A 56,463-nucleotide genomic window follows, 5' to 3' on the forward strand; every position below is an offset into this window, starting at 1 on the left:
CTGATCGCGTTCGCCGTGGACTTTGCCACTGGCGCCATTTATTTCGAACCGGGCCGCAGCGTCCAGATCGAGCCAGAGAAACTCAAGCCGGCCATCAACCCCGATGGCACCGTCAATAACCAAAAATTGCAGGCGATCCTGGAACGCGAGCTGGGCCGCAGCTTCCCGCTGGACGATCCTCGGTTGATCCAACACAAGGGCAGCGCGCAACAACTGGCCGCCCTCGGTCTCAAACCCGCCGCCTGACGGACACCACGCAAGGAATGACCGCGACATGACCACCAGCACCGAACATGCTCGTCTGCTACGCCTGGCCACCCGCGCTTCGGTGGCGGTGGCGCTCACACTGGTCGTCGCCAAGGCGCTGGCCTGGTGGCTGAGCGGCTCGGTGAGCATGCTTGCCGGCCTGACCGACTCGGCACTGGACGGCGTCACCTCGCTGCTCAATCTGCTGGCGGTGCATTACGCGCTGCGCCCCGCCGACGATGATCATCGCTACGGTCATGGCAAGGCCGAATCTTTGGCCGGCATGGCCCAGGCGCTGTTTATCGGCGGCAGTGCGGTATTGATTGCCTTGCAGGCTTTCGAGCGCCTGAAAAACCCAGTGCCGGTGGAGGCACCCTGGCTCAGCGTCGGCGTGATCGTGTTTTCCCTCGCGCTGACCCTGGCCTTGCTGGCATTGCAGTACCGGGTTATCCGCGCCACCGGCTCCAACGCCGTGCGTGCCGACTCGCTGCACTATCGCTCCGACTTGTTGCTCAACGGCAGCATCCTGGTGGCGCTGGTGCTGGCCGGGTTTGGCTGGTATCAGCTCGACGCCTGGTTCGGCCTGGGGATCGCCATTTACATTCTGTGGAGCGCGGTCCAGATCGCCCGGGAAAGCTTCGCGGTGCTGATGGATCAGGAACTGCCGCCCAACGTCAGCCAGCACATGCTGGAACTGGCCTGCGCGGTGCCCGGCGTGCTCGGCGCCCATGACCTGCGTACGCGGATCTCCGGCAACCACTGGTTCGTGCAACTGCACCTGGAGTTGCCGGGGGAACTGACCCTGTCAGTGGCCCACGGCATCAGCGACCAGGCCGCCGATGCGATCCATCATGCTTATCCGAAGGCCGAAGTGCTGGTGCATGCCGATCCGTCGGAAGTGGTCAAAGGCGTCAGCGCATAACCTGTGGCAAGGGGGTTTAGCGAAACGTCGCGCCGCCCGCCGGGCCCTGAGCTGTCGAGTGCAACGAGGCTGCGATCTTGTCCCTGGCTATTGAATCGCAAGCGAAAGATCCAGATCAAAAGATCGCAGGCTTCGCCAGCTCCTACAGAGACTTACGGGGCTAAATCCCCTCGCCACAAGAGCATGTGTGCTACCAGCCTCAGTACGTCACCTGATACCCACGACTGCTCAAGCAACTGCCCTGGGCCTGGCGATAGGTCTGCACCACTTCCGGTGCCGGTGGGTAGGTGTAGTTGCGCGGGTCGAAACCGCTCTGCTGCACTGCCCAGCGATAGCAGTCGTAGCCATCCTGATTGACCTGCTCGGGCGACTGGCCGTTGGCCGGGTAGGCCACCACGTCAAAGCTGTTGCCTTGCGGTTGAGGCTGCGGGTTGGCCACGGGCGGTTCGACCACGACGTAGTCCTGGGTGCTGGCCTCGTAGATGTAATAGGCGCCGGCAGCGAGAAAAAACAGTGAGCTGCCGATCCACACTTCCCTGGCGTAATCGGGCAGGTAACGGGTACGGATGCCCCGCGGCGGCTCGACCACGATGTAACGCGGCCCTTGAGGGCGATACCAGTAGCCGCCCGAGTAGAAATAATCCTGGCCGCGATAAGGCACGCGGTAGTTGCGGTCCGGGAAACGGTCGATCACATAACCCGGGCGGTATTGCGGCCCCGGGCCCCAGCCGTTGCCATGACCGTCCGGCCGACCGGGCCAATGCTGCCCGGGACGGTTGTCATGGCCTGGACGGGGCCCGCCGTTTGGATAACCGTCGTTGCGACGCGGGACATCGCGGTAATACCCCGGTTGCGGTTCGCGGGTCTGGGTCACGCTGTCGGGCCGGCCCTGGATCGGCAGGTGGTTGCCAGGCTGCTGCGGCGGGCGACCTTGAGCGTTGGGGTCTTGAGGTGGACGGTCATAGTGCTGACCGCCAGGCTGCGGCTTGACCTCGAACTGACGACTGTTGTCGCCGCGAATGATTTCGTTGCTCTGCGGCCGCGGTTGGCCCGAATAACCCTGGCCGTTGCCACCGCGCCCATCCTGCCCACGACCGTCGTCGGGGCCGCCACGGTTTTGCTGATCGTCGGCCATTCCCTGCGCACTGACACTTGCCCACAACAGACCAACACCTGCCAAACGCCAGATGCGCGACTTCATGAAATTCCTCACAACGGTTCAGGACCTGATGGTAAGACTGGAAAAGCCCAGGCCGGTTCTGCGACAGGTTATCAGCCGCGGGGTTTATTTCGCAGGCATTAAAAAAGGGAGACCCGTCGGCCTCCCCTTGAGAATTTCGTCCGTGCTCGACGCTTATGACGTCGGCCCACCTCACGCCGTCTTCTGGACGGTGTGCAGCTCGGGGGTCTGCCAGTACCGGTGGGTACTGCGACCGCAGCCGGCCTGATTGGGCGGGCTGCACTGGACTGTTTGTCCGAGCAGTGATCTTGGTGGTAAGCATAAGCCTGGGGTGCCGACGGATGATTGCGAAGATTGCGGAAATAAACACCACTTGCGCAATTTTTAACCTCGGATAGATAATCTGCCGCAATTATCAAGATAAAGGCCCGACCGATGAGCAAACTCGACCGTTACGACCTGAGCATTCTGGCGGAATTGCAGCGCGACGCGCGCATCTCCAACCAGGAACTGGCCGAACGCATCGGCCTGTCGCCCTCCCCCTGCTCGCGACGGGTCAAGCAGTTGGAAGATGACGGCTACATCTCCCGCCAGGTTGCCCTGCTCGACCGCAAGCTGCTGGGCCTGAGCCTGACGGCTTATGTGCTGATCGGCATGGACCGTCACACACCCGAGCGTTTCGAGAACTTCGAAGCCGCCATCCGTAACCTGCCGCAAGTGCTGGAGTGCAGCCTGGTCACGGGCATGGACGCCGACTACCAGCTCAAGGTGGTGGTGCCGGACATGGATCATTACCAGAAGCTGCTGTTGGGGCACCTGACCCGGATCGATGGCGTCACCAGCGTGCGTTCGAGTTTTGTGCTGAACCAGGTACTCAACAGCACCGAACTGCCGTTGACTCATCTGCGTAGCTGACCGCTTTTGTGGCGAGGGGGCTGCTCCCGCTGGGTGGCGTGTAGGAGCTGCCGAAGGCTGCGATCTTTTGATCTTTTGATCTTTTGATCTTTTGATCTTTTGATCTTTTGATCTTTTGATCTTTTGATCTTTCGCTTGAGATTTAAGCGTCTGGGGAAAGATCGCAGCCTCGTTGCACTCGACAGCTCCTACAGCTCCAGCTCCTACAGCGTCGAGTGGGAGCGAGCTTGCTCCGGGCGGCGATCCGACGATGGCGTCAGCCCAGCCGATGAATAGCTGCGACACACCGCCGCAGGCCAATCCCGCGCCCGTGCCTCATGCCTTATACTCGCCGCGCCTTTTCAACCCCGCCCACGCCGGAGTGCCCTGATGGATCCTGCTGTTTTCGAAGAGTGGATGATGACCGGTCTGGTCAGCATCCTGATCATTTTCATGGGTTTCATCGTCTGGGACCTGGCGAAGAAGTCCAAGGCCGGGCGTTTTGGCTCGTTCATCCTGTTTTTTGTACTGGGCCTCGGCGTGGCGGCGTTCGTCATCAAGAGCGTGGTGATCGGCCTGATCGAATCCGGGACGTTATAAGCGCGCCGGCACTTCTTTCCACTGGCCCTGGTCGAGCCCATCGATCGTCCAGTCGCCGATCCTGACCCGCACCAGGCGCAATGTCGGCAAGCCTACCGCAGCGGTCATGCGGCGCACCTGGCGGTTGCGCCCCTCGCGTATCACCAGCTCCAGCCAGCTCGTGGGCACGCTTTTTCGAAAGCGCACCGGCGGGTTGCGCGGCCACAGTTGCGGTTCGTCCAATGAGCGCGCCTCGGCCGGCAACGTCATGCCGTCGTTCAATTCCACCCCTTCGCGCAAACGCTGCAATTGCTCAGCACTCGGCTCACCCTCGACTTGTACCCAATAGGTCTTGGCCAGCTTGTGCTTGGGGTCGGCAATCCGCGCCTGCAACTGCCCATCGTTGGTCAGCAACAGCAACCCTTCGCTGTCGCGGTCCAGCCGTCCGGCCGGGTAGATACCCGGTACGTCGATAAAATCCTTGAGCGTCGCCCGCCCTTCACCGTCACTGAATTGCGTCAGTACATCGAAGGGTTTGTTGAACAGGATCAGTTTCGGCTCGGCTGGCGGGGCCTTGGCCACACGGCGCGGGGCGCAGGCTGGAAGCTTCGCGCCAGGGCGACGGGAAGCAGGGCGTGGAGGACGGGGCATGGCGAATACAATATCTAACGGTCAGGGCCGACCATGCTAGTGGCCCGACCGTTAAATAACCACCATCCCCTTCAACGGGGCATCAGCGGAACGGCGGCTCGTCGAAGCTGCGCAGCTTGCGCGAATGCAACGAGTTGAGTTCGGTGCGCAACAGGTCCAACGCCTCGATGCCGATCTTCAGGTGCTGGTTGACCGCTCGCTCATAGAACGCGTTGGCCGAGCCCGGCAGCTTGATTTCGCTGTGCAGCGGTTTGTCCGAAACACAAAGCAACGTGCCATAAGGCACCCGCAGGCGATAACCCTGGGCGGCGATAGTGCCGCTTTCCATGTCCACCGCCACTGCGCGGGACAGGTTGATCAGCGGACGTTCCTGGGCCCAGCGCAGCTCCCAGTTGCGGTCGTCGTAAGTCAGCACGGTGCCGGTGCGCAGGCGCTTTTTCAGCTCGTCGCCCTTTTCGCCGGTGATGTTCGCCGCGGCCTGTTGAAGCGCCATCTGCACTTCGGCCAGGGCTGGAATCGGAATGTTCGGCGGCACCACCCGGTCGAGAATGCCGTCGCGGCGCATGTAGGCGTGGGCCAGCACGTAGTCACCGATGGTCTGGGACTGCCGCAGCCCGCCGCAGTGGCCGATCATCAGCCAGCAATGCGGGCGCAGCACGGCCAGGTGGTCGGTGATGTTCTTGGCGTTGGAAGGGCCGACACCGATGTTCACCAGGGTCACGCCATGACCATCATTGGTCTGCAGGTGATAGGCCGGCATCTGGTAGCGGTGCCAGACCACGCCGGCGGCGATGGCCGACGCTTCGCTGTGCTCCATGTTCTTGTCGATGATCACGTTGCCCGGCAGGACCATGCGTATAAAGCGCGGGTCGCTGCGCAGTTGCTCCAGGCCGTGGACGATGAACTGGTCGACATAGCGGTGGTAGTTGGTCAGCAGGATCCATGGCTGCACATGGCGCCAGTCGCTGCCGGTGTAATGCACCAGCCGGCGCAGGGAAAAATCCACCCGCGCGGCGTCGAACAGCGCCAGGGGCAGCGGGTCGGTGTTTTCCCAGTCATAGAGGCCGTCGGCGATGCCATCGGTGGCGGCCGACAGGTCGGTGCTGGGGAAAACCCGCGCCAGCACGGCGGCAGTCACACCGGAGCCGGCCAGTTCGTCGCCCTGCTCCACCACGTACGGGTACGGAATGTTCTGCTCGCTGACGCCCACTTCCACGGTGACGGTAAAGTCGTGCATCAGCGGGACCAACTGTTCCAGCAGGTATTTACGGAAGGCGGCGGGATGGGTGACGGTGACGCTGTAGGTACCGGGCAACTGGACCTTGGCATAGGCACGCGTGGTTTGCGGAACTTCGCCGTGGCAGTGATAGGTCAGGCGCAAGGCGGGATAGCGAAACAACGCACGCTGCTCGGCATCCGGCTCGACGCGGTCCTTGAGATAACGCATCAGTGCCTGGTTCAACGCGGTGGTCGCACGCTCGTGCAGGGCCGCCAGCCGATCCACGGCTTGTTCGGCGGTTTGAACGACAATAAACGCTTCGGTCACGATCAGCTTCCTGTGTTCTGACTTGCAGGTCTTCATCTTGCCTGCATCGCCGCCCGACGGGAACAGTGGCGTAGTGGACTCGATCGATTCCCTGCCCCCACATGGACTCTGGGATGCTCTGTGGGAGCTGAGCTTGCTCGCGATGGCGGTGGGTCAGTCACCCCAGAAGCTGGATGTGCCGACGCCTTCGCGAGCAAGCCCGCTCCCACAGGGGTATGTGATGTGTCTAAAAGCCGTGCGGGGTCGAGCGGGCAACGATCGCCTCGACATTCAAGCCCCGGGGCAAGACACCGTACACCCGGCCGGCCGAACCCAGGCGACTGGCGATGAAGGCATCGCTGACATCGCTGTTCCCCGCCTCGAGCAAGAGCCTGGCTTGCAGGCCCACGGCGATGTCTTCGGTCAATTGCCGGGCGCGGTACTGGATGTCGTCGGTGTCCTTGAATGCGGCGTGCAATTGGTTGATGTGGCCGGCCAGGCGCTTGTCGCCGTGGCCGTCGCCCAACTCATTGAACAGTACCTCCAGCACGCCGGGCTCCTTGGACAAGGCGCGCAGCACATCCAGGCATTGCACGTTGCCGGAGCCTTCCCAGGTCGAGTTGACCGGCGCTTCGCGGTACAGGCGCGGCAGGATGCTGTCTTCGACGTAGCCGGCACCCCCCATGCATTCGGCGGCTTCGTTGATCATCGCGGGGGCGCGCTTGCAGATCCAGTACTTGCCCACCGCCGTCACCAGCCGGGCGAACTTGGCCTCGTGCTCGTCATTCAAGTGATCCAGCGCCCGGCCCATGCGCAGGCTCAGGGCCAGTGCGGACTCGCTTTCCAGCGCCAGGTCCGCCAGCACGTTTTGCATCAGCGGCTGTTCACTCAACAACTTGCCACCGACCTTGCGGTGCGCGCAGTGATGACTGGCCTGGGTCAGCGCCTGGCGCATCAGGGCGCTGGAGCCGACCATGCAATCGAAACGGGTCATGGCGACCATCTCGATGATCGTCGGCACGCCCCGCCCTTCTTCACCTACCATCCAGGCCAGTGCGCCACGGAACTCGACTTCGCTGGAGGCGTTGGAGCAGTTGCCCAGCTTGTTCTTCAGCCGTTGGATGTAGAACTGATTGCGGGTGTCGTCGGGGCGATGGCGCGGCAACAGGAAACAGGTCAGGCCCTTGTCGGTCTGGGCCAAGGTGAGGAAGGCATCGCACATCGGCGCCGAACAGAACCATTTGTGGCCCACCAACTCATAGGCTTGGCCCGGGCCGCTGGCGCCCACTGGATAAGCCTTGGTGGTGTTGGCCCGCACATCGGTGCCGCCCTGTTTTTCGGTCATCGCCATGCCCAGGGTCACCCCAGCCTTGTGGGCCATGCCGACGTTACGCGGGTCGTACTCGGTAGCCAGCACCTTTGGCAGCCAGCGCTCGGCCAGGTCCGGCTGCAAGCGCAGCGCCGGCACGCTGGCGAAGGTCATGGTCAGGGGGCAGCCAGTGCCGGCTTCGGCCTGGCTGTGCAGGTAGGTCATCGACGCCCGGGCGACATGCGCGCCGGGTTGCGGATGGGCCCAGGGCAAACTGGGCAGGCCGTGCTCGACGGCGGTGCGCATCAACTGGTGATAAGCGGGATGGAATTCCACCAGGTCGATGCGATGGCCATAACGATCATGGCTGCAGAACACCGGTTTGTTCTGGTTGGCCAGGAAGCCCGCTTCCATCAACGGCCCGCCGGCCAGCGCCCCATACGCATCGATCCGCGCCTGTGCCCAACCCGCCCCAAAACGCTGCGACCACTGCTGCAGCGGCAGGTCGATCCGGTACAGGTTGGCACCATCCAGGGACGGCGGCTGGTTGGTGACGTCGTGGGTTTCAGCGAACTGGTGCAGGTTCATGACAGGGCTCCTCGATCGGCCAGGGATTCAGTTAAGCACCGCCTCCAGGCCGAACAAAGTGTCATATGCGCCTAAATGTCGGCGCTTTCACCCTGCCTTGGACAAAGCACCCGACGCTGGAGCATCGCCTGCAGCGCCTCGAATTTCACCGGTTTGCTCAAGTAATCGATCTGCGCGCCCGAGGGACAGCACTCGCGCCCCACGTTCGGGCTGACCACCAGCACCGGCAATTGCTCGCAACCGGACAAGGTGTGGATCTGGCAGCAGAGCGACACGCCGTCCAGCGGCGGCAACTGGCAATCGAGCAGCACCGCATCAAAGCGCTCGCCGTGCAGCAGATCCAGCGCGGCGCGGCCACTGTCGGCGGTGCGCACCCGATACCCGAGCTTGAGCAACATGCCCCGCATGACCAACTGATCGATGCTGCTGTCATCGGCCAGTAGCACCGTGCAATCCTGCGGTTGGCGCGAGCCCTGGTGGCCACCGAAGGAAAACGGCGTCGGGACCGCCGCCGGCAAGGCCACGTCAAACTCCACGTCCAACTGAAAACGGCTGCCACGACCGGGTTCGGAGGTGTGGGTCAGGCGTCCGCCCAGCAGTTCCACCAGTTGCCGGCAGATGGCCAGGCCCACGCCGAGGCCGCCGTATTCGCGGGTCATCGAGCCGTCGAGTTGGAAGAAGCGTTGGTACAAGGTCGCCTCTCCCAGGTCGGTAAAACCGATCCCGGTGTCAATGACGGCAAAGGACAGCATCAGCCGATCGAGCGCTGTCGGCCTGCCGCTGACGCGCAGGGCCAGGCCGCCAACCCGGGTGAACTTGATGGCGTTGTCCAGCAGGCATTCCAGGCTCTGGGCCAGCTTGCCGCTGTCGCCGAGCAACCGGTCCGTCAGGCCTGGGGACACGTCGACCTTGAAGTCCAGGCCCTTGGCCGCGGCATTGGCGCCGAACTGCACCTGCAGCGCATCGACCATCCCACGCAGGCTGAACGGTGCCGGATAGACCTTGAGTTTGCCGGCCTGCAACTCGGTCAGGGTGAGGATGCCGTTGACCATGCGCATCATGTCCCGCGCCGAACCGGCGGCGGTCTGTTGATACTGGGTCAGTTCCTCGTCCATCTCGACGGTTTCCATCAACTCCAGGGAACCGATCACGCCATTCATCGGCGTGCGCAGCTCATGAGTCAAGGTGGCGAGGAATTCATCCTTGAGCTTATTGCCATGGGCCAGTTGCTGGTTGAGTACTTCGAGCTTCTGCCCGGCATCCAAGAGGGTCTGGGCCTGCTGTTCGCGCATGGCGTTGATGCGGTCGGCCAGGGCCAGGGACAGCAGCGCCACTTCAATGGCCGAGCCGATCTGGCTGGCGTACATGGTCAGGAAAACGTTCGGCAGGTAACCGAGCACCATCAACGTATTGACGATGCCCCCCAGCAGAAACGCCGACCAGGCAATGATGAAATAACGCGCCACCCGCAGGCCACGCCACCAGGCAAACAGCCCGGCGGCAAAGATCGTCACCGTGAACAGCAGCGCCAATGCCGTCGCCAGGCGCAGCGCCAGGGCATAACTGGTCATCAGCGACAGGCCGACTACCACGGCGCTGTAGGCGATCAGCGCCAGCAGCAAGCGGTCCAGCCAACGGCTATGCTGGGCGGTTTGCAGGAAGCTGCGGGCGAACTGGCTGCCAAACAGGCCCGCGCAGCCGATGAAGAACGGCGTCGCGGCGTTGGCCCACCAGGGGTTATCCGGCCAGAAGTACTCCACGGCGGCACCGTTGACCGACAACTGATACAGGCCGAACGAGGCAATGTAGAAGATGTAATAGAGGTAGCTGGTATCGCGCACGCTCAGGTAGATGAACAGGTTGTAGACCAGCATCCCCAGCAGCACGCCATAGATGATCCCCAGTACATACAAGCGCACCGGCTGTTGTTCCAGATAAGCGGTGCTCGACCACAGCGTCAGCGGCGCCTGGATCGACCCCTGGCTTTGCAGGCGCAGGTAGAGGGTCTGCTGTTGTTCGGGTTTGAAAGCCAGGCTGAAGAGGTAGTTGTTCTGGCGGACCTCGCGACTGGCAAACGGCAACGCATCACCGGTCTGGCGAACCAGGCGATAGGCCCCCGCCGCATCGGGCAGGTACAAATCGAGGTGATCCAGCGGCGGGTACGCCAGTTCCAGCAGCCAGGTGCGCTGGGTGTCCGGGTTGGCGGGGCGATAGTGCAGGTCGATTTTCAACCAGAAGGCGGATCGCGAGTAACCGGCGTTCAGCGTGCCTTGGTCGTGGGGCTTGAAAGCACCGGCGCCAGCCTGGGCCAGGACATCGTCAATGGTGGCCGTGCCGTCCGCATCTTCGAACACCTGCAGGGCATGGCCCAACGGCAGGTTTTGGGTGAATTCATCGAATTCAAGGGCACTTGCCAGAGGGGACAAGCACAACAACAACATCAGCAAATAGCGCATTTAAGCCCCAGCGCGGCCTGTCCGGTTGAGTCAGGAAGCCCCCCATTCCCTGAGTAGACGTAAAACCGGCATTACCTGTTATGAGTTGGATCCATCCCTAGCATAGCCGCTGATGGCCAATTTGCACCATTGAATTTTTTCCTACAGAAGGCTCTAGTACGGGCGTTTCAGAGCAAAGCATTGAGATAGAGCTGTCGCCTTGGTCAGACTGGAATACAACCTTGGAACCAGACTCGATTGTTTGGACCAGGAATAGGGTTTCCCCTGATGCAGGTGCGCGCCGATCGAAGGGTTTGGTGGTAAGCTCGCGCACCATGAATATCTACAGCTCTCGCCCCGTTGTCCTCTGCCTCTCCGGCCACGATCCCAGTGGTGGCGCCGGTTTGCAGGCAGATATCGAAGCCCTGCTTGCCCAGGGTTGTCATGCCGCCCCTGCCGTTACCGCCTTGACCGTGCAAGACACCGTCAACGTCAGCGATTTCCGGGTGCTCGACCGAGCGTGGGTGTTGGCACAAGCCAATGCCGTGCTCAACGATGCCCAGGTGGCGGCGGTCAAACTGGGGATGCTTGGCTCCCTGGAAATGGTCGACACGGTGGTCGAGTTGCTCCAGGCGCACCCGCACCTGCCCATGGTCTGCGACCCGGTGCTGCGCGCCGGCGGTGGCGGGCGCCTGGGCAAGGATGAGGTCGGCTACGCCATGCGCGAACGCCTGCTGCCCCTGGCAATCATCGCCACCCCCAACCTGCCTGAAGCACGCATCCTCGCCGAACTGCCCGAGGGCAGCGCCGATGAGTGCGCGGAAAAACTGCTGCCCTTCGTCAAACACCTGTTGATCACCGGTGGTCACGGCGACGAACATGAAGTCCATAATCGCCTGTACAGCCGCGATGGCCGGCGCGAAACCTTTACCTGCCAGCGTCTGCCCGGCAGTTACCACGGTTCCGGCTGTACCCTGGCCAGCGCCCTGGCGGGCCGGTTGGCCCAGGGCGAACAGCTCGCCAGCGCCGTCAAGACGGCGCTGGATTACACCTGGCGCACCTTGCGCGATGCCGAACAACTGGGCAAAGGCCAGTTCGTACCGCGTCGCCTGCCGCTGGATTTCTGCTCGTAGCACCGGAGGCCTGTGGAATGAAATTACGTGGCCTTTACGCCATCACCGATAGCCAACTGCTGGCCGGCAAGTTCCTCGCTTATGTCGAAGCAGCGCTGGAAGGTGGCGTCACCCTGCTGCAATACCGCGACAAAAGCAGCGACGAGGCCCGCCGCCTGCGCGAAGCCGAAGCCCTGCGCAACCTGTGCGAGCGCTACAAGACCCAGCTGATCATCAACGATGACGCCGAACTGGCCGCACGCCTGGGCGTCGGTGTGCACCTGGGCCAGACTGATGGCCCTTTGGCGCCAGTGCGGGCACTGCTCGGGCACAAGGCGATCGTCGGAGCCACCTGCCACGCCAGCCTGGCATTGGCCGAACAGGCCGCCAGCGAAGGCGCCAGCTATGTCGCGTTCGGGCGCTTCTTCAACTCCAACACCAAGCCCGGCGCCCCCAGCGCAAACCTTGAACTGCTCGAACAGGCGCACCTCAAGCTGCATATTCCGGTGTGCGCCATCGGCGGCATCACCCTGGACAACGCCGCCCCGCTGGTGGCCCATGGGGTCGACCTGCTGGCGGTGGTCCACGGCCTGTTCGGCGCCGACAGCACCACTGAAGTGACGCGCCGCGCCCGCGCCTTCAACGAGCTGCTGCAGATCAAATAGTCCATTTTCCGTTTTCGAGAGCCCAACCATGTCCCGTTCCGAAACCCTGTTTGCCAATGCCCAGAAACACATCCCCGGCGGCGTGAACTCGCCCGTTCGTGCGTTCAAGAGCGTTGGCGGCACCCCGCTTTTCTTCAAGCACGCCGAAGGCGCGTACGTCACCGACGAAGACGACAAGCGCTATGTGGATTACGTCGGCTCCTGGGGCCCGATGATCCTCGGCCACAGCCATCCGGACGTGCTGGATGCGGTGCGCAAGCAACTGGTACACGGCCTGTCCTACGGCGCCCCGACCGCGATGGAAACCGAGATGGCCGACCTGGTTTGCTCGATCGTGCCGTCGATGGAAATGGTGCGCATGGTCAGCTCCGGCACCGAAGCGACCATGAGCGCGATCCGCCTGGCGCGGGGTTTTACCGGCCGCGACAGCATCATCAAGTTCGAAGGCTGCTACCACGGCCACTCCGACAGCCTGCTGGTCAAGGCCGGCTCCGGCGCCCTGACCCAGGGCGTGCCGAGCTCGGCCGGCGTACCGGCGGCGTTCGCCAAACACACCCTGACCCTGCCGTTCAACGACCTTGAAGAAGTCGAGAAAATGCTCGGCGAAGTCGGCCAGGAAGTGGCGTGCATCATCGTCGAGCCAGTGGCCGGCAACATGAACTGCGTGCCACCGGCACCGGGTTTCCTCGAAGGCCTGCGCAGCCTGTGCGACCAGCATGGCGTGGTGTTGATTTTCGATGAAGTGATGACCGGTTTCCGCGTGGCCCTCGGCGGCGCCCAGGCCCATTACGGCGTCACGCCGGACCTGAGCACCTTCGGCAAGATCATCGGCGGCGGCATGCCGGTGGGCTGCTTCGGCGGCAAGCGCAAGATCATGGAATGCATCGCCCCGCTGGGCCCGGTCTACCAGGCCGGCACCTTGTCGGGCAACCCACTGGCCATGGCCGCCGGCCTGACCACGCTGCGCCTGATCAGCCGCCCGGGTTTCCACGCCGAACTGACCGACTACACCACCCGCCTGCTCGACGGCCTGCAAGTTCGCGCTGACGCGGCAGGCATCCCCTTCGTGACCACCCAGGCCGGCGGCATGTTCGGCCTGTACTTCAGTGGTGCCGATGACATCGTCACCTTCGAAGACGTGATGGCCAGCGACGCCGACCGTTTCAAGCGGTTCTTCCACCTGATGCTCGACGGTGGTGTGTACCTGGCCCCGAGCGCATTCGAAGCCGGCTTCACCTCCATCGCCCATGGCGAGACCGAGCTGAAGATCACCCTCGATGCGGCCGAACGGGCCTTTGCTGCACTGAAGTAAGCCTGTGGATAACTGACGCCGGCTGAAGCTAGCGTCAGTGATTGCCGACAATCTCCCGCTCTTTTCCTACGTATTTATGTCCGAAGCAGCTATTAGCATTCCCTCGCAGCAGAAAAACGAGTAAAGACTTTGTAAGGATGGCCCTGCTTATTTCATAATGCGCGCTTATTGGATCCCCCGGAGGGTCCGCGCGCCCCTCAGAGGTAAGTCGATTCCCATGAACCGCACCGGCCGCACCCTTGCCTTGGGCTGCCTGTTGCTCCTTCAGCCCCTGCTGGCGAATGCACAGGCAGGCGGCAACTCGTTGTTGATCCCGGCGCTGGGCCGCTGCACGCTCAATACCCAGCCACAAGATCTCGCACCGGCACTCGACGCCTGTCAAAAAGCGGCGGACGCAGGTGATGCACAAGCGCAATACGAGTTGGGCGAGTTCTACTATGAAGGCAAGGCTGCGCCGCGCGACCTCAAGCTGGCCCTCAACTACTTCGAAAAAGCCTCGCTGCAAGGCCATGCCCAGGCGCAATTCAAGCTCGGCGGCATGTTCTTCCATGGCGAAGGTGTGCCGGCCAACAACGTCCAGGCCTACATCGTCCTGAAGATGGCCGCGGTCAACGGCGCCGAAGAAGCCCTGGACACCGCCGACGAAGTCGCCGAGCAGATGCCCCGCGACGAGCTGGAAGTGGCGACCCAGGTGCTGGGGCAGATCTTTCGCAAATACCTGATGGAATTGCAGAACGCCGACGGGCGTACGCCCTTCTCACCCCTACCCTGAATCGCACAGCCTGGCCCCTGTAGGAGCGTAGGGGCGTAGGAGCGTAGGAGCTGTCGAGTGCAACGAGGCTGCGATCTTTCCACTGGCAATTGAGTCGAGAGCGAAAGATCAAGATCAGGATCAGGATCAGGATCAAAAGATCGCAGGCTTCGCCAGCTCCTACAGGGCCCGGCGCCGCAGCAACAAATTTCCTACTTCTCAGGCATCGGCATCGGAAACGGCATCACATTGCCGACCGCGCCACGGGCTTCGCTGATTTTCGGGGTGCCCAGGCGTTCGACTTCGTCGATGCGCACGATCGAATGCATCGGCACGAAGCTGCGCACCACGCCTTCGAACTGCGCCTTGAGCTTTTCCTCGCTCGGATCGACGACCACTTGCGTGCGCTCGCCAAAGACGAATTCTTCCACCTCCAGGAAGCCCCACAGATCACTTTGATAGATCTGCTTGGCGTACATTTCGAACACCTGGCCCTGGTTGAGGAAAATCACCTTGTAGATTGGAGCTTCACGTTTGGTCATGGCTGGCGAAACACATCGGCGGGTAAAAATGAGGGCGCGAACTATAGCATAGCCACTGCTCGCACGGCGGTAGGAACCCAGTGGCCTGTACGGTTAATTCGCGCATTCAAATTCGAGTGCCAGGGCTTGCCAGGCAAGGCGCCATGACGAGTCGTAGCCCGCTACGGCGAGGAATGGCAACGCAGCCTGGTAAGTCCTGGCGCCGAAGTTGAGTGCGCGAATTAGCCACACAGGCCACTATTTCCCTATAATGCGCGGTTCTTTGAATCACGTGATGATCCCGTCCATGGCCAAGAAGCTTTACATCGAAACCCACGGCTGCCAGATGAACGAGTACGACAGCTCGCGCATGGTCGATCTGCTGGGTGAACACCAGGCCCTGGAAGTCACCGCCCGCGCTGAAGACGCGGACGTGATCCTGCTCAACACCTGCTCGATCCGCGAACGCGCCCAAGACCGGGTGTACTCGCAACTGGGCCGCTGGCGCGAACTGAAGCTCGCCAACCCGGAAATGGTCATCGCCGTGGGCGGTTGCGTGGCCAGCCAGGAAGGCGCGGCCATTCGTGATCGCGCGCCGTACGTGGACGTGGTCTTTGGCCCGCAGACCTTGCACCGCCTGCCGGAGATGATCGACGCCGCCCGCGCGACCAAATTGCCGCAAGTGGACGTCTCGTTCCCCGAAATCGAAAAATTCGACCACCTGCCCGAACCGCGCATCGACGGCCCTAGTGCCTACGTGTCGGTGATGGAAGGTTGCAGCAAGTACTGCACGTTCTGCGTGGTGCCCTACACCCGCGGCGAAGAAGTCAGCCGGCCGTTCGACGACGTGATCGCCGAGATCATCCACCTGGCGGAAAACGGCGTGCGCGAAGTGACCCTGCTGGGGCAGAACGTCAACGGCTATCGTGGCCTGACCCACGACGGTCGCCTGGCGGACCTCGCCGAACTGATCCGCGTCGTGGCGGCAGTGGATGGCATCGACCGCATCCGCTACACCACGTCTCACCCGCTGGAGTTCTCCGACAGCCTGATCCAGGCCCACGCCGAAGTCCCCGAACTGGTCAAGCACCTGCACCTGCCAGTGCAATCGGGCTCCGACCGGATCCTTGCGGCCATGAAGCGTAACCACACGGCGCTGGAGTACAAATCCAAGCTGCGCAAGTTGCGCGCGGCAGTGCCGGGGATCTGCATCAGCTCGGACTTTATCGTCGGCTTCCCTGGCGAAACCGAGAAAGACTTCCAGCAGACCATGAAGCTGATCGAAGACGTGGGCTTCGACTTCTCCTATTCCTTCGTCTACAGCCAGCGCCCCGGCACGCCGGCGGCCGACTTGGCAGACGAAACGCCCGAAGAACTGAAAAAAGAACGTCTCAACGCCTTGCAACATCGCCTCAACCAGCAAGGTTTCGAGATCAGCCGACAAATGGTCGGCTCCGTCCAGCGGATTCTGGTAACCGATTACTCAAAAAAGGACCCGGGCGAGTTGCAAGGGCGGACCGAAAACAACCGCATCGTCAATTTCCGCTGCGACACCCCGGCCCTGATCGGCCAGTTCGCCGACGTGCACATCGACGCCGCGCAACCGCACTCGCTGCGCGGTTCGTTGATCCAGTAACCGGCTCAAAAACCCTATTGCCTGTGGAAGCAAGACCTGTGGGAGCAAGGCTTGCCCGCGATAGAAGCACCGCAATCTCACTGAAGACCGCGGCGCCTTGATCGCGGGCAAGCCTTGCTCCCACAATGGGCTGTGCCAAGCCCTGTGATCAGATTCGCCTGTTTAAGAGCTTTCGCACCCAGCCTACTGGCGTTATCCTTGATTTCACCTTAATTGCCCCCGGGCGGCTAAAAACGACCTTGAACGCACCCATCGAACCACATCGCTTTATTCTCGAGCCCTTTGAGGCTCGCCGCTTCGCCAATCTGTGCGGGCAATTCGACGAGCACCTGCGCTTGATCGAACAGCGCCTGGCCATCGAGATCCGCAACCGCGGAAACCAGTTCGAACTGATCGGCGAACCCAAGCACACCACCTCCGCGGAAAACCTGCTGCGCCGTCTCTACCGGGAAACCAAGGGGAGCGAGCTGTCGCCGGATACGGTCCACCTGTTCCTGCAGGAGTCGGCTGTCGAAGAACTCGACAACCACGCCCCGTCGGAACCTGCCGTGGCCCTGCGCACGAAAAAAGGCATGATTCGCCCTCGCGGCTTGAATCAGCAGCGCTACGTGAAGGAAATCCTGGGCAACGACATCAACTTCGGCATCGGCCCGGCCGGTACCGGCAAGACCTACCTGGCCGTGGCCTGCGCCGTCGATGCGCTGGAACGTGAACAGGTGCGGCGCATCCTGCTGGTGCGACCGGCGGTCGAAGCGGGCGAAAAACTCGGCTTCCTGCCCGGCGACCTGGCCCAGAAGATCGACCCGTACCTGCGCCCGCTCTATGACGCGTTGTATGAAATGCTCGGCTTCGAATACGTCGCCAAGCTGATCGAGCGCCAGGTCATCGAGGTCGCACCGCTGGCCTACATGCGTGGTCGGACCCTGAACAACAGCTTCATCATCCTCGACGAAAGCCAGAACACCACGGTCGAGCAGATGAAAATGTTCCTGACCCGCATCGGCTTCGGCTCCACCGCCGTCATCACCGGGGACATCACCCAGGTCGACCTGCCTCGTGGCACCAAGTCCGGACTGAACCATGTGATCCAGGTCCTCAAGGACGTGCCGGGCATCAGCTTCACGCACTTCATGCCCAAGGACGTGGTGCGCCATCCATTGGTGCAACGCATCGTCGAAGCCTACGAGCGTTTCGAGCATCGCGCCGAGCAAGAGTTGGACAGCAAAGGCCATGGCCGCAATGCTTGAACTCGACCTGCAAGTGGCCTGCGAACACGCCGCCCCCAGCGAAGCCCAGTTCCGCCAATGGTGCGAACTGGCCCTGCGCCAACGCAGCGCCGACTCGGAGCTGACGATCCGCCTGGTGGACGAACCCGAAGGCCGTGAACTGAACCACACCTGGCGGCAGAAAGACTACGCCACCAACGTGCTGTCGTTCCCCGCCGACGTGCCCGACGAACTGCTCGATATCCCGCTGCTGGGCGACCTGGTGATCTGCGTCCCGGTGGTCGAGCGTGAAGCGGCGGAACAAGACAAGCCCCTTGAGGCCCACTGGGCTCATCTGGTGATTCACGGCTGCTTGCATCTACTGGGTTACGACCATATAGAAGATGACGAAGCCGAAGAAATGGAAGCTCTGGAACGAACGTTGCTTGCAGAGCTGGGTCATCCCGACCCTTATGCCGGCGACGAACACTGATACATCAACCTGTAACGACAAAGGATTCAGAGTAATCGCTATGAGCGAAGATCGATCGAGCAGCGGGCAAAAGTCATGGCTGGGCAAGCTCACCCAGGCTTTTGCCCATGAGCCGAAGAACCGCCAGGAGCTGCTGGAGCTGCTGCGCGATGCACACCAGAACAAACTGCTGGACAGCGAAGCGCTGGCCATCGTCGAAGGCGCCATCCAGGTCGCTGACCTGCAAGTGCGCGACATCATGGTCCCGCGCTCGCAGATGGTCAGCATCAAGGCGACCCAGACCCCTCGCGAATTCTTGCCCGCCGTGGTCGACTCCGCTCACTCGCGCTACCCGGTCGTCGGCGAGAGCCATGACGATGTCATGGGCGTGCTGCTGGCCAAGGACCTGCTACCGCTGATCCTTCAGGAAAACGGCGACAGCTTCAACATCAAGGATTTGCTGCGTCCGGCCACTTTCGTGCCCGAGTCCAAGCGCCTGAACGTGCTGCTGCGTGAATTCCGCGCCAACCACAACCACATGGCCATCGTCATCGACGAATACGGCGGCGTGGCCGGCCTGGTCACCATCGAAGACGTGCTCGAGCAGATCGTCGGCGACATCGAAGACGAACACGACGTCGAGGAAGACAGCTACATCAAGCCCCTGCCCAGCGGCGATTTCCTGATCAAGGCCCTGACGCCGATCGAGAACTTCAACGAATTTTTCGACAGCCAATTCTCCGACGATGAGTTCGACACTGTCGGCGGCCTGGTGATGAGCGCTTTCGGGCACCTGCCCAAGCGCAACGAAACCACGGAAATCGGCGCCTGGCGCTTCCGCATCCTGAATGCCGACAGCCGTCGGATTCACTTGCTGCGCCTGTCGCCCATTGGCCGATAACCCCTGCGAGACCCGCTAAGGACAAAAATGCGCTGGATAACCCGCCCCGGCTGGCCCGGTAACCTGCTGGCCTCGGCGGCCGGTGCGATCACCACCCTGGCCCTGGCGCCGTTCGACCTCTGGCCGCTGGCATTGCTGGCGGTCGGTTTGTTCTATGCCGGGCTGCGCGAGCTCTCGCCGCGCCAGGCCCTGGGCCGTGGCTGGTGTTTCGGCTTTGGCCTGTTCGGTGCCGGCACCAGTTGGATCTACGTCAGCATCCACAACTTCGGCGGCGCCTCGGTGCTGCTCGCCGGGTTCTTGATGCTGCTGTTCATCGCCGCCATCGCCTGGTTCTTCGCCCTGCCCGCCTGGCTGTGGGCGCGCTGGCTGCGCCGCAACGAGGCGCCGTTGGCCGACGCCCTGGCGTTCGCCGCGCTGTGGTTGGGCCAGGAAGCCTTCCGCGGCTGGTTCCTCACCGGGTTCCCCTGGCTGTATTCCGGCTACAGCCAGCTCAACGGCCCGCTGGCCGGCCTCGCGCCGCTGGGCGGGATGTGGCTGATCTCCTTCACCCTGGCCTTGACCGCCGCGCTGCTGTACAACGCGCCGCGGTTGATCCGCACCGGGCGCAAAGGTTTTATTGCCGCGGGCATGCTGTTGTTGATTGGTCCATGGGTGGCCGGCATGGCACTCAAGGGCCACGCCTGGACCAGCCCCTCGGGCGACCCGCTGAGCGTCGCGGCGATCCAGGGCAACATCGAACAAAGCATGAAGTGGGACCCCGAGCAGCTCAACGCGCAGTTGGCGCTGTACCGCGACATGAGCTTTGCATCCAAGCGCGTCGACCTGCTGATCTGGCCGGAAACCGCGGTGCCGGTGCTCAAGGAGTCTGCCCAGGGCTACCTGGACATGATGGGCAGCTTCGCCGCCGAGCGGCATTCGGCGTTGATTACCGGTGTGCCGATTCGCCAACTGGTGCGCCACGAGAAACGTTACTACAACGGCATCACGGTGACCGGCGAAGGTGACGGTACGTACTTGAAGCAAAAACTGGTGCCGTTTGGCGAATACGTGCCGCTACAGGACATCCTGCGCGGCCTGATCGCCTTCTTCGACCTGCCCATGTCGGACTTCGCCCGGGGCCCGGCCGACCAGCCGCTGCTGCAAGCCAAGGGTTACCAGATCGCGCCGTTCATCTGCTATGAAGTGGTCTACCCGGAATTTGCCGCCAGCCTGTCAGCACGCAGCGACCTGCTGCTGACCATCAGCAACGACACCTGGTTCGGCACCTCGATCGGTCCGTTGCAGCACCTGCAAATGGCCCAGATGCGCGCCCTGGAAGCCGGCCGCTGGATGATCCGCGCCACCAACAACGGCGTGACCGGCCTGATCAACCCTTTCGGCCAGATCACGGCACAGATCCCGCAATTCGAGCGCGGCATCCTCTACGGCGAAGTGGTGCCGATGCACGACCTGACGCCATACCTGCAATGGCGCTCATGGCCGTTGATCATCTTGTGCGTGTTGCTGCTGGGCTGGGCGTTGATGGCGAGCCGGATGGCCAGGACGGTTTAAGGTTCTCGATAGTCCTTGCTCCTGCTGGACTCTGTAGGGGCTGCCGAAGGCTCGGGCCGCGTTCGGACGATCTTTTGATCTTGATCTTTCACTCCCGACTCAATTGTCTGGGACAGGATCGCAGCCTCGCTCCGCTCGACAGCTCCTACAGGGATAATCCCAGTTGCCGTAACACCGCTCAGCGGTAGAACAACCAATACCCCACCAGCCCCACCGCCTCATTCATCAACTGCCCCGATTGCCAGATCGACTTGAACTCCGGCATCCAGCCGCCCAGTGGCCGGGCGTTGTCCGCCCCCAGGAAACCCACCGGCGCCGGCACCACTTCAAACCCCGCGCGCTCGAAACTCCAGACCGACCGAGGCATGTGCCAGGCCTGGGTGACCACCACAACCCGCTTGATGCCTTCGGGCAACAGGATCTCGGCGCTCATCTGGGCGTTTTCCCAGGTGGTGCGGCTACGTCCTTCCTGCCAGCGCACGTTGACGCCGAAATCCTCGCGCATCGAGTCGGCCATCAACTTGGCCTCGCTGGGTGGGGTGCCATAGTGCAAGCCGCCGGTGGTCAGCACGGGCAAGCCCGAAGCCTTGGCCAGCCGCGCCGCATAACGCTGGCGCTCCAGGCCGACCCCGGTGGGTTGGTCGGCGCCCCAGGCCGGGTCCCCGCGCTCGCGACCGGAACCCAGCACCACGATGGCGTCGGCACGCTGGGCCAGGGTCGCCCATTCGCCGCGCAGCAGCGGCGGCTCACGCTCCAAGGCCTTGGCGCTCCACTGCACCACCACCGGCAGGCTCATCAACCAGAAACCGCCCAGGCCCACGGCGAAACACAGCCGGGCCAGGCGCGGCCGAGAATGGCGCCACCACCAGGCGAGCGCCAACAGCAGCAAAAGAATGCCGGGCGGCAATAAAAGTTGTTTGATGAAATAGCGAAACGGCATCGGGCATCTCCATAGATGCCCGAAGCCTAAGTGGGTTGACGCAAAGCGACAACAGATTCGAAAAAGCCTTGAACCAAAAAAAGCGACACGCGTGAATCCGGCTTTACTTGAACTGCAGCGACCGGACCTTTACAGCATCCTTATCAGGCGTCCGGTCCTTGAGCCACACAACCTTGGCCGAACGGGGCGCATCGAGACGCTTGAGTACCTGGGCCCCACTGGTGGGGGTTTGATGCCCGGCCTGTTCGAGGTAAGCCTTGACCAGTTCGAACTCCGCGGGGCTCAAGCCTCGCAGTTCCAGCTCTGCCGGGCGTTCATCACGCAAGCGTCCGGCGGTTCTTGCAGCGTCCAGGGCCACCCCAAGACGATCGATCAGTTTTTCATACAACTCAGGTGTAGCGACTTTTCGTTGTGATTCAACCATCCCTCACCTCATTGAAGATAAGACTCACTCCCCATTGAGAAGCTTAGCTTCGCTGGGCAAACCGGCAGGGCGCCGCGACCAACGGCCCTGAATACCGGTCATCGCCGATGGTCAGCGAGGATTCGGCAACAATCAGGGTTTCCCTCGGCAGAGCGCGGTCATGTATGCTACGGCGCTTCCTGTAACTCCACTTCCAGCTTGGCTGGGCATCGAAAACGCCGGATTCGGCGTCGTCTGCGTCCAGCATGGCCACGAAGAGGATTGGGCCACCCCATTCAGTACAAAAGTAGCCATGCACGAACACTACCAGCCCCGTGAAATCGAAGCCGCCGCCCAGTCGTTCTGGGACGAGCAAAAGTCCTTTGAAGTCAGTGAACAGCCAGGCAAGGAGACTTACTACTGCCTGTCGATGTTCCCTTACCCCAGCGGCAAGCTACACATGGGGCACGTGCGCAACTACACCATCGGCGACGTGATCTCCCGCTACCAGCGCATGCAAGGCAAGAACGTCCTGCAACCCATGGGTTGGGACGCCTTCGGCATGCCGGCGGAAAACGCCGCGATGAAGAACAACGTGGCCCCCGCCAAGTGGACCTACGAAAACATCGCCTACATGAAGACCCAGCTGCGCAGCCTGGGCCTGGCGGTGGATTGGTCCCGCGAGGTCACCACCTGCAAGCCCGACTACTACCGCTGGGAACAATGGCTGTTCACCCGCCTGTTCGAAAAAGGCGTGATCTACCGCAAGAACGGCACCGTGAACTGGGACCCGGTGGACCAGACCGTACTGGCCAACGAACAAGTGATCGACGGTCGCGGCTGGCGCTCCGGCGCGCTGATCGAAAAGCGCGAGATCCCGATGTACTACTTCAAGATCACCGCCTACGCGGATGAACTCCTGGAGAGTCTCGACGAACTGACTGGCTGGCCCGAGCAGGTCAAGACCATGCAGCGCAACTGGATCGGCAAGTCCCGGGGCATGGAAGTGCAGTTCCCCTACGACGTCGCCTCCATCGGCGAAGCCGGTACCCTGAAAGTCTTCACCACCCGCCCGGACACGCTGATGGGCGCCACGTATGTGGCCGTGGCCGCCGAGCATCCACTGGCGACCCTGGCGGCACAGAACGACCCTGAGCTGCAGGCGTTCATCGCCGAATGCAAGGGCGGCAGCGTCGCCGAAGCCGACGTCGCCACCCAAGAGAAGAAGGGCCTGCCCACTTCATTGTTCGTCGAACACCCGCTTACCGGCGAGAAGCTGCCGGTATGGGTCGCCAACTACGTGCTGATGCACTACGGGGACGGCGCGGTAATGGCAGTCCCTGCCCACGACGAGCGTGATTTCGAATTCGCCCACAAGTACAACCTGCCGGTCAAACCGGTCGTGCGCACCAGCGCCGGCGACCAGACCCCGGAACCTTGGCAGGACGCCTACGGCGAACATGGCGAGCTGATCAACTCCGGTGAGTTCAACGGCCTGGATTTCCCCGGCGCGTTCGATGCCATCGAAGTCGCCCTGATCAAGAAAAACCTCGGCGCCTCGCGCACCCAGTTCCGTCTGCGGGACTGGGGCATCAGCCGCCAGCGTTACTGGGGCTGCCCGATCCCGATCGTGCATTGCGACACCTGCGGTGACGTACCGGTGCCGGAAGATCAGTTGCCCGTGGTCCTGCCCGAAGACGTCGTACCCGACGGCGCCGGTTCGCCCCTGGCGCGCATGCCCGAGTTCTATGAGTGCAACTGCCCGAAATGCGGCGCACCGGCCAAGCGTGAAACCGACACCATGGACACCTTCGTCGAGTCCTCGTGGTACTACGCACGCTATGCCTCGCCGCACTATGAAGGCGGCCTGGTGGAAAAATCCGCGGCTGACCACTGGTTGCCGGTGGACCAGTACATCGGTGGTATCGAACACGCCATTCTCCACCTGCTCTACGCACGTTTCTTCCACAAGCTGATGCGTGACGAAGGCCTGGTGAGTTCCAACGAGCCGTTCAAGAACCTGCTGACCCAAGGCATGGTGATCGCCGAGACTTACTATCGTCGCGAAGCCAACGGTGCCTACACCTGGTTCAACCCGAGCGACGTAGAACTGGAACGCGACAGCAAAGCCAAGGTCATCAGCGCCAAGCTGATCGCCGACGGCCTGCCGGTGGAAATCGGCGGCACTGAGAAAATGGCCAAGTCGAAGAACAACGGCGTCGACCCACAGTCGATGATCGACCAGTTCGGCGCCGACACCTGCCGCCTGTTCATGATGTTCGCCTCGCCACCTGACATGAGCGCCGAGTGGTCCGATTCGGGCGTCGAGGGCTCGCACCGCTTCCTCAAGCGCGTCTGGCGCCTGGCGCAAGCCCACGTCACCCAGGGCCTGCCGGGCAAACTGGACATCGCCAGCCTGAACGACGAGCACAAAGCCATTCGTCGCTCGATCCACCTGGCCATCAAGCAGGCCAGCCATGACGTCGGCCAGAACCACAAATTCAACACCGCCATCGCCCAGGTGATGACGCTGATGAACGTGCTGGAAAAAGCCGCGCAAGGCACCGAGCAGGATCGCGCTCTGATTCACGAAGGCCTGGAAGCCGTGACGTTGCTGCTGGCGCCGATCACCCCGCACATCAGCCACGAGCTGTGGAATCAACTGGGTCACGCCGACCCGGTGATTGACGCACGCTGGCCGGTGGTGGACGAAACCGCGCTGGTGCAGGACAGCCTGACCCTGGTCATCCAGGTCAACGGCAAGCTGCGCGGCCAGATCGAAATGCCGGCCGCCGCCACTCGCGAAGAAGTCGAAGCTGCTGCGCGGGCCAATGAAAACGTACTGCGCTTCGTCGATGGCCTGACGATTCGCAAAGTGATCGTCGTGCCCGGCAAGCTGGTCAACATCGTCGCAAGCTAATTGGATCAGGCGCGAGGCTCGAGCCTGGCGCCGAATATAACCTGCGGGGTCGCATGGTCGACCCCCATAGGGTTCAAGGGGAGCAACAAGATGATCAAACGTAATCTGCTGGTAGTGGGCCTGGCGGTCCTGTTGAGCGCCTGCGGCTTCCAACTGCGCGGCACCGGCACCACCGAGCTGGCCATCACCGAGCTGGACCTCAGCGCACGGGACGCCTATGGCGAAACCGTCAAGATGCTGCGCGACACCCTGGAAAACAGCGGAGTGAAAGTCTACACCGGCGCCCCGTACAAGCTGGTATTGACCCGTGAACAGCAAAGCCAGCGCAGCCTGAGCTATGCCGGCGCCGGTCGTTCGGCAGAGTACGAACTGAACAACGTACTGAGCTATGAGATCCGCGGCCAGAACGACCTGGTGCTGGTGGACGACAAGCTGCAGGTGCAGAAGGTCTACCTGCACGATGGCAACAACATCACCGGTTCCGACCAGGAGTCGAGCGAAGTGCGTGGCGAAATGCGGCGTGACCTCGTACAGCGCATGATGCTGCGCCTGCAACAGCTGAGCCCGGCCCAACTGGAGCAGCTGCAACAGACGGCCGACGCCAAGGCCAAAGCCGAAGCCGATGCGCTGGAAGCGGCACGCAAGGCTGAAGCGGAGACCCCGCAACAGTCGCCAATGCAGATCCCGGCTGAATAAGCCTTGCGGGGCGCTCCAGCGCCCCGCTCGCCTTTTCTTATGAAGCTCGCTCCCGCCCAACTCGGCAAACACCTGCAAGGCGCCCTCGCGCCGGTCTACATCATCAGTGGCGATGACCCACTGCTGTGCCAGGAAGCCGCCGACGCCATCCGCACTGCTGCACGCCAGCAAGGCTTCGACGAACGCCAGGTCTTCGCCGCCGACGCCAGTTTCGACTGGGGCACGCTGCTGCAGGCCGGGGCGAGCATGTCGTTGTTCGCCGAAAAACGCCTGCTGGAACTGCGTTTGCCGTCCGGCAAACCCGGTGACAAAGGCGCCGCCGCGCTGATCGAATATTGCTCACGGCCCGCCGAGGACACCGTGCTGCTCATCAGCTTGCCGAAGCTCGACGGCAGCGCGCAAAAGACCAAATGGGGCAAGGCCCTGGTCGAAGGCCAACAGACCCAGTTCGTGCAGATCTGGCCGGTGGATGTCAGCCAGCTGCCCAGTTGGATCCGCCAGCGCCTGTCCCAGGCCGGCCTCTCGGCCAGCCAGGACGCCGTGGAACTGATTGCCGCCCGGGTCGAAGGCAACCTGCTGGCCGCCGCCCAGGAAATCGAAAAGCTCAAGCTGATGGCCGAGGGCGGGCAGATCACCGTGGAAACGGTGCAGGCTGCCGTGGCCGACAGTGCGCGCTTCGATGTCTTCGGGCTGACCGATGCGATCCTCAACGGTGAGGCCGCCCATGCCCTGCGCATGCTCGAAGGGCTGCGGGGCGAAGGCGTCGAGCCGCCGGTGATTCTCTGGGCCCTGGCCCGGGAGTTGCGCCTGCTGGCCAACCTGTCCCTGCAATACAGCCAGGGCGTACCGCTGGACAAGGCCTTCAGCCAGGCCCGCCCGCCGGTGTGGGACAAACGCAAACCGCTGATGAGCAAGGCCCTGCAACGCTATTCCGCATCGCGCTGGGCACAACTGCTGCTCGAAGCCCAGCGCATCGATGCGCAGATCAAGGGCCAGGCTGCCGGCTCACCGTGGATGAGCCTCAGTCGCTTGTCGCTGTTGATGGCTGGGCAGCGGTTGACGCTGCCAGCTGAATAACAGATCGCAGCCTTCGGCAGCTCCTACAATGGAAATGCATACTTCTGTAGGAGCTGCCGAAGGCTGCGATCTTTTCCGCTCTTGATCCTACAAATATCGCCTCCATTTACCCTATGGACAACGCCCCGACTCTATCCCATGATTTACCCCGCAAAACCCACCCCACGAGAGTAACCACCATGAGCAAAAAGCCATCCAAGCATGGCCCCAACAAGGCCAAGTCCATCGTCGCCCAGCCCCTGTTCCGCAGTCGCCAGGAACGACCCGCCAAGGGCAAAGGCAGCTACCGCCGCGAAGCCTTCCAGTCTGACAACTGGGAGGCTTCTTGCTTTCTGGCCGCTTGAAACACCCGGACAAGCCCTACGCGCCTTTCGCATGTTAAGGTCAGCACCTGATTTGTATTTCTGGACCCGTGCATGCCCTTCTGTCTTTCCCATCGTTGGCCACTGCGCCAAATGATTGTTGCCGCAAGCGTTGTCCTGCTTGTCGCCTGCGCCGAAAAACCTACTGCCGCCGACGCCCAACCGCTCCAGACAGTCCCCACCGTGACCGCTCCGGCGATCGTGCCGCCCGTGGTGCCGACCGGTGAAGACCTGACCATTGCGCCCACCCAGACCTTTGCGCAATGGCAGGCCGGGTTTCGCAAGGAGGCACTGGCTTCTGGGATCCGTGGCGATCTGTTCGATCGTGCGTTTATCGGGGTCAGTCCGGACATGAGCGTGATCAAGGCCGATCGCAGCCAGCCGGAATTCGCCCGCCCCGTGTGGGAATACCTCGATGGCGCGTTGTCGCCACTGCGGGTCAACAAAGGCAAGAGCCTGATCCAACAGAATGCCCAGATCCTGCAAAGCATCGAGCAGCGTTATGGCGTCGATCGCGAGGCGCTGGTGGCGGTGTGGGGCATGGAGAGCAACTTCGGCCAGTTCCAAGGCAGCAAGTCGGTGATCAACTCCCTGGCGACCCTGGCCTACGAAGGACGGCGCCCAGGGTTTGCCCATGCGCAACTGATCGCCGCGCTGCAGATCCTGCAGCAGGGCGATATCTCGCCAGAAAAAATGCTCGGTTCCTGGGCCGGCGCCATGGGCCAGACCCAGTTCATTCCCACCACGTACAATACCCATGCGGTGGATTTCGACGGCGACGGTCGCCGCGATATCTGGGGCAGCTCCACGGACGCCCTGGCCTCGACCGCGCACTACCTGCAAAGCTCCGGCTGGCAACGTGGCCAGCCGTGGGGGGTCGAGGTCGATCTCGCAGAGGGCTTCGACTACACACTGGCCGATGGCACGATCCGCAAGCCCGTCTCCGAATGGATGCGGCTGGGCGTCTCAGAATATGGCAGCTTGCCGATCGCCCCCGATGACAAGCAGCTGTCGGCGTCCCTGCTCCTGCCGGCCGGCCATCGCGGCCCGGCGTTCCTGATCTTTGATAACTTCCGCGCCATCCTCAAGTACAACAACTCATCGTCCTACGCCCTGGCGGTTGGGCTGTTGTCGCAGCGCTTCACCGGTGCCGGGTTGGTCTACGGCCAGTGGCCAAAAGAGGATCTGCCCCTGAGTCGCAGCGAACGCATCGAACTGCAGACCCTGCTGGGCAAGCACAACTACGACGCGGGCAACCCCGACGGCATCATCGGCGCCAACACCCGCAAGGCCATCCGCAGCGCCCAGCAGTCGTTCGGCTGGCCGGCGGACGGGTATCCGACGCACCAGTTGCTGGAGGCGTTGCGTAGCCGCTGAATTGGCGTATGGCGACTACCGCTTTCGCGAGCAAGCTCGCTCCCACAGGTGTTCTCGGTCAACCTGAGGGAGCGAGCTTGCTCGCGATGGCTGAGTTACAGGCGCTACACGACTAGCGACTGACCACCACATCCTGCTCCAGCACCAACCTCTTCTCCCCCGCATCCAACCTCACCAACGCCCCCATGGGCAAGGTGAGGTTCGGATCGCAGTGCCCGCTGCGCCAGCCGGACAGCACCGGGATGCGCAATGGCTCGAAGGTCTGCTTGAGCAATCGGTTCAATGCTTCGATATCGACCCCCGCCACATCCCCAACCAATACGCCGCGTAGCTGGTGCAATGTGCCGGCCAATCGCAGTTGAGTCAGCAGGCGATCGATGCGATACAGCGGTTCGTTGACGTCTTCGATGAACAGGATGACCCCTTCGGCGTCGATTTGATAAGGCGTGCCCATGGTCGCGGCAATCATCGACAAGTTGCCGCCCAGCAGACGTCCGTGGGCGATGCCCGGCTCGACGGTGGTCAATGGGTAGGCGGCGGGATGGTTCAGCGCGCTGCCGGCTTTCAATTGCCCACGCAGCAGGCTGAAAAACGAGGTGACGGTTGGGGGTTGCTTGTCGCCCAGCAGATCGGCGTTGAGCAGCGGGCCGTGAAAGGTCACGAAGCCGGCGTAGCGGCTGATGGCCAGGTGCAGGGCGGTGATGTCGCTGTAGCCTACGAAGGGTTTGGGGTTGCGTCGTAGGAGGTCGAAGTCGATGCGATCCAGCAGGCGGGGGGTGCCGTAGCCGCCGCGTAGGCAGATGATGGTTTTTATTTCTGGGTCGGCGAAGGCGGTGTGGAGGTCGTTGAGCCTTGTCTCGTCGCTGCCGGCCAGGTAGTTGTCCTTTTCGTAGACGCCTGGGAATATTTGCAGCTCATGACCCCTTGCGCGCATCCATTGGATGGCTTTTTCCGTGTCCAGGGGGGCGGGGCCGGCGGGGGCGATCACGGCGATCACGCCTTCCTTTGGGAGTGCCGGGACGGGGTTATGTGGGCTTAGGGTGTGGGTGGCTTCCATGGGTTTCCCGGTACTTATGCGTGTATATCCGTTTCTGCGGTAACGGCTACTTAGGGTTCCGCTCTTACAGCGGGTCACTTTTGGAAAAGCGCCAAAAGTAACCAAAAACGCTTTGCCCCACCACTCGGCACCTCGCTTAGGCTCGGTGTGCCCTCACTCCGGCATTGCTCCGTGGGCCGCCGCGAAGGGCCATCCATGGCCCAGCGCGGCTATCCCGGCATCCATGCCGGGATGCCCACTGCGCAATGCCTGCGTTCGGCCAGCGTGGTTTAACGGGGCGCCCAGATCAAGATCAAGATCCAAAGCAAAGCAAAGCAAAAGCGGGGCATGTCTAGTATCTAGGTGGCTGCGCCACCGCTATCGCGAGCAAGCCCGCTCCCACGGGAGAAACGCGGTCCCACCAAGAACCAGGTCGGCTCTAAGGCCGCCTCGCGGTGGACGTTGATCTGGGGCGCCCCGTTAACCACGATGGCTGAACGCAGGCATTGGTTCGTGGGCAACCCGGCATGGATGCCGGGTTAGCCGCGCTGGGCCATGGATGGCCCTTCGCGGCGGCCCACGAACCAATGCCGGAGTGAAGGCATGCCGAGCCTAGGCGAGGCACCGAGTGGTGGGGCAAAGCGTTTTTGGTTACTTTTGGCGCTTTTCCAAAAGTGACCCGCTGTAAGAGCGGAACCATAAGCCGCCATTACACAAAAAACGGATCTACACACCACCCCAAAAACAAATCAGGACCCGAGCAGCTCAGCCTTGACCAACTTAGCCTGCTCATCCGCATGATACGAAGACCGCACCAAAGGCCCCGAAGCCACGTTCTTGAACCCCATCTTGTACCCCTCCTCAGCAAACCAGGCAAAGGTATCCGGATGCACAAAACGCTGCACCGGCAGGTGGCTACGCGAAGGCTGCAGGTACTGGCCCAGGGTCAGCATATCGATGTCATGCTCACGCATGCGCTTCATGACCTCGATGACTTCCTCGTCAGTTTCCCCCAGGCCCAGCATCAAGCCGGACTTGGTCGGAATGTGCGGCATCATCTGCTTGAAGCGTTGCAGCAAGGTCAACGACCACTGGTAGTCCGAACCCGGGCGCGCGGCCTTGTACAGGCGCGGCACGGTTTCCAGGTTGTGGTTGAACACATCCGGTGGCTCGGCGGCGGTGATTTCCAGGGCGATGTCCATGCGGCCACGGTAATCGGGCACCAGGGTTTCCAGCTGGACGTTCGGCGACAGCTTGCGGATCTCGCGGATGCAGTCGGCAAAGTGCTGGGCACCGCCGTCACGCAAGTCGTCGCGGTCCACCGAGGTGATGACCACGTACTTGAGCTTCAGGTCGGCGATGGCGATGGCCAGGCTTTCCGGCTCGTTGGTGTCCAGCGGCTTCGGACGGCCGTGGCCGACGTCACAGAATGGGCAGCGACGGGTGCAGATGTCGCCCATGATCATGAACGTGGCGGTGCCACCGGAGAAGCACTCGCCCAGGTTCGGGCAGGAGGCTTCTTCGCAGACGCTGTGCAGCTTGTGCTTGCGCAGCAGGGCCTTGATCCGATCGACTTCCGGGGACACCGGGATGCGCACGCGGATCCAGTCAGGCTTCTTCGGCAATTCGGTGGTCGGGATGATCTTGACCGGGATGCGTGCAACCTTCTCGGCGCCGCGCAGCTTGACGCCGGCTTCTACCTTGGCACGTGGGGCCGGACGCTCGGTGACGTCCTGTGTCGGGATAATGGTTTGCACTGCATCAGTAGTCATATCAGTCGATTCCGCCCGTGAGGGTCGTCTGCTCAGCATAGTCGAGGTGTTTGACGAGCTGCGCGCGCAGCCGGGCACTTACCTCGGCAAATTCAATCGATCCTGCATGCTCGCTCAACTGGGTCATCGCCAGTCCCGCGTAGCCACAGGGATTAATCCGTCGAAATGGCGCAAGGTCCATGTCCACGTTCAGCGCCAGGCCATGAAACGAACAGCCGTGGCGGATTCGCAATCCCAATGAGGCGATTTTCGCCCCGTCGACATAGACACCCGGCGCATCGGGCTTGGCCGCCGCCGTCACACCGTAGCTGGCCAGCAGCTCGATCAGGCATGTCTCCATGCGGGTGACCAGCTCGCGCACGCCAAACCCCAGCTTGCGCACATCCAGCAACAGATAGGCAACCAGTTGACCAGGGCCATGGTAGGTCACCTGCCCGCCCCGGTCGACCTTCACCACCGGGATATCCCCCGGCAGCAGCAGGTGCTCGGCCTTGCCGGCCTGGCCCTGGGTGAATACCGGCGGGTGTTCCACCAGCCAGACTTCATCGCCGGCGGTGTTGCCGCGTTCGTTCGTGAAACGTTGCATGGCATGCCAGACCGGCTCGTAAGCCATCGTGCCCAGCTCGCGAAAGCCCAGCGTGCCCGGCATCACAACACCATGTGCACGAAACCGGTCGCGCGCAGCTCGCTGTTGATGTCGTAGAGCTGTTCCTGGCCGGTGGCGATGATGTGCAACTGAATCGTCGTGTACTTGCCGTTGGTACTCTGGCGCTCGGCCAGGGTCTCGTGGTCAACGGTGGCATGTTTTTCAAGGATCGCGATGATCCGGTCCTTGAAACCCACGCCGGTGTCGCCGATTACCTTGATCGGATAATCCGCGCAGGGGAATTCGATCTTTGGCGCTTTTACTTCAGAGTCTGTCATGGGGTAACGGCCTCGTAAGCCGTGGTAACGCACATGGCCCCGCTCCGGATAGGAACGGGGCCATGCAGGTCAACACTTCAATCAGTTGAACAAGCCGTAGAAGAATAGACGGATGCTATCCCACATGCGGCGGAAGATACCACCTTCCTCGACCGCGTCCAGAGCGATCAGGTCGGCGCTGTGCACCACTTTGTCGTCCAGTTTGACTTCGACCTTACCGATCACGTCGCCCTTGGCGATGGGTGCGGTCAGTTGCGGGTTCATGGTCATGCTGGCAGCGAGCTTCTTGAGCTGGCCTTTAGGCAAGGTCAAGGTCAGGTCCTGGGCCAGGCCGGCCTTGACCTGATTGGTGGTGCCTTTCCAGACCTGGGCCTGGGCCAGTTCGGTGCCCTTCTGGTAGAAGGTCTGGGTTTCGAAGAAACGGAAACCGTAGGTCAACAGCTTCTGGGTCTCGGCGGCACGGGCCACTTCGCTGTTGGTACCGAAAACGACGGCGATCAGGCGCATGCCGTCACGGACAGCCGAAGACACCATGCAATAGCCGGCCTCTTCGGTGTGGCCGGTCTTCAGGCCATCGACGGTCTTGTCGCGCCACAGCAGCAGGTTGCGGTTAGGCTGCTTGATACCGTTCCAGAAAAATTCCTTCTGGGAGTAGATGGCGTAGTGCGCCGGGTCTTCATGAATGATTGCCCGGGCCAGGATCGCCATGTCGTGAGCCGACGAATAGTGCTCAGGGTTCGGCAGGCCGGTGGGGTTCATGAAGTGGCTGTTGGTCATGCCCAGGTCGGCCACGGTTTTGTTCATCATGTCGGCGAACGCATCTTCGCTGCCGGCGATGTGCTCGGCCAGGGCGACGCTGGCGTCGTTGCCGGACTGGATGATGATGCCGTGCAGCAGGTCGCTGACGGACACTTGCGAACCGACCTTGATGAACATCCGCGAACCGCCGGTGCGCCAGGCGTTTTCGCTGACGGTCACCGGATCGCTTTCACCGATCTGGCCACGACGGATTTCCAGGGTGGCGATGTAGGCGGTCATCAGCTTGGTCAGGCTGGCCGGTGGCAGGCGCTGGTCACCGTTGTTCTCTACCAGGACCTCGCCGCTGCTGGCATCCATGAGCACAAAGGATTTGGCGGCCAATTGAGGGGGCGCTGGCATCATCTCGACCGCGAACGCGGCCGGTGAGAGAAGCAGCGGGACTAGCAGGCAAAGGCGTTTGGCAAAGGTGGTGATGTTCATCCGTCTCTCGAAATCGCTAATGGGACTGCCCGAAGGCAAACTAAAACAGGCAACCTTCTAACGGGCCGCCGCGTATTTAAGTTGCTCACTCACAACCCTTGCCGGGCTTTTGTTATTCATGGAGCCAACAACCTGACCCGCTCCAACCGCAAGCGGGCCTCAATCAGTTACTCGGCGCTGACCAGGCTCGGCGAACCGAGATTGGCCAGGCGCACGCTGTTCTGCACTTGCTGGACTTCATCCGGAGAACCGATCGGCCCCAGGCGCACCCGATGCAGTGTCTGCTGGTTGCGCACGATCGAGCTGATGAACACCGGGGCGCTCACCATCGAGCTGAGCTTGGACCTCAGCAGCTCGGCAGCGTCCGGGTTGGCGAACGCGCCCACTTGCAGATACTGGCCAGACGCTGTTGCAGAAGCGTTTTTTTTTGTGTCGAGCTGAACGGGCACTACAGCCGCCGCGTGCTGCTGCGCCGGTGGCGTCCACTGCTCGACCCTACCGGTGGACGCCGTCACGGTCGGCGCGGCATTTTGCGCCACTTTCGGCTCGTTGAGCACCAAAGGCGCCGGACGGCCGCGTTGGGCCCACCATTCCTGCGGGTCAATACCTTCGACCTTGACCCGGGCAGTGCCGATTTCAGCGTAACCGAGTTTTTTCGCCGCCGCATACGACAAGTCGATGATGCGGTCGGAATAGAACGGCCCACGGTCATTGACCCGCAGGATCACGCTCTTGTTGTTGTCCAGGTTGGTCACCCGCACATAGCTGGGCAGCGGCAAGGTCTTGTGGGCCGCGCTCATGCCATACAGGTCATACACCTCGCCGTTGGCGGTGTTCTGGCCGTGGAACTTGGTGCCATACCAGGACGCCGTGCCCGAGGCCACGTAGCGCTTGGAGTCGGCCATCGGGAAATAGGTCTTGCCCAGCACCGTGTAGGGGTTGGCCTTGTAGGGCCCGGTGTGCAGGGTCGGCGTGGCGTCGGGAATGCGCGAGACGTCCACGTCCCACCACGGCGCGCCATCCTTGTGGGCGCGGTTGATGTCCAGCCCGGGCGTCGCGCGCACGGCGGTGGAGTTTTTCTGGGCCGGCGCGCGGCTGGTCGAACAACTGACGACCAACAACGACAGCGCGGCCAACGCCACGAGCTTGAGGGACTTGGCTTTCAGGGGTAGATAGGTAGGCATTGCCCGCATTATTTGACGCCCCGTGCTTTGACCAGCTCTTCAGACAGTTGATATACGGCCATGGCGTACATCACGCTGCGGTTATAACGCGTAATCGCGTAGAAATTCTTCAGGCCCATCCAGTACTCGGGGCCTTGTTCGCCTTCCAGGCGTATCGCGGTGACTGGCATGTCGTCACGCAGCGCATCATGACTCGACCAGCCCAACGCCCGCAACTCCCCGACGGTTTTCGTTGGCTCGATGCCCTCGGTCAGGCCCTCGTCCACCTGCTCGCCACGCACGTCGGCCCGGCTGACCACCGGCTGGCCGGCTTCCCAGCCGTGGCGCTTGAAATAGCTGGCAACACTGCCAATGGCATCGGTCGGGTTGGTCCAGATATTGATGTGGCCGTCATCGTCGAAGTCCACCGCGTAGGCGCGAAAACTGCTGGGCATGAATTGCGGCAGGCCCATCGCCCCGGCATAGGAACCCTTGAGGGTCAGCGGGTCGACCTGCTCTTCGCGGGCCAGCAGCAGGAACTCGCGCAGCTCCTTGCGGAAGAATTCGGCGCGCGGCGGGTAATCGAAGCCCAGGGTCGACAGCGCGTCGATCACCCGGAAATTCCCGGTGTTACGGCCAAAGAAGGTCTCGACGCCAATAATGGCCACGATGAACTGGGCCGGCACGCCATATTCCTGCTCGGCACGGACCAGGGCCGCCTCGTGCTGGCGCCAGAAGTCCACGCCCCGGGCGATACGCGCCTCGGTGATGAACATCGGCCGGTACTCGCTCCACTGCTTGACCCGCTCGGCGGGCCGGGAGATGGCGTCAAGGATCGACTGCTTGCGCTCGGCCTCGCGAAACACCCCCATCAACTGCTCACCGGCAAAACCGTAGTCGCGGGTCATCTCACCGACGAATTCGGCCACCTGCGGCGAGCCTTCGTATTCGCCCGCCTGGGCATGCGGCGCACCGCCCAGGAAACCGACCAGGCCGATCCACGGCGCATATCGCGTCGACCAGCCACGCATTGCTTGCATTGAACTCTTCACCTTATTCAAACCTGCGCGATCCACTTGCGATGCGTATGAATCGACATCAAAACCCCAAACGCTGACAGTAGTGTCACCAGCGAAGTTCCTCCGTAGCTAATGAATGGCAACGGCACCCCCACGACCGGTAACAGGCCACTGACCATACCGATGTTGACGAAAACGTAAACAAAAAATGTCATGGTCAGGCTGCCCGCCAGCAACTTGCCGAACAACGTCTGGGCCTGGGCGGTGATCACCAGCCCTCGGCCGATCAGCAGCAAATAGATCAGCAGCAGCACGCAGATGCCCACCAGGCCGAACTCTTCGCCCATCACGGCGATGATGAAATCGGTATGGCTTTCCGGCAAAAAGTCCAGGTGCGACTGGGTGCCCATCAGCCAGCCCTTGCCGAACACCCCGCCGGAGCCGATGGCGGCCTTGGACTGGATGATGTTCCAGCCGGTGCCCAGCGGATCGCTCTCCGGGTCAAGGAAGGTCAGCACCCGCTGCTTCTGGTAGTCGTGCATCACGAAGTACCACATGGCCACCGATACCGGCACGGCAGCGGCGATGACACTGAGGATCCAGCGCCAGCGCAGCCCGCCCATGAACAGCACGAAGGCACCGCCGGCCAGGATCAGCAGCGAGGTGCCGAGGTCCGGCTGGCGGACGATCAGGATGAAGGGGATGCCGATCAGCAACAGGCTGATGCACACATGCTTGAGCTGCGGCGGCAGGGAACGCTTGGACAGGTACCAGGCGATGGTCGCCGGCATGATGATCTTGAGGAATTCCGAAGGCTGGAAGCGGATCACCCCGGGGATGTTGATCCAGCGGGTAGCGCCCATGGCGTTGTGGCCCATCACGTCCACCACCACCAGCAAGCAGACCCCCACCACGTACGCCAGTGGCACCCAGCGCGCCATGAAGCGCGGCTCGAGCTGGGCGATGATGACCATCGACACCAGGCCGATGCCAAACGAGGTGGCCTGCTTGGCCAGCAGGTCCCAGTTCTTGCCACTGGCCGAATACAGCACGAACAGGCTGCCTGCGGCGAGGGTCAGGAGCAGGATCAGCAACGGGCCATCGATGTGCATGCGCTGCAGCAGGGTGGCACGGCGGCGCATCACATCCTCGCTGGAGAGGATCCGGTCGAAATTATTCTTCACGGGCCGTAGCCTCCGCGCTGATGGGGCTTGCGAATTCGGGCTTGAGCTGGCCGTGCTCATCCAACAGCCAGGCGTCCATGACCTGGCGCACCACCGGCGCGGCGACGCCGGAACCGGACTCACCGTTCTCGACCATCACCGCCACGACGATCTTGGGGTTTTCGGCCGGCGCAAAACCGACGAACAAGGCGTGGTCGCGGTGGCGTTCCTGGACCTTGGAGCGGTCGTACCTCTCGCCCTGCTTGATGGCGACGACCTGGGCCGTACCGCTCTTGCCGGCAATACGGTACTGCGCGCCGATGGCCGCCTTGCGAGCGGTGCCCCGGGCACCATGCATCACTTGCTGCATGCCGTTGTTGACCTTCTGCCAGTCCGACGGATTGCGCAGGATGATGTCCGGCATCGGGTTCGGGTCCACCGGTTTCTGGCCTTCGATGGTCCTGGCCAGGTGCGGGCGATACCACTTGCCCTTGCTGGCCACCAACGCCGTGGCCTGGGCCAGCTGCAAGGGCGTGGCCTGCATGTAGCCCTGGCCGATCCCCAGGATCAGGGTTTCGCCAGGGAACCACGCCTGGCGCCGGGTGGCGCGCTTCCATTCCCGGGACGGCATCAGCCCGGGCGATTCTTCGAACATGTCCAGGGAGACCTTCTGCCCCAGACCAAACTTGTTCATGTAGGTCGACAACCGATCGATCCCCAGCTTGTGGGCCAGGTCATAGAAGTAGGTGTCGTTGGACCGCATGATGGCCGTTTCCAGGTCCACATAACCGTCGCCGGTGCGGTTCCAGTTGCGGTACTTGTGGTCGTAGTTCGGCAGTTGGTAATAACCGGGGTCGTAGACCCGGCTGGAAGCGGTGATCACACCCGAGTCCAATCCGGCAATCGCCACGGCCGGCTTGATGGTCGATCCCGGCGGATAGAGGCCGCGCAGCACGCGGTTAAACAGTGGCCGGTCGATGGAATCGCGCAATTCGGCGTAGGCCTTGAAGCTGATGCCAGTGACGAACAGGTTCGGGTCGAAACTCGGCTGGCTGACCATCGCCAGCACCTCGCCGGTGTTGGGGTCCAGCGCCACCACCGCGCCGCGCCGGCCGCCCAGCGCCGCTTCGGCGGCCTCTTGCAGCTTGATGTCCAGGCTCAGGACGATGTCCTTGCCGGGGATCGGGTCGGTACGCTTGAGCACTCGCAATACGCGGCCGCGGGCGTTGGTCTCGACTTCTTCGTACCCCACCTGGCCATGCAGCTCGGGCTCGTAGAAGCGCTCGATGCCGGTCTTGCCGATATGGTGGGTACCGCTGTAATTGACAGGATCTAGGGTCTTGAGCTCTTTCTCGTTGATCCGCCCCATATAGCCGACCGAGTGGGCAAAGTGCGCCCCCTCGGGATAATGCCGCACCAACTGCGCCACCACCTCGACGCCCGGCAGGCGGAACTGGTTCACCGCGATCAGGGCGATCTGCTCTTCAGTCAGCTCGAACAGAATCGGCACCGGCTCGAACGGGCGCCGGCCCTGGCGCATGCGCTTCTCGAAGATCGCCCGGTCCTCGGGCGTCAGTTGCAGCACTTCGACGATCACGTCGAGCACATGCCGCCAGTCGCCGGAGCGCTCGCGGGTCATGCTCAGGCTGAAGCTGGGCCGGTTATCCGCCACCACCACGCCATTGCGGTCGAAGATCAACCCGCGGGTCGGCGGAATCGGCTGCACATGCACCCGGTTGTTTTCCGACAGGGTCGAGTGGTACTCGTACTGGATCACCTGGAGAAAATACAAGCGCGCAATCAGCACGCCGATCAGCGTCACCACGGCAATGGCGCCGAACACGACACGGCCCCGCACCAGGCGGGCGTCTTTTTCGTGGTCCTTGATGCGGATCGGCTGGGGCATGGGGCAAGATTACTTGTGGTAAGGGTGCCCGGACAGGACTGTCCAGGCACGATACAGCTGTTCGCCGATCAATATCCGCACCAGCGGGTGCGGCAACGTCAACGGCGACAATGACCAGCGCTGATCGGCCCGGGCGCAGACTTCAGGCGCCAGCCCTTCCGGGCCACCGACCATGAAATTGACCGTGCGCGAATCCAGCCGCCAGCGATCGAGCTCTACCGCCAGTTGCTCGGTGCTCCAGGGCTTGCCGTGGACTTCGAGGGTGACGATGCGCTCGTTCGGCCCGACCTTGGCCAGCATGGCTTCGCCTTCCTGGCGGATGAAGCGCGCCACGTCGGCGTTCTTGCCACGGGTGTTGAGCGGAATTTCCACCAGTTCCAGGGCCAGCTCGGACGGAAGACGCTTGGCATATTCATGCCAACCTTCTTCCACCCACTTGGGCATGCGAGAACCGACGGCGATCAGGCGCAGTCGCACAGCGGTCCCTTATTGCTGGTCTTTGTTGAGCTTGGTGAAGTGCTCATGGGGGTTTTCCGGGCTGTGGTGCGCGGCGCTGGCCGAACGGCTCTGCTCGGCACCGGCCCACAGGCGCTCCAGGTCATAGAACTGGCGCGCCGAGGCGGTCATCATGTGCACGATGACGTCGTCCATGTCCAGCAGGACCCAGTCGCTGTCACCCTTGCCTTCTTCACCCAGCGGCTTGACGCCTTGGGCCTTGACCGCTTCGCGGACCTTGTCCAGCATCGCGCCGATCTGGCGGTTGGACGTACCGGTGGCGATGATCATGTAGTCCGTGATGCTCTGCTTTTCACGAACGTCGATCACCTGGATGTCCTGGGCCTTGACGTCTTCCAGGGCCGCCACGGCCACCTTGACCAGCTCTTCGCCGACCAGTGCCACGCCAGTGTGGGCCTCTACCGGCAGCGGGGCGCTTTTGAACGTGCCTTTGCGCTTTACTTTGTTTACGTCTTTGTCAGTCATATAAAACTCGTTTTGCTCGTATGTTCGGGCGCTTCGCTACACGCATTCACGTGCCTTGAAGCGCGCCTTTTTCAGTTCGACGCACGGTAAAGCCCGTGCGCATCGATGTAGGCCAGGACCGCGTCGGGCACCAGGAAACGTACCGACTTACCGCTGGCCAGCAGTTGACGGATCTGGGTGGCGGATACCGCGAGCGGCGTCTGCCAGACGAATGCAATCTGTCCGCTCGGCCCTTTCAGGGCCAGCGGGTCGCTCACCGAGCGTGCCGCCAGCAGGTTGCGCAAGGCATCCGGCGGCTCGCTGTCGGCATCCGGGCGTTGCAGCACCAGGATGTGGCAATGCTGGAGCAACTCTTCCCAGCGATGCCAAGTGGGCAGGCCGCAAAATGCGTCCCAGCCCAGAAGCAGAAAAACCTGGGCATCAGCGGCCAGTTCGGCGCGCATCAGCTCCAGGGTATCAATGGTGTAGGACGGTTTGTCCCGCTGCAATTCGCGGGCGTCCACCACCAGCGGCGCCACACCGGCCACCGCGCACTCGACCATCGCCAGGCGGTCCTGCGCCGACACCTGCGGCGTATCCCGATGAGGTGGCCGGGCGCTGGGCGTCAGGCGTAGCTCATCGAGGGCCAGGGCGTCGGCGACTTCCAGCGCACCGCGCAAATGGCCGATGTGCACCGGGTCGAACGTGCCGCCCAGGATACCGATGCGCCGGGGCGGGGCTGTCGTCACTGCGGCTGACGGGTCAAGGTCGCCCAAGTCAGACCGGCTCCTGTCCGCGCAGCTGGCCGTCACCCACCACGATGTACTTCTCGCAGGTCAGGCCTTCAAGACCCACCGGGCCGCGGGCGTGCAGCTTATCAGTAGAAATGCCGATCTCGGCACCCAATCCGTATTCGAAGCCATCGGCGAAGCAGGTCGGGGTGTTGATCATCACCGATGCCGAATCCACTTCAGCCACGAAGCGCCGGGTTTCACCCAGGTTTTCACTGACGATGGAGTCGGTGTGGTGCGAGCCGTGGCGGTTGATGTGCTCGATGGCTTCGTCCAGCCCGTCGACCACACGGATCGACAGGATCGGAGCCAGGTATTCGGTGTCCCAGTCTTCTTGCGTGGCCGCAACGGCCTCGATGATCGCCCGGGTGCGCTCGCAACCGCGCAGCTCGACGCCTTTTTCGCGGAACTGGGCAGCCATCGATGGCAGGAGTTGCTTGGCCACGGCCTGGTCCACCAGCAGGGTTTCCATCGCGCCGCAGATACCGTAGCGGTAGGTCTTGGCGTTGAAGGCGATGCGCTGGGCTTTCGGCAATTCGGCGTGGGCGCTGACATAGACGTGGCAGATGCCGTCCAGGTGCTTGATCACCGGCACGCGGGCATCACGGCTGACCCGTTCGATCAGGCCCTTGCCACCGCGCGGTACGATGACATCGACGAACTCGGGCATGGTAATCAATGCGCCGACGGCGGCACGGTCGGTGGTTTCCACCACTTGCACCACGGCCGCTGGCAGATCGGCCTCGGCCAGGCCGCGCTGGATGCAGGCGGCAATGGCACGGTTGGAATGGATAGCCTCGGAGCCGCCACGCAGGATGGTCGCGTTACCCGACTTCAGGCACAGGCTCGCGGCGTCGATGGTCACGTTCGGGCGCGACTCGTAGATGATCCCGACCACGCCCAGGGGCACGCGCATCTTGCCGACCTGGATGCCCGACGGACGGTAGCTCATGTCGCGGATCGCCCCGACCGGGTCCGGCAGGGCCGCAACCTGGCGCAGACCGACGATCATGCCGTCGATGCGGGCCGGGGTCAGCGCCAGGCGCTCGAGCATGGCCGGTTCCAGGCCATTGGCCCGGCCGGCGGCCAGGTCCAGCTCATTGGCGGCGGACAACTCGGCACGCGCAGCGTCCAGCGCATTGGCGGCGGCCTGCAGGGCGCGGTTTTTCTGCGCGGTGCTGGCACGGCCGATGATGCGCGACGCTTGGCGAGCGGCGCGACCCAGGCGGGTCATGTAGTCAAGAACGGACTCAGTCATGGTCTGTGTGGTCTTGGCGATGAGGAAAGCGGCAGATTATAGCTGTCGTAACCCTCGACTAACAGCATGGACTCGCAGTGGTGACCGGCGGAGAAGCAAAACAGGTGTAAACAGCCGGTTGAAGCGAGTGTTCAGCGGTGATTAAGCTTTCCATTGGTATCATCGCGCTTCCTCTGGCCTCACCTCGTCTATCGCCATGACCGATTTGCCATCACCCAACGCCCTGCCCCACGCCTTTTTCGATCGCGACGCGCAAGTGCTTGCCAAGGACCTGCTGGGTAAAGTCATCCGCCACAAGGTCGGTGACCTGTGGCTCAGCGCGCGGATCATCGAGACCGAGGCGTATTACTTCGCCGAAAAAGGCAGCCACGCCTCGCTGGGCTACACAGAAAAACGTAAGGCGTTGTTTCTGGATGGCGGCCACATCTATATGTACTACGCACGGGGCGGCGATTCGTTGAACTTCAGCGCCCAGGGCCCAGGCAATGCGGTGTTGATCAAATCGGCGTACCCGTGGGTCGACGCCCTTTCCGGGCCGGCGAGCCTGGCGCAGATGCTGCTCAACAACCCCGACGCCCAAGGCCGGCCGCGCACACCGCAGAAACTCTGTGCCGGCCAGACCCTGCTGTGCAAAGCCCTGGGGTTGAAGGTGCCGGACTGGGATGCCAAACGCTTCGACCCCGAACGCTTGCTGGTGGAAGACGTCGGCGTGCCGACGGTCAACGCGATCCAGACCACGCGCCTGGGTATTCCCCAGGGACGAGACGAGCACCTGCCCTACCGCTTCGTTGACGCTGCCTACGCCCCATGGTGCACCCGCAACCCTTTGCGGCGCGGGCAGGTCGAAGGGCGTGATTATTTTTTGTTGCCCTGATGAAATACCGTATACCCCCTGTGAGAGCGGGCTTGTGGGAGCAAGGCTTGCCCGCGATGCAGGCGACACGGGTCAACAGTAAGGTCGTGTCACCGCTCGTCGCGAGCAAGCTTTGCTCCCACAAGCTCTCCCCCACAGCAAAAACTGCATGCCGATCAATATTCAATGGAGTTGTACTTATGGGCCCATGGCTCGATAGCATCACCGGCTGGCTGACCGTCAACCCGCAATGGCTGGCGGTGGCGGTGTTCATCGTCGCCTGCGTGGAGTGCCTGGCCATCGCCGGCCTGATCGTGCCGGGTACCGTGCTGTTGTTTGCCATCGCCGTGCTGGCCGGTAGCGGCGCGTTGTCCTTGGGCGAGACGTTGCTGCTGGGCCTGCTCGGCGGGCTGCTCGGGGACTTGGTGTCGTACTTCCTGGGCCGGCATTTCCACCAGAACATCCGGCGCCTGCCAGGGCTGCGGCATCACCCGGAATGGATGAGCGCTGCGGAAAGTTATTTCCAGCGCTACGGCATCGCCAGCCTGCTGGTGGGTCGTTTTATCGGCCCGCTACGGCCGATGTTGCCGATGGTGGCCGGGATGTGCGACATGCCGTTCCCGCGCTTCGCCGCCGTCAGCGTGTTGGCTGCGGCGGGCTGGACCGTGGCGTACCTGCTGCCGGGCTGGGCCACCGGGGCGGCGTTTCGCCTGCCGCTGCCCGAAGGTTTCTGGCCACAGGCCGGCGTGGTCATCGGCAGCATCGCGGTGATGATCGGGCTGAGCGTCAACAGCAGCCTGCGTCGTCATCGCCATGCCTCGGCGCTGATCGCAGGCCTTGGCCTGGTGATCCTGATCAGTCTGTTCATCGGCTTTCGCTACCTGAGCGCGTTCGATCAAGGCCTGATGACCCTGGTCCAGGAGCACCGCAGCCCGACGCTGGATGAAATCGCCGTGACCTTCACGCTGATGGGCGAATTCCGCTACATGCTGATTTTCAGCGCACTGCTGACCGGGTTGCTGTTGCTGGCGCGCCAATGGCGCCAGGCAATCTTTGCCGGTGGCGCAATGCTGCTCACCGCCCTGGCCAATACCGGCAGCAAACACTTCTTTGCCCGCGTGCGCCCGGAAATCCTCACCGACCCGCTGACCAGCTACAGCATGCCCAGCGGCCACGCCTCCGGGGCGTTCGCGTTGTTCCTGGCCCTCGCCGTCCTGGCCGGACGCGGCCAACCGCCACGCCTGCGTCTGACCTGGCTGCTGCTGGGCTGCCTGCCGGCGCTGGCCATTGCCCTGTCGCGGGTGTACCTGGGCGCGCATTGGCCGAGTGACATCGTCGCCGGGGCGATGCTCGCCGCCTGTGTCTGCGCCGCCGTGCTGTGGTTGAGCCAACGCCAGACCCCGCTGCCGGCCATGCCGCCGAAAATCTGGTGGCTGATCCTGCCGGCGCTGGTGGCGGCGTTCAGCTTCTTCGCCCTGCGGCACCTGCCGCATGCGATGTTGCGGTATGCCTATTGATGCCAAGACGCTCCCACAGGGGATCAGCGCTGTTCAGTAGATATGTGTTGTGTCAGGCGAAGAGTTCGCCCTGCAATTCATCGAGCAAGGCCTGGATCGCATCCAGCCGCTGCTGGGGATCATCGAGTTGCAGCAGGTCGATCTTGTCCAACTCATTGAACGGCAACAGGTAGGCCAGTTGATTGGCCAGCGATTGCTGGCCGCTCGCTTCGGTGCCCATGTTCAGCGCCTCGACCATCGGGTGCTCGGCCAGGGCCTTGAGCAGCGCCACCAGGTCGGCGTCTTCCTCTTGCAGCGGTTGCTCCGGTTCTTCTTCCAGCCACTCGACCTCAGCGACCGTCAGTTGATCCGCCTGGACGCTGCTGCCATGGACGATAAAGCGCCGTCCGCCCTGCACGCGAATGCCCAGCAGGCCATTGTCCTGCTGGGAGAAATCGGTGATGCGTGCTTCACAACCGACCCGCGCGTAGCCTTCAGGCGCGATGCCGACTTCCTCGCCATCGAGGATGCACACCACGCCGAAGCCTTCGCCCTTTTTCATGCAGCGCCCGATCATGTCGAGGTAACGCGCCTCGAAAATCTGCAAGTCGAGGATGCAACCGGGGAACAGCACGGTGTTCAACGGGAAAAGCGGCAAGCTCATAACCAATTCCTTAAACCGTCATCGACACCACCAACGGCAGCAACACCGCCGTGGCCACGCCCATCAGACTCATCGCCAGCGCCGCAAAGGCGCCGGTTTCCTCGCTTTCCTGCAACGCCACCGACGTACCCACCGCATGGGCCGCCAACCCCAGGGCCATGCCCCGGGCCTCAGGGCTATGGACACCCAGCTTCGTCAGAATGCTCGGGCCGAGGATCGCCCCGAGCACACCGGTGATCAACACAAACACCGCCGCCATCGCCGCGACACCGCCGATCTGCTCGGCCACCAGCATGGCGATCGGCGAGGTCACGGACTTGGGCGCCATGGTCATCAGAATCATGTGCTCGGCGCCGAACGCCCAACCCAACACCACCGCAGAGCCCGTGGCAAACACCCCGGCTATCACCAGCGTAGTAAAAATCGGCCAGAACAACTGCCGGATCCGTCGCAGGTTCAGATACAACGGCACCGCCAGGGCGACCGTGGCCGGGCCCAGCAGGATGCTGAGGATCTCGGTGCTCTTGCGGTACTCGGCATAGTCGATGCCGCAACCGACCAGCACGCCGATCAACAGCACCATCGACATCAACACCGGTTGCAGGAACACCCAGCGCGTCTTTTCGAACGCCGCCAGCACCAGTTGATAGGCACCCAGGGTAATGCCGATGCCGAACAGCGGATGGTGGATCACCGAAGCCCAGGCGCCCTGCCAATCGAGCATCATTGGCTGTCCTCCGAGGCGGCGATGTGACGTCGGGCCAGGCGCTGCATCAGCAACCCCGTCAACGCCACGGACAGCACCAGCGACAACGTCAACGCGCCGACGATGGCCCAGAAATCGGCGGCAATGGCCCGGGCATAGACCATCACGCCCACCGCGGGCGGCACCAGCAGCAATGGCAGATAACGCAGCAGGCTGCCGGCAGCCAGGTTCAACGGTTCGCTGACTTCGCCGCGCACCACCAGATAGCCCAGCAACAGCAGCAGGCCAACGATCGGCCCCGGCAGCACCGGCAAGAACAAATGATTGATCGCAGTGCCCAGCAATTGAAACAGCACCAGCCAGGTCAGGCCCCGTAGCAACATCCGCTCTCTCCCCTCACAAACACCATGAACCCCCTCCCCGTAGGAGCCGCGCAGAGCTGCGTAGGAGCTGCGTAGGAGCTGTCGAGTGCAACGAGGCTGCGATCTTTCCCCAGACACTTGAGTCTCAAGCGAAAGATCAAGATCAAGATCAAGATCAAGATCAAAATCAAAAGATCGCAGCCTTCGGCAGCTCCTACAGGGAGTAACCAGATGACACATTTAAACACGCCCGCGCTATGAGCCGGCATTCGTAAAAAGCATGTTCGGTGACCTTACTTGCGCGCCATGTTGATCTACAGTGGTTCTCCGGGGACGCAGTTCCCCCTTCCAGAAAAAGTAAAACAGATGAACCCAAGGAGAGTCTCAATGCCCTACGTCCCCGTTGCAGCGCTCAAAGATTATGTCGGCAAGGAACTTGGACGTTCCGAATGGCTCACCATCGATCAGGACCGCATCAACCTGTTCGCCGAAGCCACTGGCGACTTTCAGTTCATCCACGTCGATCCAGTCAAGGCCGCGCAGACCCCGTTCGGCAGCACCATCGCCCACGGCTTCCTGTCGCTGTCGCTGATGCCCAAGCTGATGGAAGACATCCTGATCCTGCCCGAAGGCGTGAAGATGGTCGTCAACTACGGGCTGGACAGCGTGCGCTTCATCCAACCGGTGAAGGTCGATTCCAAGGTCCGACTCAAGGTCGACCTGGTGGAAGTCACCGAGAAAAAACCTGGCCAATGGCTGCTCAAGGCCACCGCCACGCTGGAAATCGAAGGTTCGGAAAAACCGGCCTACATCGCCGAGCCGCTGTCGCTCTGCTTCGTGTAAACCTGCGCGGTCGCGAAACCGTCCAGGCAGTTTCGCATCGCTTCTCCTAACGCGCATAGCTGCGGCATACTCGTGGCCTGATGACCTGGATCCCGTTATGCGCTTATTCGTCCCACTGACCCTGACCCTGCTGCTCACCGCCTGTGGCGACGGCGAATCGCCGCTGCCTCCCGACGCGCGCCTGCCCGACGGCGGACGCTATCGCGGCGACCTGGTGGATGGGCTGCTGCAAGGCCAGGGGCGCATCGACTACCCCAATGGCAGCTGGTACGCCGGGCAGTTCGACAAAGGCCAGTGGCACGGCACCGGGGAATGGCATGGCAGCAATGGCGAGGTCTATCGCGGCCAGTTCCAGCACGGCCTGTTCCACGGCCAGGGCAGCCTGACCACACCGACCAGCAGCTACACCGGCGGCTTCAAGCTGGGGCGACGGGACGGTGAAGGGACACTCCAGGAAAACGGCATGACCTACCGGGGCGAGTTCAAGGCCGACCGCTATTCCGGCCTCGGCCGCCTGGAACTCGACGACGGCAGCCAGTACCAGGGCCCATTCACCAACGGCAAGCCCAACGGCGAAGGCCAGCGCTTCGACGCCAGCGGCAACCAGTTCACCGGGCAGTTTGTCGACGGGCAACTGCAGGGCAAGGGCACCTTCAACAGCGCCGACGGCGATGTCTACATCGGCGGCTTCAAGAACAACCAACTCAACGGTCGCGGACGCTACGAAAATGCCGACGGCGACGTCTGGATCGGCCGGTTCAAGGAGGGTGCGCTGACCGGCAAGGGCGAATTGATCGGTGCCGACGGCAGCCACTACCTCGGTCAATTCAATGATTGGCGCTTTACCGGCGAGGGCCGCCTGAACCTGCCCGACGGCAGTTTTTATGTCGGTCAGTTCGAAAGCGACAGTTACCACGGGCGTGGCACTTTGGCGCTGACCGACGGCACCGTGCAAAGCGGCACCTGGGCCAATGGCCAACGGGTGCGCGACGCTGACGGCAGGCTGCTGCCGGATGTGCTCGAACTCGGCTTGCTGGCCCAGGGCCGCCTGCTGGAGGATGCCCTGGCCAACATCCCGGCCTCGACGCCTGCGGTGGAGCTGTACAGCCTGACCCTGGGCGGCGACGGTAAACAAAGCGTGTTCCTGCGTGAATCAGACTATGTCGCCAATATGCTCACCAGCCGTTTCGGCGCGTTCGGGCAGATCCGCCTGGTCAACCACCGCGATCACCTCAGCGACCGGCCCATGGCCAGCCGCGAAAGCCTGCGCCGCGCCGCGGCCACCCTGGCCGAACGCACCGGCCCGGAAGACCTGATCTTCATTTACCTGACCAGCCACGGCACCAGCGAGCACGAGCTGGTGCTCGACCAGCCACGCATGGAACTGGCCGACCTGCCCGCCGATGAACTGGCCGCGGTGCTGGCGCCATTGAAGAACCGCGACAAGATCGTGGTGATCTCGGCCTGCTATTCCGGCGGTTTCATCCCGGCGCTCAAGGATGAACGCACCCTGATCATGACCGCTTCACGGGCCGACCGAGTCTCCTTCGGCTGCTCCGAGGAAGCCAACTTCACCTATTTCGGCGATGCGCTGTTCGCCCAGGCATTGAACCAGACCGACAACCTGGAGCAGGCCTTCAAACGGGCCAAGGCCACCGTTGCCGAACGCGAACAGGCAGACAATTTCGAGGCGTCCGAACCGCAGATGTGGGCGCCCAGGACGGTCCTTTCCCACTGGCAACTGCTGCGCAAACAGCAGGCACGTAAAGCATTGCAAAGCACTGCATTGAACGACGAGGCCACAAAGAGCAACTAAGCTGAACCGTATCAAGGGGGAAACACTATGTACTTGACGCCTCAGCATGTTTTGCTCGCCGGTGCGACCGGGTTGACCGGGGAACACCTGTTGGACCGGCTGCTCAACGAGCCGACCATCACCCGGGTCCTGGCCCCCACCCGCCGGCCATTGGCCGAGCACACGCGCCTGGAAAATCCGGTCGGGGAACCGGCCCAGGTGCTGCCACAACTCAGTGGCCAGGTCGACATTGCCTTCTGCTGCCTCGGCACGACCATCAAGAAAGCCGGTTCCGAGCAAGCCTTCCGCGCGATAGACCTGGACCTGGTCGTGGCGTTTGCCAAGCGCGCCCGGGAACTGGGCGCACGCCACCTGGTGGTGGTCAGCGCGCTGGGGGCCGACGCCAAGTCATCGATCTTCTACAACCGGATCAAAGGTGAAATGGAGGCAGCACTCAAGGCCCAGGGCTGGCCGCAACTGACCATTTGCCGGCCTTCCCTGCTGCTGGGCGACCGGGCTGAACCGCGCCTGGCCGAGCAGCTGGCCGGTCCCTTGTCGAAACTGATCCCCGGCAAGTACCACGGCATCGAAGCCTGCCAACTGGCCCGCGCCATGTGGCGTCTGGCGCTGGAAGAGCAGGATGGGGTGCGGGTGGTGGAGTCGGATGAGTTGCGCAAGCTCGGCAAATGATTCTGCGCACGCCCTGTAGGAGCTGCCGAAGGCTGCGATCTTTTGATCTTTTGATCTTTTGATCTTTCGCTTGAGACTCAAGCGTTGGAGGAAAGATCGCAGCCTCGTTGCACTCGACAGCTCCTACACAGCGCTCTACGTAGCTCCTGTGTAGCTCCTGTGTAGCTCCTGTGTAGCTCCTGTGTAGCTCCTGTGTAGCGTCCATGCGCAGCCCAGCGGGAGCAAACTCCTTCGCCACGGGTTTTGGGCAGGTCAAGGTACTGTGGTGTTTGTTACAACCCGCCTGTGGCTTGAAACCCCACCCCTATCGCCGTAAACAACGACAACGGCAACAACAAGGTATCGAGCAGCGCACTGCCCGGCAGATCGAGACCCGGGTAACTCGGGGCCTCGGCACCAAAGCGGTCCTTGGCGCAGCAGCCACCGTTGAGGGCGTAAAGATCCAGGCGCGTGCCCGCGTACACCACCGGCGCGCCGGGCTTGGCGGCGTCGAGGGTGCGGACGGTGGCGCAGCCGCTCAGTTGCAGCGCCAGCAGCACGATCAGCAGCTTATTCATCACTGCTCAAATGATGCTCGCCCCAACGCGGCAACATGTCCTGGGGGATGTTCAGCAGATTGAGGATCCGGGCGACGACAAAATCGATCAGGTCGTCGATGGTCTGCGGCTGGTGATAGAAACCCGGCGAGGCCGGCAGGATGGTCACGCCCATGTTCGACAGCTTGAGCATGTGCTCCAGGTGAATGCTCGAATACGGCGCTTCCCGCGGTACCAGGATCAACTGGCGGCGTTCCTTGAGCGTGACGTCCGCGGCCCGTTCGATCAGGTTGTTGCAGGCCCCGGTGGCAATCGCCGACAGCGTCCCGGTGGAACACGGCACCACCACCATGGCGGCCGGTGCGCCGGAGCCCGAGGCCACCGGCGACATCCAGTCTTCCTTGCCATACACGCGAATCTGCCCCGCCGCCGCACCGGTGTATTCAGTGAGGAAGGCTTGCATCATCTGGGTCTTGGCCGGCAGGGTCACGTCGGTCTCGGTGGCCATCACCAACTGCGCAGCCTTGGAGATAAGGAAGTGCACCTCGCGGTCTTCGCGCACTAGGCAATCGAGCAGGCGCAAGCCGTACTGGGCGCCGGACGCACCGGTCATCGCCAGCGTGATGCGTTCCGGACCATTGCTCATTTCAGGGCCTCGGCCAGCTTGCCGTGCAGGCCGCCGAAGCCGCCGTTGCTCATGATCACCACGTGAGTGCCGGGCTGGGCCTGGCTCTTCACGCGCTCGATGATGCCTTCCAGGGAATCGCTGACAATCGACGGCACCGTGCACAGCGCCGCAGTGGCGCCCAGGTCCCAACCGAGGTTGGCCGGTGCGTACCAGATCACCTGGTCGGCATCGACCACGCTTTCCGGCAGGCCATCACGGTGCGCACCGAGCTTCATGGAATTGGAACGCGGCTCGATGATCGCAATCAGCGGCGCATCACCGATGCGCTTGCGCAACCCGTCGAGGGTGGTGGCGATGGCGGTCGGGTGGTGGGCGAAGTCGTCATAGATGGTGATGCCGTTCACCTCGGCGACTTTCTCCATGCGCCGCTTCACGCTCTTGAACGCGCTCAACGCAGCAATGCCCATGGCCGGCACCACGCCGACATGCCGGGCCGCCGCCAGGGTCGCCAGGGCGTTGGCGACGTTGTGCTGGCCAGTCATGTCCCAGTCGACCACGCCCTGGGAGTGGCCTTCGAACATGACTTCGAATTGCGAGCCGTCATCCTTGAGCAACTTCACCTGCCACTGCCCGCCAGCGCCGGTGGTTTGCACCGGGGTCCAGCAGCCCATGTCGATCACCCGCTGCAATGCCGGCTCGGTGGTCGGATGGATGATCAGGCCTTCACTGGGGATGGTGCGCACCAAATGGTGGAACTGCCGCTCGATGGCCGGCAGATCGGGGAAGATGTCGGCATGATCGTACTCAAGATTATTGAGAATCGCCGTGCGCGGACGGTAGTGGACGAATTTCGAGCGCTTGTCGAAAAACGCGCTGTCGTACTCGTCGGCCTCGATCACGAAGAACGGCGTGCCACCCAGGCGCGCCGACACCGAGAAGTTCTGCGGCACGCCACCGATCAAAAAGCCCGGGCTCATGCCCGCATGCTCCAGCACCCAGGCGAGCATGCTGCTGGTGGTGGTCTTGCCGTGGGTGCCGGCCACAGCCAGGACCCAGCGGCCCTGCAACACGTGATCGGCCAGCCACTGCGGCCCGGACACGTACGGCAGGCCTTTGTTGAGCACGTACTCCACCGCTGGGTTGCCACGGGACATGGCGTTGCCGATGACCACCAGGTCTGGCGCCGGGTCCAGTTGCGCCGGGTCGTAGCCTTGGGTCAGCTCGATGCCCTGGGCTTCCAGCTGCGTGCTCATCGGCGGGTAGACGTTGGCGTCGGAGCCGGTCACGTGATGGCCCAGCTCCTTGGCCAGGACCGCCATCGAACCCATGAAAGTGCCGCAAATACCGAGAATATGGATGTGCATAGTCGACCTCGTAAAACATGGCCGCAGGTTAGCCTAGGGAGGGGGAAATCGCACCTTGTGTTTGAACCTCGGCGCACAGGCGGCCTTCTGTGGGAGCAAGGCTTGCCCGCGATAGCGGTGGATCAGCTTGCGGCGATATTGAATGTGCCGACGTCATCGCGAGCAAGCCCGCTCCCACAAATGAATGTACAAGCTGGCTTTTGTGGCGAGGGGATTTATCCCCTCGCCACAAAGGCAGTCAGTGCTTTATCGGGCAATCGCGTGCTTGCGCAGCTTTCGGTAAAGGGTATTGCGGCTGATCCCCAGTTGTTCCGCCGTGTGGGTCATGTGCCAGCGCTGGCGCTCTAGGGCATCGAGCAGCGCCAGGCGTTCGGCATCCTCCAGCGGCCGCTCCGCCTGCGTTTCAACCAGCGCAATCGACGGGCGCTGACGGATCATGGCCGGCAAGTCCTCCAGGCCAATCCGCCCGCCGTCGCACAGCGCGGCGAGGGTGCGCAGCACGTTGCGCAGTTGCCGCACGTTGCCCGGCCAGTCGAACCCCAGCAACGCCTGGCGCGCCGGTTCGTCGATGGACACCGTCTCGGTACCGCTCTCTTCAGCCAACAGAAAATCCAGCAATTGCGACTTGTCGCTGCGCTCGCGCAACGCCGGCAGAGGGATTTCCAGGCCGTTGAGGCGGTAGTACAAGTCCTCACGAAAACTGCCGTCCTGCACCCGATCCAGCAACTGCCGGTGAGTGGCGCTGATGATGCGCACGTTCACCGCCTCGGGCTCGCCGCCAATCGGCACCACCTGGCGATCCTCCAGCACCCGCAGCAAACGGGTCTGCAAGGCCAGGGGCATGTCGCCGATTTCATCGAGGAACAGCGTGCCGCCGTCGGCCTGTTGCAGCTTGCCGCGCATGCCTTCCTTGCGCGCGCCGGTGAAGCTGCCGCCGCGATAACCGAACAGCTCGCTCTCGATCAGGCTTTCCGGGATGGCCGCGCAGTTGAGGGCGACGAAGTGCTTGCCGGCGCGCTGGCTGGCGTGGTGCACGGCCTTGGCGAACGCCTCTTTGCCGGAGCCGGTTTCGCCCTGAATCAGCAGCGGTACATCGCGCTCGAACACCCGCAGCGCCTTGCGAAAATGTTCCTGCAACGCCGCATCCCCCAGGCAGATGCCCGGCAGGCGCGCGGGCTCGATGGCCTTGAGCAGCGGCGCAACCGGCACCGGCACGCTACGGGGCTGCCCGCGCAGCACGGCGAACAAATGCCGGCCGTCACGGGTGCGCAATGGCCAACTGGCGCTGGCCTGGGCGCTGGCCCGGCCCAACAATTCGTCCAGTGAGCAGTCAAAAAAGTCCTCGACCCGCTGACCGAGCAAACTGCCGCGAATATGCCCCAAGAGGTTGAGCGCGCTCTGGTTGACGGCGTTGATTCGTCCTTCGCCGTCGAACGCCATCAAACCTTCGCTGAACAGCCCCACGGACTCGGCCTGCAGATGGAAACGCAGCAGCCATTGATTGTCGAAGCAGCGCAGGAAATAGCAGCTCTCGATCATCTTCGCCGAGAGATTGACCAGGGCCATGGTGTGGAACTGGCTCTGGCGCGACACGTCCGGCCGGGCCGAAGACACGTCGAGCACCGCCAGCAGTTCGCCCTGGGGGTCGAAGACCGGGCTGGCCGAGCAGGTCAGGCCGGTGTGGCGACCACGGAAATGTTCTTCCTGGTGAATGGTCAGGGCCTGGCGCTCCACCAGACAGGTGCCGATACCGTTGGTGCCTTCGCAGGCTTCGCTCCAGTCGGCGCCGAGCCAGAGGCCGGCCCGTTCGAAAATCTTCCGTTCGCTGGGGGCGGTGACGCAGTTGAGGATCACGCCCCGGGCGTCGGTCAGCAGCACCGCGTGGCCGGCGCCGGAGAGTTGCTGGTGCAGGCTGGTCATTTCATTGCCGGCGATGTGCAACACCTGTTGCAGGCGCTCGCGGCTTTCCAGCACCCGGCCATGTTCGAGCACCGTCGGCGCCAGGTTCTGGGCCGGGTCGAGGTGATAGTCCTCGAGGCAGCGCAGCCAGGAACGGGCAATCGACGGATCGCTGCCAGGGCCCTGCAAATGGGCCTTGCCCTGGGTGACCGTCAGGACTTGCTGGGCATGGCGACTCAAATGGTTGCTGTGCATTTTCTTATTATTCTCCCGAAGGTGACGGCCTTGCTGGGGTAACGGTCGAATAGCTATCGCTGTCGGAACTCGCCCTGTAGGAGCTGTGTAGGAGCTGTGTAGGAGCTGTCGAGTGAAACGAGGCTGCGATCTTTTCACTGACAATTGAGTCGCGAGCGAAAGATCAAAAGATCGCAGCCTCGTTTCACTCGGCAGCTCCTACACAGCTCCTACAGGGCTTCTACAGGTTCCTATACAGCGCCTACCCGGTCGGCTTCGCATTGAGGCCCAGCATCCTCCAGCCCAACCGCCTTTGCAATGCTGGCGCGACCTGTCAGTCACAGACTGTCTCGCATCTGGCACAAACTGTCACACCCGCTGTATCGCAAGCGTCACACAACCCATCCGTTTGTCCGGCCAACTCCTCCTAAAGTCTTGATTTACGGGCCCTGCAAGGCAATGGCCCAACCTTTGCTCTAGGCTTGATTACCAGCGCTCAATTTTGCGCGGCCCTCCCGTATAAGCACAAAAGCCAAGGAGAACTCATCATGCGTTACGCTCACCCCGGTACTGAAGGCGCTATCGTTTCGTTCAAGAGCAAATACGGTAACTACATCGGCGGCGAGTTCGTCGCGCCTGTCAAAGGTCAGTACTTCACCAACACTTCCCCGGTCAATGGCCAGCCCATTGCCGAGTTCCCGCGCTCCACGGCCGAAGACATCGAAAAAGCCCTGGACGCCGCCCACGCTGCCGCTGATGCCTGGGGCGCCACCTCGGCCCAGGCCCGCTCGCTGGTCCTGCTGAAAATCGCCGACCGCATCGAAGCCAACCTCGAAGTGCTGGCGATCACCGAGTCCTGGGACAACGGCAAGGCCGTGCGCGAAACCCTCAACGCCGACATCCCTCTGGCCGCCGACCATTTCCGCTACTTCGCCGGTTGCCTGCGCGCCCAGGAAGGCAGCGCTGCCGAAATCGACGGCAACACCGTGGCCTATCACATCCATGAACCGCTGGGCGTGGTCGGGCAGATCATCCCGTGGAACTTCCCGATCCTGATGGCCGCCTGGAAACTCGCCCCGGCCCTGGCCGCCGGTAACTGCGTGGTGCTCAAGCCGGCCGAGCAAACCCCACTGGGCATCTGTGTGCTCATGGAGCTGATCGGCGACCTGCTGCCACCTGGCGTGCTGAACGTGGTGCAAGGTTTCGGCAAAGAAGCCGGCGAAGCCCTCGCCACCAGCAAGCGCATCGCCAAGATCGCCTTCACCGGCTCCACCCCGGTGGGCTCGCACATCATGAAATGCGCTGCCGAGAACATCATCCCGTCGACCGTGGAACTGGGCGGCAAGTCGCCGAACATCTTCTTCGAAGACATCATGCAGGCCGAGCCGAGCTTCATTGAAAAGGCCGCCGAAGGCCTGGTGCTGGCGTTCTTCAACCAGGGTGAAGTCTGCACTTGCCCATCCCGCGCCCTGGTGCAGGAGTCGATCTACGACGAATTCATGCAAGTGGTGATGAAGAAAGTCCTGCAGATCAAACGCGGCGACCCGCTGGACACCGAGACCATGGTCGGCGCCCAAGCGTCCGAGCAGCAATTCGACAAGATTCTTTCGTACCTGGAAATCGCCAAGGGCGAAGGCGCCGAGCTGCTGACCGGTGGCAAGGTGGAAAAACTCGAGGGCAACCTGGCGACCGGGTATTACATCCAGCCGACCCTGCTCAAGGGCACCAACAAAATGCGCGTGTTCCAGGAAGAAATCTTCGGCCCAGTGGTGAGCATCACCACTTTCAAGGACGAAGCCGAAGCCCTGGCGATCGCCAACGACACCGAGTTCGGCCTCGGCGCCGGCCTCTGGACCCGCGACATCAACCGCGCCTACCGCATGGGCCGGGCGATCAAGGCCGGTCGCGTGTGGACCAACTGCTACCACCTGTACCCGGCGCACGCCGCGTTCGGTGGCTACAAGAAGTCCGGCGTGGGTCGTGAGACGCACAAGATGATGCTCGACCATTACCAGCAGACCAAGAACCTGCTGGTGAGCTACGACATCAATCCGTTGGGGTTCTTCTAAGCCCTTGGGGCCAGGCAGGTCATTCTGCCTGGCCCTTTAGATTGCCTTCGTCGGATCGCCGCCCGGAGCCGGCTCGCCCCCACAGGATTCAGGGTCATACGCTCCCACAGGGGACTGCGCTAAATCGGCGATCAGGTTGGCCAAAAAACAATAAAAACAGGTAAACCCTTATGCCAAGCGATCATGCAAACACGCAATCGGCAACGTCATCGGTCGACTTCGAAAAAGTCGGCTCCGAATATTTCCAACAACGCGAACTGAAAAAAGGCGCGGCAGGCTGGGTCCTGCTGGTGGGCCTGGGCGTGGCGTACGTCATTTCCGGCGACTACGCCGGCTGGAACTTCGGCCTGGCCCAAGGCGGCTGGGGCGGGATGTTCCTCGCCACGCTGCTGATGGCCGCGATGTACCTGTGCATGTGCTTTTCCCTCGCCGAGCTGTCCTCGATGATTCCCACCGCAGGCGGCGGCTATGGCTTTGCCCGTAGCGCATTCGGGCCCTGGGGCGGGTTTCTCACGGGCACGGCGATCCTGATCGAGTACGCCATCGCCCCGGCGGCGATTGCGGTGTTCATCGGTGCGTATTGCCAATCGCTATTTGGCATTGGCGGCTGGATGATCTACCTGGCGTTCTACATCATCTTCATCGCCATCCACATATTCGGCGTGGGTGAAGCGCTCAAACTGATGTTCATCATCACCGCCGTCGCCGCCCTGGCACTGGGCGTGTTCCTGGTGGCGATGGTGCCGCATTTCGACGTCGCCAACCTGCTGGACATCCCGGTCACCGCAGCCACGGGCGCCAGCCCATTCCTGCCGTTCGGCTATGTCGGCGTGTGGGCGGCCATTCCGTATGCCATCTGGTTT

General features: G+C 62.6%; 53 protein-coding genes (2 of these 53 running past the window's edge). 25 read left to right on the forward strand and 28 right to left on the reverse strand.

The annotated features are described in order from the left end of the window. A protein-coding gene (locus GFU70_RS24880; protein ID WP_058546745.1) for a hypothetical protein crosses the window boundary here: on the forward strand, positions 1-246 show its 3' portion. Its footprint begins 174 nt before the window's first position; 246 of the gene's 420 nt are visible here — the last part of the coding sequence; its start codon lies beyond the left edge, outside the window; its stop codon occupies positions 244-246. Positions 247-274: 28 nt separating this feature from the next. Further along, the gene (locus tag GFU70_RS24885) at positions 275-1,168 is read left to right on the forward strand and encodes a cation diffusion facilitator family transporter (protein WP_116641275.1); all 894 of its coding nucleotides are present in this window, start codon (positions 275-277) and stop codon (positions 1,166-1,168) included. Positions 1,169-1,367: 199 nt separating this feature from the next. Here the strand turns inward: GFU70_RS24885 and GFU70_RS24890 are convergent, their stop codons facing one another. Beyond that, positions 1,368-2,369 (reverse strand): DUF6515 family protein, encoded by a 1,002-nt coding sequence (locus GFU70_RS24890; protein ID WP_058546743.1) that lies wholly within the window; start codon positions 2,367-2,369, stop codon positions 1,368-1,370. Positions 2,370-2,783: 414 nt separating this feature from the next. On the opposite strand from GFU70_RS24890, the gene GFU70_RS24895 reads away from it, so the two are divergent. Further along, a complete protein-coding gene (locus GFU70_RS24895) occupies positions 2,784-3,263 on the forward strand; it encodes an Lrp/AsnC family transcriptional regulator (RefSeq protein WP_057451850.1) in 480 nt (159 codons plus the stop codon). A gap of 369 nt (positions 3,264-3,632) precedes the next feature. Continuing rightward, on the forward strand, positions 3,633-3,842 hold the full coding sequence (locus tag GFU70_RS24900; protein ID WP_007937369.1) for a DUF2788 domain-containing protein: 210 nt from the start codon (positions 3,633-3,635) through the stop codon (positions 3,840-3,842). Here GFU70_RS24900 and GFU70_RS24905 read toward each other — a convergent pair. The 4 genes from GFU70_RS24905 to GFU70_RS24920 all read right to left on the reverse strand — a co-directional run bounded on the left by GFU70_RS24905 (position 3,837) and on the right by GFU70_RS24920 (position 10,350). Beyond that, on the reverse strand, positions 3,837-4,403 hold the full coding sequence (locus GFU70_RS24905; RefSeq protein ID WP_165826064.1) for a pseudouridine synthase: 567 nt from the start codon (positions 4,401-4,403) through the stop codon (positions 3,837-3,839). The genes GFU70_RS24900 and GFU70_RS24905 overlap by 6 nt on opposite strands. Before the next feature lie 151 nt (positions 4,404-4,554). Continuing rightward, on the reverse strand, positions 4,555-6,054 hold the full coding sequence (amn, locus tag GFU70_RS24910) for an AMP nucleosidase (protein ID WP_165826004.1): 1,500 nt from the start codon (positions 6,052-6,054) through the stop codon (positions 4,555-4,557). A 190-nt stretch (positions 6,055-6,244) separates the two neighbouring features. Further along, a complete protein-coding gene (locus GFU70_RS24915) occupies positions 6,245-7,894 on the reverse strand; it encodes an acyl-CoA dehydrogenase family protein (protein WP_153388944.1) in 1,650 nt (549 codons plus the stop codon). Positions 7,895-7,965: 71 nt separating this feature from the next. Beyond that, a complete protein-coding gene (locus GFU70_RS24920) occupies positions 7,966-10,350 on the reverse strand; it encodes a hybrid sensor histidine kinase/response regulator (RefSeq protein WP_153388945.1) in 2,385 nt (794 codons plus the stop codon). A gap of 314 nt (positions 10,351-10,664) precedes the next feature. Here GFU70_RS24920 and GFU70_RS24925 point away from each other — a divergent pair, with 314 nt between their 5' ends. The 4 genes from GFU70_RS24925 (at position 10,665) to GFU70_RS24940 (ending at position 14,190) form a co-directional block, all read left to right on the forward strand. Next, positions 10,665-11,462 carry a hydroxymethylpyrimidine/phosphomethylpyrimidine kinase gene (locus GFU70_RS24925; protein WP_058546738.1) on the forward strand — a complete coding sequence of 266 codons (798 nt, stop codon included), beginning with the start codon at positions 10,665-10,667 and terminating at the stop codon, positions 11,460-11,462. A gap of 17 nt (positions 11,463-11,479) precedes the next feature. Continuing rightward, positions 11,480-12,106, forward strand: coding sequence for a thiamine phosphate synthase (gene thiE / locus GFU70_RS24930; protein WP_058546737.1), 627 nt, complete (start codon positions 11,480-11,482; stop codon positions 12,104-12,106). A gap of 28 nt (positions 12,107-12,134) precedes the next feature. After that, positions 12,135-13,418, forward strand: coding sequence for a glutamate-1-semialdehyde 2,1-aminomutase (gene hemL, locus GFU70_RS24935; RefSeq protein WP_058546736.1), 1,284 nt, complete (start codon positions 12,135-12,137; stop codon positions 13,416-13,418). Positions 13,419-13,635: 217 nt separating this feature from the next. Further along, on the forward strand, positions 13,636-14,190 hold the full coding sequence (locus GFU70_RS24940; RefSeq protein ID WP_014340359.1) for a tetratricopeptide repeat protein: 555 nt from the start codon (positions 13,636-13,638) through the stop codon (positions 14,188-14,190). 191 nt (positions 14,191-14,381) lie between these two features. Here GFU70_RS24940 and GFU70_RS24945 read toward each other — a convergent pair whose 3' ends face one another. Further along, positions 14,382-14,711 carry a DUF1820 family protein gene (locus GFU70_RS24945; RefSeq protein WP_003185742.1) on the reverse strand — a complete coding sequence of 110 codons (330 nt, stop codon included), beginning with the start codon at positions 14,709-14,711 and terminating at the stop codon, positions 14,382-14,384. A gap of 286 nt (positions 14,712-14,997) precedes the next feature. Between GFU70_RS24945 and miaB the strand changes: the two genes are divergently transcribed. The 5 genes from miaB to lnt all read left to right on the forward strand — a co-directional run bounded on the left by miaB (position 14,998) and on the right by lnt (position 20,455). Next, positions 14,998-16,326, forward strand: a complete 1,329-nt coding sequence (miaB, locus tag GFU70_RS24950) for a tRNA (N6-isopentenyl adenosine(37)-C2)-methylthiotransferase MiaB (protein WP_058546764.1) — start codon at positions 14,998-15,000, stop codon at positions 16,324-16,326. A gap of 239 nt (positions 16,327-16,565) precedes the next feature. Beyond that, entirely contained in the window at positions 16,566-17,573 is a 1,008-nt protein-coding gene (locus tag GFU70_RS24955; protein ID WP_064107079.1) for a PhoH family protein, read from the forward strand. After that, the gene (ybeY, locus tag GFU70_RS24960) at positions 17,566-18,024 is read left to right on the forward strand and encodes an rRNA maturation RNase YbeY (protein ID WP_058546763.1); all 459 of its coding nucleotides are present in this window, start codon (positions 17,566-17,568) and stop codon (positions 18,022-18,024) included. Before GFU70_RS24955 ends, ybeY begins: the two co-directional genes overlap by 8 nt. A 40-nt stretch (positions 18,025-18,064) precedes the next feature. Continuing rightward, positions 18,065-18,904, forward strand: coding sequence for an HlyC/CorC family transporter (locus GFU70_RS24965; protein ID WP_058546735.1), 840 nt, complete (start codon positions 18,065-18,067; stop codon positions 18,902-18,904). A 27-nt stretch (positions 18,905-18,931) separates the two neighbouring features. Further along, complete coding sequence (gene lnt, locus GFU70_RS24970; protein ID WP_153388946.1) at positions 18,932-20,455, forward strand: apolipoprotein N-acyltransferase; 1,524 nt, start codon at positions 18,932-18,934, stop codon at positions 20,453-20,455. A gap of 178 nt (positions 20,456-20,633) precedes the next feature. On the opposite strand, the gene GFU70_RS24975 is transcribed toward lnt, so the two are convergent. Both GFU70_RS24975 and GFU70_RS24980 read right to left on the reverse strand, forming a co-directional pair. Further along, a complete protein-coding gene (locus GFU70_RS24975) occupies positions 20,634-21,395 on the reverse strand; it encodes a YdcF family protein (protein ID WP_058546733.1) in 762 nt (253 codons plus the stop codon). A 103-nt stretch (positions 21,396-21,498) separates the two neighbouring features. Beyond that, on the reverse strand, positions 21,499-21,819 hold the full coding sequence (locus tag GFU70_RS24980) for a hypothetical protein (RefSeq protein ID WP_058546732.1): 321 nt from the start codon (positions 21,817-21,819) through the stop codon (positions 21,499-21,501). A 292-nt stretch (positions 21,820-22,111) separates the two neighbouring features. On the opposite strand from GFU70_RS24980, the gene leuS reads away from it, so the two are divergent. The 5 genes from leuS (at position 22,112) to GFU70_RS25005 (ending at position 28,230) form a co-directional block, all read left to right on the forward strand. Next, a complete protein-coding gene (gene leuS, locus GFU70_RS24985) occupies positions 22,112-24,718 on the forward strand; it encodes a leucine--tRNA ligase (RefSeq protein ID WP_116641272.1) in 2,607 nt (868 codons plus the stop codon). Positions 24,719-24,808: 90 nt separating this feature from the next. Further along, positions 24,809-25,414, forward strand: coding sequence for an LPS assembly lipoprotein LptE (lptE, locus tag GFU70_RS24990; protein ID WP_058546729.1), 606 nt, complete (start codon positions 24,809-24,811; stop codon positions 25,412-25,414). A 39-nt stretch (positions 25,415-25,453) separates the two neighbouring features. Beyond that, a complete protein-coding gene (holA, locus tag GFU70_RS24995) occupies positions 25,454-26,491 on the forward strand; it encodes a DNA polymerase III subunit delta (protein ID WP_058546728.1) in 1,038 nt (345 codons plus the stop codon). 179 nt (positions 26,492-26,670) lie between these two features. Continuing rightward, positions 26,671-26,835 carry an alternative ribosome rescue factor ArfA gene (gene arfA / locus GFU70_RS25000; RefSeq protein WP_003205882.1) on the forward strand — a complete coding sequence of 55 codons (165 nt, stop codon included), beginning with the start codon at positions 26,671-26,673 and terminating at the stop codon, positions 26,833-26,835. Positions 26,836-26,907: 72 nt separating this feature from the next. Continuing rightward, the gene (locus tag GFU70_RS25005; protein ID WP_058546727.1) at positions 26,908-28,230 is read left to right on the forward strand and encodes a lytic murein transglycosylase; all 1,323 of its coding nucleotides are present in this window, start codon (positions 26,908-26,910) and stop codon (positions 28,228-28,230) included. A 112-nt stretch (positions 28,231-28,342) separates the two neighbouring features. On the opposite strand, the gene GFU70_RS25010 is transcribed toward GFU70_RS25005, so the two are convergent. From GFU70_RS25010 to GFU70_RS25070, 13 genes are all read right to left on the reverse strand, one after another. Beyond that, positions 28,343-29,287, reverse strand: a complete 945-nt coding sequence (locus tag GFU70_RS25010) for a S66 peptidase family protein (protein ID WP_153388947.1) — start codon at positions 29,285-29,287, stop codon at positions 28,343-28,345. Between the two features lie 728 nt (positions 29,288-30,015). Further along, positions 30,016-31,038, reverse strand: coding sequence for a lipoyl synthase (lipA, locus tag GFU70_RS25015; RefSeq protein WP_003205886.1), 1,023 nt, complete (start codon positions 31,036-31,038; stop codon positions 30,016-30,018). Between the two features lies 1 nt (position 31,039). Next, positions 31,040-31,687, reverse strand: a complete 648-nt coding sequence (gene lipB, locus GFU70_RS25020; RefSeq protein ID WP_058543154.1) for a lipoyl(octanoyl) transferase LipB — start codon at positions 31,685-31,687, stop codon at positions 31,040-31,042. After that, on the reverse strand, positions 31,687-31,962 hold the full coding sequence (locus tag GFU70_RS25025) for a DUF493 domain-containing protein (protein ID WP_058543153.1): 276 nt from the start codon (positions 31,960-31,962) through the stop codon (positions 31,687-31,689). Before GFU70_RS25025 ends, lipB begins: the two co-directional genes overlap by 1 nt. Positions 31,963-32,043: 81 nt before the next feature. Then, complete coding sequence (locus GFU70_RS25030; protein ID WP_058543152.1) at positions 32,044-33,201, reverse strand: D-alanyl-D-alanine carboxypeptidase family protein; 1,158 nt, start codon at positions 33,199-33,201, stop codon at positions 32,044-32,046. 167 nt (positions 33,202-33,368) lie between these two features. Beyond that, the gene (locus GFU70_RS25035) at positions 33,369-34,394 is read right to left on the reverse strand and encodes a septal ring lytic transglycosylase RlpA family protein (RefSeq protein WP_058543151.1); all 1,026 of its coding nucleotides are present in this window, start codon (positions 34,392-34,394) and stop codon (positions 33,369-33,371) included. Beyond that, the gene (gene mltB, locus GFU70_RS25040; RefSeq protein ID WP_058543150.1) at positions 34,394-35,404 is read right to left on the reverse strand and encodes a lytic murein transglycosylase B; all 1,011 of its coding nucleotides are present in this window, start codon (positions 35,402-35,404) and stop codon (positions 34,394-34,396) included. The genes GFU70_RS25035 and mltB overlap by 1 nt, the downstream gene beginning before the upstream one ends. 17 nt (positions 35,405-35,421) lie before the next feature. Beyond that, entirely contained in the window at positions 35,422-36,525 is a 1,104-nt protein-coding gene (gene rodA, locus GFU70_RS25045; protein WP_058543149.1) for a rod shape-determining protein RodA, read from the reverse strand. A 31-nt stretch (positions 36,526-36,556) separates the two neighbouring features. Then, entirely contained in the window at positions 36,557-38,452 is a 1,896-nt protein-coding gene (mrdA, locus tag GFU70_RS25050; protein ID WP_153388948.1) for a penicillin-binding protein 2, read from the reverse strand. A 9-nt stretch (positions 38,453-38,461) separates the two neighbouring features. Further along, a complete protein-coding gene (gene rlmH, locus GFU70_RS25055; protein WP_003185785.1) occupies positions 38,462-38,929 on the reverse strand; it encodes a 23S rRNA (pseudouridine(1915)-N(3))-methyltransferase RlmH in 468 nt (155 codons plus the stop codon). A gap of 9 nt (positions 38,930-38,938) precedes the next feature. Continuing rightward, positions 38,939-39,433 carry a ribosome silencing factor gene (gene rsfS, locus GFU70_RS25060; protein WP_058543147.1) on the reverse strand — a complete coding sequence of 165 codons (495 nt, stop codon included), beginning with the start codon at positions 39,431-39,433 and terminating at the stop codon, positions 38,939-38,941. 71 nt (positions 39,434-39,504) lie between these two features. Further along, entirely contained in the window at positions 39,505-40,188 is a 684-nt protein-coding gene (gene nadD, locus GFU70_RS25065) for a nicotinate-nucleotide adenylyltransferase (RefSeq protein WP_153388949.1), read from the reverse strand. 1 nt (position 40,189) lies between these two features. After that, complete coding sequence (locus GFU70_RS25070) at positions 40,190-41,461, reverse strand: glutamate-5-semialdehyde dehydrogenase (protein ID WP_153388950.1); 1,272 nt, start codon at positions 41,459-41,461, stop codon at positions 40,190-40,192. Positions 41,462-41,657: 196 nt separating this feature from the next. Between GFU70_RS25070 and GFU70_RS25075 the strand changes: the two genes are divergently transcribed. Together GFU70_RS25075 and GFU70_RS25080 are read left to right on the forward strand one after the other, a co-directional pair. Then, positions 41,658-42,335 carry a DNA-3-methyladenine glycosylase gene (locus GFU70_RS25075; RefSeq protein ID WP_153388951.1) on the forward strand — a complete coding sequence of 226 codons (678 nt, stop codon included), beginning with the start codon at positions 41,658-41,660 and terminating at the stop codon, positions 42,333-42,335. 179 nt (positions 42,336-42,514) lie between these two features. After that, positions 42,515-43,831, forward strand: a complete 1,317-nt coding sequence (locus GFU70_RS25080; RefSeq protein ID WP_116641268.1) for a bifunctional DedA family/phosphatase PAP2 family protein — start codon at positions 42,515-42,517, stop codon at positions 43,829-43,831. 52 nt (positions 43,832-43,883) lie between these two features. On the opposite strand, the gene GFU70_RS25085 is transcribed toward GFU70_RS25080, so the two are convergent. The 3 genes from GFU70_RS25085 to GFU70_RS25095 are packed head-to-tail and all read right to left on the reverse strand — an operon-like array spanning position 43,884 to position 45,563. After that, the gene (locus GFU70_RS25085; protein WP_058543143.1) at positions 43,884-44,474 is read right to left on the reverse strand and encodes an LON peptidase substrate-binding domain-containing protein; all 591 of its coding nucleotides are present in this window, start codon (positions 44,472-44,474) and stop codon (positions 43,884-43,886) included. Between the two features lie 10 nt (positions 44,475-44,484). Beyond that, positions 44,485-45,201: an LrgB family protein gene (locus tag GFU70_RS25090; protein ID WP_058543142.1), complete on the reverse strand. Its 717-nt coding sequence runs from the start codon at positions 45,199-45,201 to the stop codon at positions 44,485-44,487. Beyond that, entirely contained in the window at positions 45,198-45,563 is a 366-nt protein-coding gene (locus tag GFU70_RS25095) for a CidA/LrgA family protein (protein ID WP_058543141.1), read from the reverse strand. The genes GFU70_RS25090 and GFU70_RS25095 overlap by 4 nt, the downstream gene beginning before the upstream one ends. Before the next feature lie 366 nt (positions 45,564-45,929). On the opposite strand from GFU70_RS25095, the gene GFU70_RS25100 reads away from it, so the two are divergent. The 3 genes from GFU70_RS25100 to GFU70_RS25110 all read left to right on the forward strand — a co-directional run bounded on the left by GFU70_RS25100 (position 45,930) and on the right by GFU70_RS25110 (position 48,870). Further along, the gene (locus tag GFU70_RS25100) at positions 45,930-46,385 is read left to right on the forward strand and encodes a MaoC family dehydratase (protein WP_003185804.1); all 456 of its coding nucleotides are present in this window, start codon (positions 45,930-45,932) and stop codon (positions 46,383-46,385) included. Positions 46,386-46,482: 97 nt separating this feature from the next. Next, positions 46,483-48,201 (forward strand): C13 family peptidase, encoded by a 1,719-nt coding sequence (locus GFU70_RS25105; protein ID WP_153388952.1) that lies wholly within the window; start codon positions 46,483-46,485, stop codon positions 48,199-48,201. A gap of 27 nt (positions 48,202-48,228) precedes the next feature. Further along, positions 48,229-48,870, forward strand: coding sequence for an oxidoreductase (locus tag GFU70_RS25110; protein ID WP_058543139.1), 642 nt, complete (start codon positions 48,229-48,231; stop codon positions 48,868-48,870). A 272-nt stretch (positions 48,871-49,142) separates the two neighbouring features. Here GFU70_RS25110 and GFU70_RS25115 read toward each other — a convergent pair whose 3' ends face one another. From GFU70_RS25115 to GFU70_RS25130, 4 genes are all read right to left on the reverse strand, one after another. Then, positions 49,143-49,427, reverse strand: coding sequence for a YceK/YidQ family lipoprotein (locus tag GFU70_RS25115; protein ID WP_058543138.1), 285 nt, complete (start codon positions 49,425-49,427; stop codon positions 49,143-49,145). Further along, complete coding sequence (gene ubiX / locus GFU70_RS25120) at positions 49,420-50,052, reverse strand: flavin prenyltransferase UbiX (RefSeq protein WP_014340390.1); 633 nt, start codon at positions 50,050-50,052, stop codon at positions 49,420-49,422. The genes GFU70_RS25115 and ubiX overlap by 8 nt, the downstream gene beginning before the upstream one ends. Beyond that, positions 50,049-51,398, reverse strand: a complete 1,350-nt coding sequence (mpl, locus tag GFU70_RS25125) for a UDP-N-acetylmuramate:L-alanyl-gamma-D-glutamyl-meso-diaminopimelate ligase (RefSeq protein WP_153388953.1) — start codon at positions 51,396-51,398, stop codon at positions 50,049-50,051. The genes ubiX and mpl overlap by 4 nt, the downstream gene beginning before the upstream one ends. 246 nt (positions 51,399-51,644) lie before the next feature. Continuing rightward, entirely contained in the window at positions 51,645-53,552 is a 1,908-nt protein-coding gene (locus GFU70_RS25130; protein WP_153388954.1) for a sigma-54-dependent Fis family transcriptional regulator, read from the reverse strand. A gap of 527 nt (positions 53,553-54,079) precedes the next feature. Here GFU70_RS25130 and GFU70_RS25135 point away from each other — a divergent pair. Both GFU70_RS25135 and eat read left to right on the forward strand, forming a co-directional pair. Then, entirely contained in the window at positions 54,080-55,600 is a 1,521-nt protein-coding gene (locus GFU70_RS25135) for an aldehyde dehydrogenase family protein (RefSeq protein WP_153388955.1), read from the forward strand. Positions 55,601-55,770: 170 nt separating this feature from the next. Further along, positions 55,771-56,463, forward strand: the start of a protein-coding gene (eat, locus tag GFU70_RS25140; protein ID WP_153388956.1) for an ethanolamine permease. 756 nt of this gene lie beyond the right edge of the window; only the first 693 of its 1,449 coding nucleotides appear in the window; it begins with the start codon at positions 55,771-55,773; its stop codon lies beyond the right edge, outside the window.

It is taken from the genome of Pseudomonas brassicacearum (assembly GCF_009601685.2).
In the GTDB taxonomy this organism is placed as follows: Bacteria; Pseudomonadota; Gammaproteobacteria; order Pseudomonadales; family Pseudomonadaceae; genus Aquipseudomonas; species Aquipseudomonas kilonensis_B.

Coding starts and splice junctions, on each gene's coding strand:
- miaB (WP_058546764.1), top strand. CDS start 14,998: ATGGCCAAGAAGCTTTACATCGAAACCCACGGCTGCCAGATGAACGAG.
- GFU70_RS24980 (WP_058546732.1), bottom strand. CDS start 21,819: ATGGTTGAATCACAACGAAAAGTCGCTACACCTGAGTTGTATGAAAAA.
- ubiX (WP_014340390.1), bottom strand. CDS start 50,052: ATGAGCAATGGTCCGGAACGCATCACGCTGGCGATGACCGGTGCGTCC.
- GFU70_RS24920 (WP_153388945.1), bottom strand. CDS start 10,350: ATGCGCTATTTGCTGATGTTGTTGTTGTGCTTGTCCCCTCTGGCAAGT.
- lipA (WP_003205886.1), bottom strand. CDS start 31,038: ATGACTACTGATGCAGTGCAAACCATTATCCCGACACAGGACGTCACC.
- mrdA (WP_153388948.1), bottom strand. CDS start 38,452: ATGCCCCAGCCGATCCGCATCAAGGACCACGAAAAAGACGCCCGCCTG.
- lnt (WP_153388946.1), top strand. CDS start 18,932: ATGCGCTGGATAACCCGCCCCGGCTGGCCCGGTAACCTGCTGGCCTCG.
- mpl (WP_153388953.1), bottom strand. CDS start 51,398: ATGCACATCCATATTCTCGGTATTTGCGGCACTTTCATGGGTTCGATG.
- GFU70_RS24965 (WP_058546735.1), top strand. CDS start 18,065: ATGAGCGAAGATCGATCGAGCAGCGGGCAAAAGTCATGGCTGGGCAAG.
- GFU70_RS24925 (WP_058546738.1), top strand. CDS start 10,665: ATGAATATCTACAGCTCTCGCCCCGTTGTCCTCTGCCTCTCCGGCCAC.
- GFU70_RS25135 (WP_153388955.1), top strand. CDS start 54,080: ATGCGTTACGCTCACCCCGGTACTGAAGGCGCTATCGTTTCGTTCAAG.
- GFU70_RS24900 (WP_007937369.1), top strand. CDS start 3,633: ATGGATCCTGCTGTTTTCGAAGAGTGGATGATGACCGGTCTGGTCAGC.
- GFU70_RS24940 (WP_014340359.1), top strand. CDS start 13,636: ATGAACCGCACCGGCCGCACCCTTGCCTTGGGCTGCCTGTTGCTCCTT.
- leuS (WP_116641272.1), top strand. CDS start 22,112: ATGCACGAACACTACCAGCCCCGTGAAATCGAAGCCGCCGCCCAGTCG.
- GFU70_RS25075 (WP_153388951.1), top strand. CDS start 41,658: ATGACCGATTTGCCATCACCCAACGCCCTGCCCCACGCCTTTTTCGAT.
- GFU70_RS25085 (WP_058543143.1), bottom strand. CDS start 44,474: ATGAGCTTGCCGCTTTTCCCGTTGAACACCGTGCTGTTCCCCGGTTGC.
- ybeY (WP_058546763.1), top strand. CDS start 17,566: ATGCTTGAACTCGACCTGCAAGTGGCCTGCGAACACGCCGCCCCCAGC.
- GFU70_RS24945 (WP_003185742.1), bottom strand. CDS start 14,711: ATGACCAAACGTGAAGCTCCAATCTACAAGGTGATTTTCCTCAACCAG.
- GFU70_RS25110 (WP_058543139.1), top strand. CDS start 48,229: ATGTACTTGACGCCTCAGCATGTTTTGCTCGCCGGTGCGACCGGGTTG.
- GFU70_RS25030 (WP_058543152.1), bottom strand. CDS start 33,201: ATGAACATCACCACCTTTGCCAAACGCCTTTGCCTGCTAGTCCCGCTG.
- GFU70_RS25130 (WP_153388954.1), bottom strand. CDS start 53,552: ATGCACAGCAACCATTTGAGTCGCCATGCCCAGCAAGTCCTGACGGTC.
- holA (WP_058546728.1), top strand. CDS start 25,454: ATGAAGCTCGCTCCCGCCCAACTCGGCAAACACCTGCAAGGCGCCCTC.
- hemL (WP_058546736.1), top strand. CDS start 12,135: ATGTCCCGTTCCGAAACCCTGTTTGCCAATGCCCAGAAACACATCCCC.
- GFU70_RS25090 (WP_058543142.1), bottom strand. CDS start 45,201: ATGATGCTCGATTGGCAGGGCGCCTGGGCTTCGGTGATCCACCATCCG.
- GFU70_RS24975 (WP_058546733.1), bottom strand. CDS start 21,395: ATGCCGTTTCGCTATTTCATCAAACAACTTTTATTGCCGCCCGGCATT.
- GFU70_RS25005 (WP_058546727.1), top strand. CDS start 26,908: ATGCCCTTCTGTCTTTCCCATCGTTGGCCACTGCGCCAAATGATTGTT.
- GFU70_RS25010 (WP_153388947.1), bottom strand. CDS start 29,287: ATGGAAGCCACCCACACCCTAAGCCCACATAACCCCGTCCCGGCACTC.
- arfA (WP_003205882.1), top strand. CDS start 26,671: ATGAGCAAAAAGCCATCCAAGCATGGCCCCAACAAGGCCAAGTCCATC.
- GFU70_RS24885 (WP_116641275.1), top strand. CDS start 275: ATGACCACCAGCACCGAACATGCTCGTCTGCTACGCCTGGCCACCCGC.
- GFU70_RS25070 (WP_153388950.1), bottom strand. CDS start 41,461: ATGACTGAGTCCGTTCTTGACTACATGACCCGCCTGGGTCGCGCCGCT.
- GFU70_RS25025 (WP_058543153.1), bottom strand. CDS start 31,962: ATGACAGACTCTGAAGTAAAAGCGCCAAAGATCGAATTCCCCTGCGCG.
- GFU70_RS24895 (WP_057451850.1), top strand. CDS start 2,784: ATGAGCAAACTCGACCGTTACGACCTGAGCATTCTGGCGGAATTGCAG.
- amn (WP_165826004.1), bottom strand. CDS start 6,054: ATGAAGACCTGCAAGTCAGAACACAGGAAGCTGATCGTGACCGAAGCG.
- GFU70_RS25105 (WP_153388952.1), top strand. CDS start 46,483: ATGCGCTTATTCGTCCCACTGACCCTGACCCTGCTGCTCACCGCCTGT.
- rsfS (WP_058543147.1), bottom strand. CDS start 39,433: ATGACTGACAAAGACGTAAACAAAGTAAAGCGCAAAGGCACGTTCAAA.
- lipB (WP_058543154.1), bottom strand. CDS start 31,687: ATGCCGGGCACGCTGGGCTTTCGCGAGCTGGGCACGATGGCTTACGAG.
- GFU70_RS25080 (WP_116641268.1), top strand. CDS start 42,515: ATGGGCCCATGGCTCGATAGCATCACCGGCTGGCTGACCGTCAACCCG.
- GFU70_RS25115 (WP_058543138.1), bottom strand. CDS start 49,427: ATGAATAAGCTGCTGATCGTGCTGCTGGCGCTGCAACTGAGCGGCTGC.
- rodA (WP_058543149.1), bottom strand. CDS start 36,525: ATGCGCCGCCGTGCCACCCTGCTGCAGCGCATGCACATCGATGGCCCG.
- GFU70_RS24915 (WP_153388944.1), bottom strand. CDS start 7,894: ATGAACCTGCACCAGTTCGCTGAAACCCACGACGTCACCAACCAGCCG.
- GFU70_RS24890 (WP_058546743.1), bottom strand. CDS start 2,369: ATGAAGTCGCGCATCTGGCGTTTGGCAGGTGTTGGTCTGTTGTGGGCA.
- GFU70_RS25035 (WP_058543151.1), bottom strand. CDS start 34,394: ATGCGGGCAATGCCTACCTATCTACCCCTGAAAGCCAAGTCCCTCAAG.
- mltB (WP_058543150.1), bottom strand. CDS start 35,404: ATGCAAGCAATGCGTGGCTGGTCGACGCGATATGCGCCGTGGATCGGC.
- GFU70_RS25100 (WP_003185804.1), top strand. CDS start 45,930: ATGCCCTACGTCCCCGTTGCAGCGCTCAAAGATTATGTCGGCAAGGAA.
- GFU70_RS25095 (WP_058543141.1), bottom strand. CDS start 45,563: ATGTTGCTACGGGGCCTGACCTGGCTGGTGCTGTTTCAATTGCTGGGC.
- thiE (WP_058546737.1), top strand. CDS start 11,480: ATGAAATTACGTGGCCTTTACGCCATCACCGATAGCCAACTGCTGGCC.
- lptE (WP_058546729.1), top strand. CDS start 24,809: ATGATCAAACGTAATCTGCTGGTAGTGGGCCTGGCGGTCCTGTTGAGC.